This window comes from Streptomyces sp. AM 2-1-1 (assembly GCF_029167645.1).
In the GTDB taxonomy this organism is placed as follows: domain Bacteria; phylum Actinomycetota; class Actinomycetes; order Streptomycetales; family Streptomycetaceae; genus Streptomyces.
Window position 1 is genome coordinate 1,495,885 of sequence record NZ_CP119147.1, and the last position, 57,671, is coordinate 1,553,555.

Consider the following 57,671-nt stretch of genomic DNA (forward strand, 5'->3'; position numbering starts at 1 on the left):
AGGAGGAGTTCGTCGTCGACGGCCTGGCCATCGGCTCGGTGAACTACCACCGGAACTTCTTCGGGGACCGGTTGGAGATCGCCCTGCCCGACGGCAAGGCTGCCTCCACCAGTTGCTGCGCCTTCGGCCTCGAACGGTGGGTGCACGCGCTCACCAGCCGCTTCGGTGACGCCCGTACGGCCGCCGAGGCGGTACTCGAAGCGGTGTAGCCGGTGTCCGGCGGCTCAGGGCCGGGGCGGGCCGTGTCCGAACCATTCGCGTCGAACCGGCGGGCGAGACCGCCCGGCGGGAATGGTCGGACTCGGCCCCCTCTCCGGCCCCGCCGGACCCCGCCCGTCCGTCCGGCCGCGACCACCGCACGGGGTCGCGGCCCGTCCGGCCCGGCCGATGCCCGGCCGGCTCCCCGTCCAGCCTGCTCCCGCCTGAGGTGAACCGATGACCCAAACGACCGTCGACGACGCCATCGAGACCGGTACGGTCCGGGTGAACGACGACGTCCAGCTCACCTACGAGCGACGCGGCAGCGGCCCCGACGTCGTCCTCGTCAACAACTTCTTCATGGACCGCAAGTCCTGGCGGTCCTACACCGCGAACCTGGCGTCGACCGCGCGGCTGACCTCGTACGACCTGCGCGGCCAGGGTGAGTCGAGTCCGCAGGCGGGCGAGCCGGTGTGGGAGGACCACATCACCGATCTGAAGGCGCTCTTCGACGAGTTGGGCATCGAGAAGGCGGTGCTGGTCGGCACGTCGTTCTCCACCCTGATCTGCCGGGACTTCGCCGTGGCGTACCCCGAGCGGGTGCACGGTCTGGTGCTGGCCGGTCCGGCGATGAGCCCGCACGGCGGGCAGCGGCTGCGCCGGATCACGAAGGCGTGGCTGAAGACGCTGGACACCTCCGGCCTGGGGGTCCTCTACGACACGCTGTACCCGCTGGTCTCCGGCGACCTCGCGGTGGAGGAGGCGGGCCCGATCGGTTTCATGGGCCGCAAGCAGAACTTCCTCGGCATCCACTCGGTGGAGTCGCTGCGGGCCGGTCTGGCGGTGTCGGTGAAGGCGCCGCTCGATCCGGAGATCATGACCCGGGTGAAGCAGCCCACCCTGCTCTTCGTGGGCGGTGACGACTTCTCCCTCTCCACCAGCGCGGTGGAGGAGATGACCCGGCTGTTCCCGGACACGACCACCGTGACGGTGCCCAACGGCGGCCACCTGGCGTTCCTGGAGGAGCCCGAGTGGTTCCAGCGGGAGGCCGTGGCGTTCATCGAGCGGGTCGCCGGTCCGGGTGACTGAACGTCCGCGGTCCCCGGAGCCCCCGAGCGCATGGCTGCTCGGGGGCTCCGGGCGTCCCCGGCGGGTGCTGCTGGAGACGGTCCCTGTCGGTCCGCCGGGGGGCACCGACGCGCAGCACCGGGCCGGCCGCGCGGCGGCGGCCGCGGTGCTGCGGCGCGCGGGCTGCGCCTGCGGCACGGTGGGCCGCCGGCGCAGCGGCGCTCCGGTCTTCCCACCGGGTTACGCCGGTTCCGTCACCCACACCGAGTCCCTGGCGGTGGCCGCCGTCGCCCCGGGTTCCCGCGGGGTCGGCGTCGATCTGGAGTTCCGGCTGCCCGAGGCGCGGCTGCACCGGTTCCTGCTCGACGACTCCGAGCGCGCCTCGCTGTGGCCGGACGGCGACCGGGAGCGGTTGCGGCGGCTGTTCGCCGCGAAGGAGGCCGCGTTCAAGGCCCTGACGGAGTGCCACGAGGGCCATGGCGGTCTCTTCTGGCGTGTCCGCCTGCGGCCCCACGGCGACGGTCTGTGGGCCCGGGCCGGCGACCGCTACGCGGTGGTCAGGGACGAGACCACGTCCGCGTACGCCTTCGCGGTGGCGGTCGCCGTGGGCGCCGACCCGGGTCCGTGGGCGGACGGCACCGGCGGACCGGCCGCACCCTCCACTGCCATAAGCAGAAGTTAGCGCAACCCAAAAATCTAGGTCTTGGACTTCTGGCCCCGCGCTCACGACCATGAACAGCGGGCCACCGTGCGGCCGAGAACCCCCCCGTCCTCGGCGGCACGGTCGTCCGCTCGACGAAAGGAACGCACAGCGTGACCCCTCACCTCCGGCACGACGCCCCCTGGGGCGACCCGGCGGCGGCACGCAAGCTCGCCGGGAGCGTCCGCGGGCCCGTCCTCACCGCCGGTGACGACGGCTACGACGAGGAACGCGTCCGCTACCAGACCTTCCGTCCGCACGCCCCGTCCGTGGTGATCGGCGCCGTGGACGAGGAGGACGTGCGGCTCGCCGTGGAGTTCGGCGCCGCCCACGACCTGCCGATCGGGGTGCAGTCGACCGGTCACGGCCCCGCCCTCCCCGCCGGCACCGGTGTGCTGATCAGCACCCGCCGGATGGCCGACGTGCGGATCGACCCGGACTCCCGTACCGCGCACGTGGGGGCCGGTGTCAGCTGGCAGCAGGTGGTGACCGCCGCCGCGCCGCACGGTCTGGCCCCGCTCAGCGGCAGCGCCCCGCACGTCGGGGCGGTCGCGTACACCCTCGGCGGCGGCCTGGGGCTGCTGGCCCGGCGCTTCGGCTACGCCGCCGACCACGTACGGCGGATCCGCGCGGTCACCGTCGACGGCCGGCTGCGGGACATCGACGCGGACCACGAGGGCGACCTGTTCTGGGCGCTGCGCGGCGGCCGCGACAACTTCGGCGTGGTCACCTCGATGGAGGTCGGCCTGGTGCCCGTGGAGCGGTTGTACGGCGGAGCGCTGTACTTCGACGGTGCGCTGGCCGAGGAGGCGGTGAACACCTGGCTGCGCTGGACCACCGGCGTCCCCGAGGGCATGACCTCCTCGCTCGCGCTGGTCCCGCTGCCCGACCTGCCGTCCCTCCCCCCGCCGCTGCGGGGCCGGTACGTCGTGCACGTACGGATCTCCTACCTGGGTGAGGCGGCCGAGGGCGAGCGCCTGATCGCGCCGCTGCGCGCCCTCGGTCCGCGACTGGCCGACTCGGTGCGCGTGCTGCCGTACACCGAGTCCGGCAGCATCCACAACGACCCGGTCCCGCCCGCCGCGTACACCGGCACCAACGCGATGCTCAGCGGCCTGGACGAGCAGCGGGTGCGCGAGGTCCTCGCCCTGACGGGGCCGGGCGCGCCGGTCAACAGCATCGTCGAGGTGCGCCACCTCGGCGGCGCGCTGGGCCGGGCGCCCCGGCCGGCCAACAGCGTCGGCAACCGGGACGCCGCCTACCTGCTCGCGGTGCTCGACCGGGTCACGCCCGGCACGATCGACGAGGTCGGGGCCGCGCACGCGCGGCTGACCGCCGCGCTGGCCCCGCTCACCACGGGACGGTCCCTCAACTTCCTCTACGGGGCGAACGCCGCACCCGATCAGGTGGCCCTGGCCTACGCCCCCGACGACTACCGCCGGCTGCGGGCGCTGAAGACGGCGTGGGACCCCGGAAACCTCTTGCGCCTCAACCACAACATCCCGCCGGACACGGCCTGAGGGCTTCCCGGTCCGGCCCTTTCCGACGGGCCCCCGTCCCGTCGGATCCGCTCGACACCGGATGCGTCCGGCGTCAGATCCGCTCGACAAGCAGAAGGAACGAAGATGCAGAAGAAATGGTGGACGTTGTTGGGGGTGTGCGGCGGGACGTTCATGCTCCTGCTGGACACCACCATCGTCTACGTCGTCATGCCGGACGTGCAGGAGGACCTGAAGGCCAGCTTCGCCGACCTCCAGTGGGTCATCGACGGGTACGCGCTGGCCCTGGCCGCCCTGCTGCTGACGAGCGGAACGATCGCCGACCGGTTCGGCCGCAAGCGGCTCTACTCCATCGGCGTCGTCCTGTTCACGTTCGCCTCCCTGCTCTGCGGCCTCGCCCAGTCGCCGCTGATGCTGGTCCTCGCCCGGATCCTGCAGGGCGTCGGCGGCTCGGTGATGTTCGCGACCGGCCTGGCGCTGCTCGCGGGCAGCTTCGAGGGCAAGGAGCGCGGCACGGCCTTCGGCGTGTGGGGCATGGTCACCGGTCTCGCCTCCGCCGTCGGCCCGGTCGCCGGCGGTCTGATCTCCAGTGGCATCAGCTGGCGGGGCATCTTCCTGATCAACGTGCCGGTCGGCATCGTGGTCGCGCTGATCATCGCGCTGCGGGTGGACGAGGCAAAGTCCCCCTTCGCGCGCCGTCTGGACTGGCCCGGCTTCGTCCTGCTCACCTCGGGCCTCACCACCCTCATCTACGGCCTGATCCGCGCCGGTGAGGAGGGGTGGAGCGACTCGCGAGCGGTGACCTTCCTCATCGTCGGCGGCGTGCTGCTGCTCGCCTTCCTCGTCGTGGAGTCGCGCGTGGAGCAGCCGATGTTCGACCTGAAGCTCTTCCGCATCCCGACCTTCGTCGGCGGTTCCGTCGCCGCGTTCGTGATGAACGGCTCGCTCTTCGCGATGTTCCTCTTCCTGGCCATCTTCTTCCAGGAGGTGCTGCAGTACTCCTCGCTGGAGACCGGTGTGCGTCTGCTGGCGGCGTCCCTGTCGATGCTGGTGGCCTCGCTGATCGCGGGCCGCGTCAGCGCGAAGATCCCGGCCCGCGTCCTGATCGGCGTCGGTCTGCTCCTCGTAGGCGTCGCCCTGCTGCTGATGGGCCGGATCGACGAGAACACCGGCTGGGAGCACTTCATCCCCGGTCTGGTGCTGGGCGGGATCGGCGCGGGGCTCGTGAACCCGCCGCTCGCCTCCACCGCCGTGGGCGTCGTGGACTTCTCCCGCTCCGGGATGGCGGCGGGCGTCAGCGGCACCTTCCGGCAGCTCGGTGTGAGCACCGGTGTCGCGGTCCTCGGCTCCACCTTCGCCGTGATCATCAGCGACCGTCTCCGCGACGGACTGGCGGGCGTGCCGGAGGCCGTCGGACAGACCGACCGGCTCGCCGCGCTGGTGCGCGGCGGCGAGATCGAGCAGGCGGCGGCGCTGGTGCCGGCGGCGCAGCGGGAGACCGTGGAGCGCCTCGCCGTGGACGGCTACATCGACGGCCTGAACACGCTGCTGAACATCTCTGCCTGCCTCGCCCTGGTGGGTGGCGTGCTGTCGCTGCTGCTGATCCGGGCCAAGGACTTCCAGGCCGCGCAGGCCCCCAAGGCTCCCGCCCCCGACACCGCCGCCCCGTCGGCGGTGGCCGCGGAGGGCTGACCGCCGCCCGCACCCGTGCGGCCCGATGACGACGCCGGGCCCGTACCCCTCCACCTACTGGAGGGGTACGGGCCCGGCGTCGTCATCCGAGGGCCTTGCCGGCCGGTACCAGGGCCTTGGCCTCCGGCGCTCCGAACGACTCCCGGCAGTGCAGGAGGAGTTCCCGCAGCGCCGGGCTCTTGGTCGGTGCGGAGATCAGTGCCAGCACGGCCGCGATGTCGGCATCGGTGATGGGCACGGTCGTCAGCTGCGGGTGCTGGGCGAGCATGGATTCGGACAACACCGCGACCCCCAGTCCGCGTTCGGCCAGATGGACCACCGCGCCGGGAGCGCTCGCCTGCAGGGCCACGGTGGGGGTGAGGCCGCGGGCGGCCGACGCCTGGTCGAGCACCGCCCGGATACCGGTGCCCTTGGGGAGGCAGATGACCGGGTAACCGCTCAATTCGGCGAGGGTCAGACCGCTCTCCGCCGCCAGCGGGTGTCCCGGCGGCACCGCCGCGACGATCGCCTCACTGATCACCTGCTGGCCGTCCAGGTCCTCCGGGGCCTGGCCTGCGGCCCCGATCAGGGCCAGGTCGACGGTGCCCTCGCGGACGTACTCCACCAGCTTCGCGGAGTCGTCCTCCATCAGGCTGATCTCGACGCCGGGGTGGGCCAGATGGAAGCTGGAGAGCGCTTCGAACAACGGGGTGACGGTGCACGCCGTCACCATGCCGACGACCAGCCGGCCGCGGACCAGTCCGTTCATCTCGTCCACCGCGTGCCGCAGCGCCTCGACGGCGGCGAGCACGGCGCGCGCGTGGCCGAAAGCCACCTCGCCCACGGCCGTCAGCCCGGCGCTGCGGCCCGAGCGGTCGATGAGCGTGGTACCCAGATCGTTCTCCAGTTGGCGGATCTGTGCGCTGATCCCCGGCTGGCTGACGTGCACGCGCTCAGCCGCTCGCGTGAAGTTGGATTCCTCGGCGACGGCGAGGAAGTATTTCAACTGCCTGAGCTCCATAACCTCTGATTATAGAGGCGATCCAGACGATTGATTGGACGTGATCCCGGCCAACGTTGGAACATGGAGGAGCCGGAATTCGGCCACACGAAAGGAAGATCGTGCCCGAGAACGAGAAGGCTCTGAAGCCGGAGGACATCACCCGTCTCTTCGTGGAACGCGCCAACGCCGGCGATGCCGCCGGTCTGGCCGCGCTGTACGAGGAGGAGGCGGTGATGGCCTACCCGCCCGGGAGCACGACGGTGGGCCGGGAAGCCATTCGCCAACTGTGGGAGAAGGTGCTCTCCCACGCACCGCACTTCGAGGAGGAGGAGCCCCTGCCGACCCTCGTCTTCGGTGACATCGCACTGACGGCCACACCGCCGAAGGACGGGTCCGGCGCCCGCGCCCAGGTCGTCCGCCGCCAGGCCGACGGAAGCTGGCAGCGCATCATCGACCAGCCGGAGTTCCGTCCGCCCACCAGCTGACGGACGACGACTTTCGGCCATTCGCGGCCGGGTGGCGTCAACATCCCTTCTGGAAAAGAGCCTTGCCCAGGTGTCCGGTTATCGTGGGTTCCCCTGGCGTCGCTCCCGACACACCGCGGATCCGGCCGCGACCGGGTCTTGACGGAGCGTCAGCACTGGATATCGTGCGCGGAGGTTCGAAGCCGGACGGGGGCTGATCAGATTGGCACGCACACCGCGAATCCGTCATGCGTCATGGCCGGACCTACGGCCCGCTCCACCCTGCCCCGGCCCGCCCGTCCCGCACAGCGGCATCGACGCTGTACCTCCCGGGCGGCCGGGGTTTGCCATGCCTCCTCGCTGTCGGTGCAACCACGCGCCCGGGCAGAGCGAGTAAACGGCACCCCCCACGAACCCACGTCGGGTCGGACGGTACCGAGGCTCTCGACTCCGTACCGTCTTCCGGCCTGTGCGTCCTTCTCAGCCTGTTCACCCCAGTACAACGGACCGTTGAAAAAGGAGAATGAGAATGGCTCTGACCGAATCCAGGAGGGCCGCCCCACCGGTGTCCCCCACGTGCGAGTCGGCCGAACTCTGGGATGCCCAGGCAGACAGCCTCCCCGTCGTCCGCGTCGCCCTCGACGCGCTGGTGACCGACGACTCGCCCCGCCTGGCGGGCGAGAGCGAGGAACATGTCCAGCAACTGGCGCAGTGTGTCTCGCCGTTGCCGCCGATCATCGTGCACCGCGCCACCTCCCGCGTCGTGGACGGTGCGCACCGGCTGCTGGCGGCCAGGATCAACGGCCGGACCCACATCGACGTGCAGTACTTCGACGGCACCGCCGCCGAAGCGTTCCTGCTGGCGGTCAACCGCAACGCCAGCCACGGTCTGCCGCTGACCCGCTCCGACCGCAACGCCGCAGCCCTGCGCATCATGCGGTCGCATCCGGAGTGGTCGGACCGGATGATCGCCACCGCCGCCGGGCTCTCCCCCAAGACGGTCGGCGCCATCCGCAGGCGTTCGGGTGACGCTCTTCTCCAGTTGAACGTCCGCATCGGACGGGACGGCAAGTCCCGGGTCCTGGACACCGCGGAGCGGCGCCGGCTCGCCGGCGAGTATGCCCTGGCCCACCCCGACGCGAGTCTCCGGGAGATCGCCAAGGAGAGCGGGCTCTCCCTCGCGACCGCTCGTGACGTGCGCAAACGGGTTCAGAAGGGCACCAGCCCGCTGCTCCCGGCGCGTCGTGGCGTCACCGCCCGCGCGGCACAGGAACCGTGCGAGCACGAGGCCGCCGTCACCTCCTTCGCCATGGCGGAGACGCTCCACACTCTGAAACGGGACCCGTCGGTGCGCCTCACCGACAACGGCCGCTTCCTGCTGCGGCTGCTGGACACCAACGCGGTGGCCACCAACCGATGGGGCGAACTGGTCGACCAGATACCGCCGCACTGGGTCGGACAGGTTGCCTCCGCCGCCCGCGAGTGCGCGGCGGCCTGGCGGCACGCGGCGCAACAGCTGGAAGAACGGGCCCGCACCGTCGACGAGGTCCGCAGCGCGGCACCGATGGACACCGTCGCCTGACACCGCGGCCGGGCTGTGCCGGGCCCGGCAGCGGCCCCGTCGCCGCCCCTCCCTGTCGTGCCGTCCCGTCGTCGACGGCACGACAGGGAGGGGCGGCGCGGAAAGGCGCCGCCCGGAATGGTCCCGCACACTATGGCGCGGTGGGGTCCTCACGGAAAAGGACTCCCTCGAAAAAACGTGTGCTTCTTCCTACACTTCGGCCATGTCGATTCTGGTGACCGGAGCGACCGGGAAAACCGGCCGTCACATCGTTCGGGAACTTCTCGCCACCGAAAAGGACGTGCGCATTCTGACGCGCCGTCCCGACCAGGTCGAACCGCGGCCGGGGCTGAGCGTGGTCGAGGGAGACCTCATGTCACCACAGAGCCTCTCCGCGGCGCTGGACGGCGTGGAGCGGGCTTTCCTCTTCCCCGTCCTCCCCGCGATCGGCGCGTTCGCCGACGCGGCGCGGCACGCGGGTGTCCGCAGGGTGGTCCTGTTCACCGGAGCGTGGGCGGCCGGCCACACCGAGCGCGACCTGGGCTCATGGGTGCTCCCCCGCTACCGCGAGGCCGAAGACGCTATGGCCGGGGCGGGGTTGGCCGAATGGACGGTGCTGCGTCCGGCGCCGTTCGCGACCAACGCCCTGTGGTGGGCCGCCTCCCTGCGCGAGCGGGGCGTGGTCGGGCTCCCCCACCCGGACGCGCTCTGCCCCGTGATCCACGAGGCGGACATCGCGGGAGCGGTGGTGCGCACCCTCCTGGACGACGGCCACCACGGCGCCCGTCACACGCTCACCGGCCCGGCACTCGTCACGCAGGCCGAACAGGTCGCGGCGATCGGCGAGGCCGTCGGGCGCACGCTGCGGGTGGAACGGATGTCCCCGGAGCGGTGGCGGACCGAGGCGGAGCGGTTCCTGCGGCCGGGAATCGCCGGAGACCTGCTGCGCGAGTGGTCCGAGACCGAGAAGGACCCTTCCACCGCGCTCCCGGTGCTGCCGGCCGTCGCGGAGATCACCGGGCGGCCCGCACGCCCCTTCTCCCAGTGGGCGCACGACCACGCCGCCGACTTCGCCGGTGCCTGAGCGTCGCTCCGCGCACCCCGCAGGCCGACTTCCAGAAGGGCTCACCATGGAGTACACCCAGCTCGGCCGGAGCGGTCTCACGATCTCCCGGCTCGTCCTCGGCACCATGAACTTCGGCGTGCACACCGAGGAGGCCGAGGCCCACCGCATCCTCGACACCGCCCTCGACCTCGGCATCAACATCGTCGACACCGCCGACCTGTACGGCTGGCCGGAGCAGCCGGGCCGCACGGAGACCATCATCGGGAACTGGCTGGCGCAGGGCGGCGGCCGGCGCGAACGGACCGTGCTCGCCACCAAGGTCTACTCCGGCACGAACGACCTGCCCCACGACGGCGGACTCTCCGCGCTGCACATCCGCCGGGCGGTGGAGGCGAGCCTGCGGCGGCTGCGCACCGACCACATCGACCTCTACCAGATGCACCACGTGGACCGGTCGGTCCGCTGGGAGGAGATCTGGCAGGCGATGGACGTACTGGTCGCCCAGGGGAAGGTCACCTACATCGGCTCCAGCAACTTCGCCGGCTGGCACCTCGCGGCGGCCCAGGAGTCCGCCCGGGCGCGCGGTCTGCTCGGTCCGGTCAGCGAGCAGTCCGTGTACAACCTGCTGGAGCGCACCGTCGAGCTGGAGGTGCTGCCCGCAGCCCAGCACTACGGCATCGGGCTGCTCCCCTGGTCGCCCCTGCACAGCGGGCTGCTCGGCGGGGTGCTGCGCCGGGAGCGCGACGGCGTCCGGCGCACCGCCAACCGCGCGGCCGCCGCGCTAGAGACCCGCCGGGAGCAGATCCAGGAGTACGAGGACTTCGCCGCCGAACTGGGCCACGAGCCGGGCCATGTGGCGCTCGCCTGGCTGCTGGCGCAGCCCGCGGTCACCGCCCCCGTCGTGGGCCCCCGCACGCTCGGCCAGTTGCACGACGCGGTCGCGGCGCTGGAGGTGCGGCTGGAGCCGAAGGCGCTGACCCGGCTCGACGAGATCTTCCCCGGGCACCGGCCCGCCCCGGAGGCCTACGCCTGGTGAGCCGGGCCGCGCGCGGGCCACGGTGCTCGCGCCGGCCCGCGCCCGCGCCCGCACGCGCGGGCCGGATCAGGGCTGGGCGACCGAGCGGGCGATGTCGGTCAGAGCGGCCGTCGCCCGGTCGTGGAGTCCGCCGCCGAAGGTGACGCGCGCGGCCCCGAGCCGGCCGAGTTCGGCGGGGGCCGGACCGCCGGGCAGGTACAGGGCGTTCAGCGGGACGGCCACCGCCCCGGCGATCTCGCTCAGCAGGCCGGCGGGGGCCAGGATCGGGTAGACGACCTCCGCGCCGGCCTCGGCGTAGAGGCGGGCCCGCTCGACCGCGGCGGCCGCGTCGCGGTCCCCGTGGAGGAAGGTGTCGATCCGCGCGTTCAGCACCAGCCGGCCGCCCGCCGCCGCGGTGAAGTCGGCCAGGAACGCGGCCTGTTCTCGGGCGTCGCGGAGCTTCTTGGCGCTGTGGTCGGTGTCCTCCAGGTTGCAGCCGGCCGCTCCGGCGGCGAGCAGCCGCTCGGCGACCTCGGCGGCCGGCAGCCCGTAACCGGACTCGATGTCCACGGTCACCGGGACGTCCACCGACCGGATGATGCGGGTGACGGCGGCGAACATCTCCTCGGCCGGGGTGTGTCCGCCGTCCTCGTGGCCGAGCACCGCGGCGACCGCGGAGCTCGACGTCGCCAGGGCGGGGAAGCCGGCGGCGGCGAAGGCGCGGGCGCTCACCGCGTCCCACACGTTGGGGAGCACCAGCGGCTCGGACCGGTCGGGCCGGTCGTGCAGGGCGCGGAAGGTCTCGGCGGGGGCAGGGGACGGCATCGTCGTTCCTCCGTGGATCGGCTGGGCGGGGAGTTGGTGCCGACGGGTCCCGCCGGCCGGTGCGGACCGGGCGGGGACGGCTCGTCGTGGGCGGCTCATCTTTTCAGGGCGCGGTCCACCAGCGCACCGGCGGCGCCGGTGTAGCCGGCCGGGTCGGCCAGCGCCGCCGCCTCGTCCTCGTCCAGGACGCCGGCCGCCTCGGGCAGCCCGGCCAGCGCCTCGGTCAGCGACAGCCCTTCCCGTGCGGCCCGTTCTGCCGCCCGGGTCAGCAGCTCGCGCGCCGGTACCCGGCCCAGCCGGGGGGTGAGGACCGCGGCGAACCGCTCGGAGACGATCTGCCCCGAGGTCAGGCCGAGGTTGGCCCGCATACGGTCGGCGTGCACCGTCAGCCCCCGGGCGAGCTCCACCGCGGTGTGCGCGGCGCCACCGGTGAGCCGCAGGGCTTCCCGCAGCAGCGTCCATTCGGCCTGCCAGCCCCCGGCGGACCGCTCGTCCTCGGTGACCGCCAGACACTGCGTCAGCCCTGCCGACAGCAGCGGTACCTGGAGGGCCGCCGAGCGGATGAGGGTGGCGAGCACGGGATTGCGCTTGTGCGGCATCGCGGACGAGGCCCCCCGTCCGGCGGGCGCCGGCTCGGCGACCTCGCCGATCTCCGTACGGGAGAGCACCTGGACGTCCGTGGCCATCTTGCCGAGACCGGCGCAGGCGTGGGCGAGTGCGGCGCCCAGGGCCGCCACCGGGGTGCGCAGGGCGTGCCAGGGCAGCGTCCCGCGGGCCAGTCCGGTCTCCTCGGCGAAGGCCGTCAGCAGCCGGTCGGCGTAGTCGGCGCCGTCGTCCGCGGAGTGGGTGACGCCGTCGATCCGCGCGTACTCCAGGTAGCCGGCCAGGGTGCCGGCGGCACCGCCGAGGGAGACCGGCAGCCCGTGCGTCCGTACCCGGTCGAGCTGTTCGGCGCCGTCCAGGACGAGGGAGCGCCAGCCGGCCGCCTTGAGCCCGAAGGTGGTGGGGACGGCCTGCAGAGCGAGGGTGCGGCCCGCCATGACCGTGTCGCGGTGCTCCTCGGCGAGGCGGCCGAGGGCGTCGGCGGTGGCGCGCAGGTCGTCGACGACGATCCCGAGCGCCCGGTGGGCGACCAGCATCGCGCCGGTGTCCATGACGTCCTGGCTGGTCGAGCCCCGGTGCACGTACTCGGCGGCGGCCGGGTCGAGGGCGGCGACGGCTGCGGTGAACGCGCGGACGAGTCCGACCACCGGGTTGGCTGTCTCCCGGGCCGCGAGGGCCAGGGCCCGGGGGTCCGGGAGTCCCTCCCCGGCGGCCCGCGTGATGACCGCGGCGGCGTCCGCCGGTACGGCTCCGAGCCGGGCCTGGGCCCGGGCGAGCGCCGCCTCCGCGTCGAGCATGGCGTGCAGCCAGGCGGCGTCCCCGGTCGCGGCCTCCACCGGGGTTCCGGCGCGCACGGGCGACAGCAGACCGCAGTCGAGCGGTGGTGGAGTCAGGGTCATGCGAGAGCCTCCTCGACGGCGGGGTCCGCGGTCCCGGCGGCGGGACGCGGGGGCGGGAGCGCCAGCACCGCCTGGGCGATGGCGTCCGAGTCCTCCAGCGTCACCGAGCCGACTCCCGGCCGGATTCCGGCGGCGGTGACCCAGTGCACGGCCTCGGTGGGGACACCGTAGGCGAAACGGCGCGGATGGGGTCTGCCGTCCGCGTCGACGACCCGGTAGGGCCGTTCGGTGACGGTGAGACCGCCGGTCTCGTGCTGGGTGCCGCAGGTGCCCGCGATCCGGTAGGGACGGCACTGGCCGGTGTCGAGCAGCTGCCGCAGCAGCGGGTCGGCGGTGCGCAGGAGATCCGGTTCCGGCAACCGCGCCTCGATGAGGGCCGTGCACGGCGGCGCGACGTCGGCCGCGTCCCGGGTGGACGCCACGAAGGCGGGACCGTGCGGTCCTTCCTCGACGGTGGTGACCTTCAGGCCCGGCGGCAGGACCTCCACGACGCCGGCTTCGATCAGGGCGCAGAGCTCCTCGATGCGCGAGGCGGGCGGGCCGATGGAGAGGAAGGCGTTCAGCGGGGTGTACCAGCCGTACAGGTCGTCGCGGTGGGAGTTGCCCTCCAGGCCGCCGTGGTCGACCACCAGGCGCAGCTCGTTGCGCAGGTCGCGCAGGACGTCCAGGGCCGCCTTGAGAGGGCCGGTGACGTTGCCGGCGTGTGCCTCGGCCACGTCACGGCGCAGGTGGGGCAGGAGCCACTCCCGGTACGCGGCGGTCGTGGCGAACGTGCGGTCGCCGTAGGGGCGGGCTATCCGCTCCCAGTCCCAGCGGTCGTCGGCCGCGACGCCCTCGGTGTCCAGGAGGGCTTCGCGCGCGGTCTCCCCGGGGGCCTGGGCCCAGGCTTTCGCGAAGGCGCCGGCCTCCCGGCCCCGCGCGGTGAGCAGCGCGGCGTAGTAGACGCCTCTGACCTCGGCGTCGATCAGCGGCCACAGGTCGGTGCCGAAGTGCAGCCAGTCGCCGGCGCGGGTCCGTTCCCGCAGCTCCTCGACCTTGCGGAGCGTCAGCAGCACCGGGTCGTGGCGCCCGTGGGAGCCCTTCTCGTTCTCTCCCCGGGCGTGGTAGGGCACCCCTCGGCGGGAGCCCGCGTACAGGTGCGGTTCCCGGCCGGAGGCCTGGTAGACCAGCCGCTCGCCGGTGCGGACGAAGCGGCCGCCCCGGCCGGTGGTGAAGAGCGCCATGTGGTCGAAGAAGTTCAGCCCGAGTCCGCGCAGCAGCACCGGCCGGCCGGGCCCGATGGCGTCGAGGTCCACGTCGGCGGGATTGCCGGGCGGTACGTGGATCAGCCCGTGCCGGGAGGCGAAGTCGGCGAGCCGCCGCTCCCGGTCGTCCGGCAGTACGGGGAGGTGGCCCTGGGCCAGCACCACGGCGTCCAGGCCGGTGAGTTCGGTGCCGTCGTCCAGCAGCAGGGTCTGCGGGCCGTCCGGTCCGGCCGGGTGGTGGAGGGCGACGGCCCGTGCCGCGTGCGTGTGGACGAGGACGTGGGAGGGCGCGGTCGCCACGAGCCGCCGGTACACCCATCGCAGGTAGTGGCCGTAGAAGGCGCGGGTGGGGTACGAGTCGGGGCCGAGCCTGCGCGCCTCGGCGAGGATTCCGGCCTCGGGCGGGGGGACGGCGGAGGCACCTTGGCGGGCCAGTTCCCGTGCCCACTCGTAGAGGCTCGGGCCGTCCTCGACGGGGCCCTCGAGCCGCACGCTGCTGTCGGTGAACAGGGTGACCTGCGAGGCCACGGTGTTCATCAGCAGGTGGGGCGACTGGGTCGTCCGCCATACCCGGCCGGGGCCGGGCGGGGACGGATCGATCACGTGGACGGTGAGCCGGTCCCGCTGCGGGGACTTCCGCTCCTGCGCGAACAAGCGCTCGAGGACGGACAGTCCGCGGGGGCCGGCCCCCACGACGCCGATGTCCGAAATTCTGCCGGTCATGTCACTCTCCGCTCGACTGCCGTGAGGGGGCGGTGGGCCTGACACCCGGTCGGGTACCGCCGTGGAAGGAACCGGGCGCGGGGCCCGGGGTGAGACGGGTGGAGACTTCGAGGCCGGGTCCGACGGGCAGGGCGATCGAGAGGTACTCCTCGCCGTCCCGGACCCGGTCGAGATAGGGACCGGTCGCGGCGCGGCCGACGGCGATCACGATGGAACCGGGCCGCAGTCTCGGCTCCAGCGCGGTGAGCGCGGGCAGAGCGAGGTCGGCCCGGCAGTCCAGCAGGGCGAGGTCGACCGCCGCCGGTTCGTCCGGGGGCGGACGGCCGAGTCCGTGGACGCCCGCCTCGCGGACGGCCGCCCACCGGGTGAGCGCCAGCGCGGTGAGCCTGGCCCGCGCGGCGGCGGCCCGCCGGGGGTCGGGGAGGAAGCCGGTGATCCGTCCGGTGCCGTTGGCGCGAGCTCCCGCCGCGAGCTGGTCCAGGGCGTCGGCGATGCCGCCGCCGAATCCGACGACGGCCTGCGGGCGCATGGAGCGCACCAGCGAGTACAGCAGTCGGCCGATCTCGGGCCCGGCGGGTTCGCCGGGGGCTTCCGGGCGGGCGGGGCCGACGAGGTGGATGAAGCCGTCGGCGTCGATGGCGGCCCGGAGACCGGTGTGCAGCCAGCCATCGACGACGGCCCGGCCGGAACGCCCGTCCTCGGGGCTGAGGTCCACCGTCGACCCCTCGCCCGAGAGCAGGAGTTCGCCGTCGGCGCCGAGGCCGGTGCGCACGTGCGCCAGCGGGCGGCCGACCGTGCCGGTCCGCCGGGCGGCAGGGGTGTTCCAGCTGACCAGGCAGGTGTTCTCCGGCAGCACGAGGCCCGCGTAGACGGGCAGCCGGAGACTGTCGAGTTCACGCTGCAGGCTGTCGGGAACCTCGGCGCCGCACCACAGTAGCGGGACCTCGTCGGTGCCGAACAGGGCGGAGGCGATCGGCCGGCCCTCCCGGCGGGCGACGCGGGCGGCGCACACGAACGCCACCGCGAGCGCCGGGGTGACGGCGAGGGCCGTGGGCCGTGCGGAGACGGTCCACGGCTGCGCGGCGGATCCCGTCTCCGCGGGCGGCAGGATCAGGCAGCCGCGGTCGAGGACCGCGAGCGGAACGGCCGTCACCGCCTGGACGGGCGTCGACAGCGGCAGGGTGACCGCGCACCGGCTGAAGGTGGCGGGCGGCACCTCGGCGCGCAGCGAGTCGAGCAGGGTGGCCACGGCGTGGCCGCGCACGCCCACCCTCGCACCGCTGCCCGGCCCGTCCGCGCCCGGGACCGCGAGGACCTTGCAGATCCAGTCCCGGGGGTCGGTGGTCACCCGGTACGGGCCCGTGGCGGCCGCGGCGAGTTCCGCCGTGTCGAGCGGGGTCACCGGGCAGCCGGGGGGCAGCACGCCCCGTGGCCCCCAGGCGTCCAGCCGGGCGCGGCCGGGGGCGTCCGCGACCACCGCGTCCACCTCGGCGAGCAGGCCGGCCGCGGTCCGTGCGGAGGCGCCGGGCGGCACCGGGCAGCCGGTCGCGCGCAGGGCGAGCAGAGCGAGTTCGGTCACCGCGAACTCCGGGGTGTCCCCGCAGAGCACGCCGATCCGCAGGGGCCGGCGCCGTACGCCGCTCCGGCCGGCCGAGAGGCGGTCGCCGAGGCACCGCGCGGCCCGGGTGATCTCCCGGTAGGGGTGCACGGCGGCGGTCCGTCCCGTCGCGCCCGCCACCTCGACGAGGGGCCGGTCCGGGTCTTCGGCATGGCGGTGCAGGACGGCCTCAACGGCCCGCACGGCGAGGCTCCTCGGGTCGGTGCCGCACGCGCGGCTGGCTCGGGTCCTGGCTGGGGCGCATCGAAGATCTCCGGCCGGTGCTGGGGGGTGTCCCGCGGAGGGGAACCGGGGCGGGGGAACGTTCCGTCGGGGCGCCGGGCGCCGCGTGGGGCGGTGGAGCACCGCACCGGGCGCCGCTGCGGAGCGTCGGACGGGAGCCGCGACGGCCCGTCAGGCGGCGGCGGAAGCGGCCGACCGGTCGCCGGAGGGCGCCAGCCGGTTCCAGCCGACGTCGTCGTGGCCCCGGAGCCCGGCCGGACCGGCGGTCACCGGCCGTCGCGCGGGGCGCCGGCCGGTGGTAACCGTGTATGAGATTTTCCCGTCCACTGTTTCCCCTCTCCGGGAGAGATCCTGAAAGAATGCCGTGTCTGCGGAAATTTTGGTCGCGTGGCAGCGCCCGAACGGCAACGCCACAGGACAACCGTCGCGGTCCCGGACAGAACTGAGAAGGCGCCACATGCCTCGGGTCGGTGCAGTGCCGTGAAACGAGGGATTCAAATGAATGCAGCTCGACAGAAAACGGACATCGAGAAAGGCCGGACGAAAATCTTGCACACCGTGACCGAACCGATGAGGGCCCCGAGCGAGCCGGACCCCGAAACGATCCCGGGCGGAGCGTCCGACTACCGCGCCACGATGCGAGACGTCGCGGAGGCGTTGAGCGGTCTGTCACGCGCTGTCGCCGAGCGGGCCGATTGGACTCCCCCGTACCGGACGGCTCCGGATTCGTCGGCCGCCTCCGCAGGAAATGGCAGGGCGGATTCCGCTTTTACCTACCTGAACGGCCTTCCCGAGATCAACCGGGCCATCCAGAATGAACTGGACGGCGCCCGGGAGGAGATCCTCACCGCCCAGCCGGACGGCTCCCGCCCGGAGGCCGTGCTGCGCGGGGCGCTGGACTCGGTGAGCCGGCGGCTGGCGGCCGGGGTGGCCATGCGGACGCTCTACCAGCACAGCACGCGGTTCGACGAGCCGACGAAGAAGTACGTCAGGGCGGTGACGGCGCTGGGGGCGCAGGTCCGCACCCTGCCGGAGTTCTTCGACCGGCTCATCATGATCGACCGCACCGTCGCGTTCATCCCGGGCAACCGGGACCGCACGACGGCGGTGATCGTGCGGGAGCCGGCCGTGGTGGGTTTCCTGGCGGACGTGTTCGTACGCCAATGGGACCGGGCCGAGGACTTCCCGTTCATTCCGGTGCGTGCCGCGGAAGCCGCCACCGAAGTGGTCCCCGACATGCGCACGAGCATTCTGAAACTGCTGCTGGAAGGACGTTCCGATCGGGAGATCACCCGCCGTCTCGGTCTGAGCCTGCGTTCTCTGCAAGCTCATGTGGCACGGCTCAAGGAAGACCACGGCGCCCAGCACCGGCTGCAATTGGGATATCTGGTGGGGCGACGCGAACACGAACGCCGTGTCGCACCGGAGGGTATGTGCCCGGTACATGTGCCGGGCTCACCGGCGCATCCTGCCGGTACGCCCGACAGCGCGGTGCGACGGAGCGCGCCCTGAAGAACATCGGGAATTCGGAAGAGGAACACTCATGACCCCGCACGCTCTTGACGCGAACGAGAATCCGTACCCACCGCTCCCCGCGGTCCGGGAATTCCTGGAGGATTTCCTCTCCACGGTCAACCGTTATCCCGACCGCGCCGTCACGGAGTTGACGCAGGCGCTCGCCGAGCGGCTCGGGGTGCCCGCGGCCCGCATAGCGACCGGCGCCGGGTCGGTGGGGGTGACGCAGCATCTGCTGCACGCCCTGCTCCGCGACGGCGGAGAAGTCGTCTACGCCTGGCCTTCCTTCGAGGCCTACCCCCACCTGACCGAGGTGTGCGGAGGCACCTCGGTCAGGGTGCCGCTGCGTGACGAGCGCCACGACCTGGCGGCGATGGCGGAGGCGGTGACCGACCGCACCAGGGTCGTGATCGTCTGCAACCCGAACAACCCGACCGGGACCGCGGTCGGCGAGGCGGAGCTGAAGACGTTCCTGGACGCCGTCCCGGCCGGGGTGGTGGTCCTGCTGGACGAGGCGTACCGGGAGTTCGTCACCGATCCCGGTGTCCCGGACGGTGTCGAACTGAGCCGCGACCGGCCGGACGTGGTCGTCCTGCGGACGTTCTCCAAGGCGCACGGGCTGGCCGGCCTGCGCGTCGGATACGCGGTCGCGCACGAGGAGACGGCGGCCAGGATCCGCGGTGCGGCGGTGCCGTTCGGCGTCAACACCCTCGCCCAGCAGGCCGCCGTCATCTCGCTGCGGGTGGAGGACGAGCTCCGTGAGCGGGTCGCTTCGATCGTCGCGGAACGCGACCGGCTCACGCGCGGTCTCTGCGCACTGGGGCTGTCCACGCCGGCCGCGGCGAGCCAGGCCAACTTCGTCTGGCTGCCGCTCGGCGAGCGCACCACCGCCTTCGCCCAGGCGTGCGCCGCCGCAGGGGCGACGGTGCGCGCCTTCCCCGGCGAGGGCGCCCGGGTGACGGTCGGTGAGCCCGCGGCGAACGACCTCGTGCTGCGCGTGGCCGAGGCGTTCGCGGCCTCCTGAGGCGGGGACCTCGTCCCCGCGCCGGCGTCCGGCCCGGCTCCCGGCGCGGTCTCCCGCGCCGGGAGCCGGGCCCGTCCGCTCAGCTCGCGGGGCGGCCGCCCGCGGTGTCCGTGGCCGGATGCCGCGGGTCTCCGGGCCCTTCCGGCGTCCGGGGGCCCGACGATGCCCGGGTTCCCTCACCGGACCGTGCCCCGGTGAGGTCCCGTCCGGCGGCCGCCCGGCGGACGGCGGGTCCCATCGCCGTGCCGGCGGCCAGGAAGAGGCCGCCGAGGACCAGCCAGCCGGGCTCGCCCCAGGAGAGGATGAGCGCCGTGAGCAGCAGTGGTCCGGCCAGTCGTGCGACGGCGGTGCCGGCGCCGTAGAAGCCCTGGTACTGCCCCTGCTTGTCGGCAGGGGCGAGTCCGAATCCGATCTCCCAGGAGCCCGCGCCGAGCAGCATCTCCCCCAGCACCTGGACGGCGGCCGCCGCGACCAGCAGGGCGATGGCGGACCACGCCGAGGAGCCCAGGGACGAACAGGCGAAGACCCCGCAGGCGAGCAGGAGAAGAACGCCCGCCTGCCGGACCGCCCGGGAGGCGGAGCGCAGACCGGTGACCCGGCCCGCGATGCGTACCTGGAAGAGGACGACGCTCACGGTGTTGAGGACCAGCAGCGCGGAGACGGTCCACCCCGGCGCTTCGGTGCGCTGGACGACCCACAGGGGCAACGCCACGCTGAGCAGCGGCATGTAGAGCAGCATGACCGTGTTGAGCAGGGCGACCACCGCGTACGGCCGGTCGCGCAGGACCGCCATGCGCGGCTCGCCCCGGGCCGGCTCCGCGTTCGCCCCGCCCGTCGGCACGGGCAGTCGGTGCAGCATCCAGGCCGCCAGCGCGAAGCTGAGCGCGTCGAGCGCCAGGGCCGTCAGGTAGGCCTTCTCGGTGTCGAGCTGCAGGGCGACTCCGCCGAGCGCCGCGCCCAGGGCGAGTCCTGCGTTGACCGTCGACTGGAGGTAGGCGCGCGTCTCGGTACGCCGCTCGGGCTCGACCATGGCGGCCAGGAGCGCCTGCCGGGCGGCGGCGAGTCCGCACTGGGCGCAGGCGTACACGCAGACCGCCACCAGGAAGGCGGGGTAGGAGCGTACGAAGAGGAACGAGGCCACCGCGGCGCCGGTGGCGGCCGACATCAGCACCGCGATGCCGCGCGGTCCGCGCCGGTCGGCGAGATGCCCCAGCGGCACGCCGAGCACCGCGCCGAGAGCCCAGCCCAGGGTGAGCGCGGCGCCGATCTGGGTCGGCGAGAGGCCGACGACCCGGTTGAAGAACAGCGCCGAACACACGTAGTACGCGCCGTCGCCGACCGAGTTGGTGAGCTGGGCCAGGGCCAGCTTCCTCGGTGCTCCCGGTGGGGGAATGATCCGGCTCATGCGATGTGCTTCCTCTCCGACCCGGTCCGTGTCCGCGCGGACGCCCCGCGCGGCAACCGGGAGAGTGTGCGCCGCCGCGCCGCGGAATGACATGTTCCTCGGCTTCCTCGGATGAACACCGAGGCGGTCGAAACACTACGGAACCGGCACGAACGGGGGCGAAGACGCGGGGTGAACGACGCGTTGTCGCCCTCCCGCTTGGCCTGAAGCTGCCCCCGTCCGTGTCGTCGGCTCAGCTCACCGAGATCCGCAGGGTCTCCCGTACGAACTTCACGGCGTCCTCGCGCTCGGCCGGAGTCGGGGCGTCGATCAGTACGTGGCCCATGCGCTGGGCGGAGGAGGTGAGGGGGAGCACCCGGTCGCCGGGGCCCTTGCGCAGGCGGACCCGCACCACCGCCGGGTGGTCCTCGGTCTCCCGGACGCCGGCGATCTCGCGGATGGTGCCGGGCGGGGCGGTGGGGAAGACCGTGGCGGCCCAGGACACCGGCTCGCGGGGCAGCTCCGGCGGCCGCAGCCCGAGGGAGAGCCGTACCACCGCCTCGTAGAGGTCGAAGCCGTACGTCAGACCGATCGCGTCGGGCAGGTAGTCGCCCGGGGTGCGGACGGCGATCTCCATGAGCACCGGGCCCCGGTCGGCCATCCGGAACTCGAGGTGGACCAGGCCGGTGCGCATGCCGACGGCGCTCAGCACGCCCCGGGTGAGCGCGTGCACCTGGCCGGCCGCCGGTTCGTCGAACACGTGGCCGCAGTGGTGCGCGAGTTCGACGAAGTAGGGCGGCCGGGTCGTCTCCTTGCGGGTGATGTTCTCGAAGAGCACCTCACCGTCCTGGACCAGCGCCTCCCAGCTGTACTCCGGCCCCTGGATCGCCTCCTCGACGAGGAGTTGGCCCTCCGTCCCGCGGCGGGCGAGGATCTCCTCGACGCCGGCCGTGTCGCGGACCAGCTCCACGCCCTCGCTGCCGGCCAGGGTGAGCGGTTTGACCACGACGGGCAGCCGCTCGGTCATCCACTCGCGGGCCTCGGCGATCCGGCCGACGTGCAGGTACTCCGGCTGCGGGAGCCCGTGCGCGCCGAACAGGGCGCGCTGGAGGGCCTTGTTGCGGGAGACCACGGCGGCGTGCAGCGACGGCCCGGGCAGGCCGGAGCGCTCCTGCGCCAGGGCCGCTCCCATGACCTGGGGTTCCGCGAAGCCGACGATCCCGTCCGGGCGCCGCTCGGCGACGGCGTGGGCGACGGTCCGCGCCCATGCCTCCTCACCGTGGCCCTCGACCCGGTAGAAGTGCTCGGCCAGGGAGGTCGGGCGGCTGTCCCAGGCGGCCCCGGACTCCACGGCGCGGACCCGCAGGCCCAGCCGGGCGGCGGCCGTGAGATAGGGGCGGCCCATCGTGCCCACCCCGACCAGCAGCAGGTCCCGGGGAGCGGCCCCGGTCTCGTCCGGCAGCGTCATGTGCGGTCACTTCTTCCTGCGTCGACGGTGGGTACGGGGCCGGGGGTGGCGGCCTCCCCGGGTGGAGTGGTCTCCGAGGGCCCGGCCGCCACGGCCGTTGCGGCGGGTTCCGGCCCGGCCGCGGCCTCCGGCTCCGTCCCGGGATCCGGTTCGGGCGGGGGCGGCGGCAGGGCGCGGACCACCGGGCCGACCAGCAGGGCCGCCAGCGCGAAGACGGCGGCCAGCGCGAGCCAGCCGGCCGGCCCGGCGGCGATCACCACGGAGGTGATGAGGGCGGGCCCCACGATGCGCTGGCCCGTGCCGCCGAGGCTGAAAACGGCGAGGTAGACGCCCTTGCGGTCCTCGGGGGCGTGCGTGTAGCTCAGCTCCCAGCCGCCGGTGGCCTGCCACATCTCGCCGAACGTCAGCGCCACGCAGGCCACCAGGAGGATGCCGGCGGCGGCCCAGGCGGAGGAAGTGTGTCCGGCCGCCGCGAGTCCCGCGCAGCACAGGGTCATGGCCGCGCCGCCGAGGCGCAGGGCGCGTGCCGCGCCGCCTTCGCGTTCGGCGCCCCGGGCCACGGGTACCTGGAGCACGATCGCCAGCACGGTGTTGACCAGCACCAGCGCCGGCAGCAGACCGGCCGGCATCCCGGTCGCCTGCAGGGCCCACAGCGGGATGCCCACGGACAGGATGGTCACGTGCAGGTTGAGCACCCCGTTGAGCCCGGTCAGCAGTCCGTAGCGCCAGTCGCGGAACTCCCGTACGGCGGTGAACGGCCCGGTCTTGCGCTGCACCGCGTCGGCGCCGTCCAGGCGCAGCCGGGTGAGCATCAGGGCCGAGGCGACGAAGGCGCAGGCGGTACCGAGGACGATGCCGCGGTAGGTCCACACCGTGTCCGCCGTCAGCAGCGGTGCGGCGAGCAGGGCGCCCAGGGAGAAACCGGCGTTGCGCACCGTGCGGATGATCGCCATGGTGCGGGTCCGGTCGGCGCCCCGCACGGTGGCGGAGGCCACCGCCTGCGTCATCGGCTGGGTGGCGGCCTCGGCGGCGGCCAGTGCGCAGGAGACCAGGGTGAACCCCACCACGTCGTGGACGACGCAGAGCGCGGCGAACCCCCCGGCCCGCCAGAGCTGCAGGGCGATCAGGGTGCGCCGGGCGCCGAAGCGGTCCCCGGCCGCGCCGATCGGCACGGTGGTGAGGAAGCCGACCACTCCGGAGACGGCGAGTCCCGCTCCGACCTCGCCGGCCGTCAGACCGACCGAGCGGACGAAGAAGACGGCTGAGGCGGCCAGGTAGAGCCCGGTGCCGACGGCGTTGACCAGCGAGATGACCGCGAAGGAGCGGCCCTCGGGGGTGGCGGGGACGTATCCGCGCCAGAAGGAGCGGCTCAACTCCCCTCCTCCGACGGCGGGACGGCGACCGTCTCCACCCGGATCAGGGCGGCGGCGTGCTCGGCGTTGCGGGCGGCCTCCGCCTGGTCCGCGCCGTCGGCGATGACGTACCCGCTCCGCTCCCAGGAGCTGGTGACGGGCCGCACCACGGCGCCCTCTGCGACGCCGAGGTGGACCTCGCGCACGCCGGGGGCGGCCAGGGCGCGGTCGGCGCCCGTCACCGTCTCGACGCGACCGGGCGGCGGTGTCAGGAACCGTACGGCGGCGCCCCGGCGAGGGGCCGGCACCTCGGGGGCCCGGCCCTCCAGGACGTCCAGCAGGCAGCGCAGGATGTCGGTGTCGTAGGCCAGGTCGATGAGGGCGGTGATGCCGCCGCCGGGCATCCGGCCGGCGCACTCCACCAGGTGCGGGCGGCCGTCCGGCTCGGCGAGTATCCACTCCGAGTGCAGGATGCCCGAGGTGAAGCCGACGGTCTCCGCGAGACGGCCCAGCGAGCGGCGCAGGGCCGCCTCGGTGCCGGCGGGCAGCGCGGCCGGCACCGTGTGGCCGGTCTCGACGGGGTGGCGGGAGGAGAGCAGCGTCTTGGCGGTGACGTTGACGAGGCCCAGGGTGCCCTCGTGGACGACGGCCTCGACGCTCACCTCCGGTCCGTGCAGGCGCTGTTCGGCCAGGTAGCGGGCGGTGGCCGCGTGCCGGGCGCGCAGCGCCGGCTCGTCGGCGGCGCGGGTCCGCTCCCAGGCGGCGGTGATGTCGTCGTCGGGGCCGAGCAGCTGGACGCCCAGACTGGCCTGCCGGTTGGCGGGCTTCAGAACGGCTTCCCCGCCGTGGGCGGCGCGGAACGCCGCCACCTCCTCGGGGCCGGTCACCTCGGTCCAGGCGGGCTGGGCGAGGTCGGTGCCCTCCAGCGCGGCCCGCAGCAGCCCCTTGTCGCGCAGGGCGAGCGCGGCCTTGGAACCCGCGCCCGGCAGGCCCCACTCCTCGGCGAGCGCCGCGGCCGTCGCGACGGCGTACTCGACGACCGGAACGACCGCGCGGACCCCCGGCGGGCGGGGTACGGCGCGGGCCAGGCGGTCCGGGGTGGTCTCGTCCTGGGTGGGGGCCGGCAGCAGGGCCGCCACGCAGGGGTGCCGGTCGGCGAGGCCGTCGAGCCCGCGGGCGGCGATGACGTCGGGCTCTTCCAGGACCCAGACCGAACCGGCCGGGAGCATGTGGTCCAGCTTGCCGAGCATCACCGGGCTGTACCCGACCAGGACGTGGGTGACGCCGTCGGGGTCGGGCCCGGTGTGGACGGTGACGGCGGCCCGCACCTCGGCCTCCAGCGCGTCGAGTGCCTCGGGGTCGTCCGCGTCGATGAGGAAGGAGACCGCGCGATCCTCCGAACTGCGCAGCTCTCCCAGCTCCGCGCCCCGGTCCTGGTGGACGAGGACGGCACGGAGCGTAGGCGGTTCACCGGCGGCGCCGGGTTCGACGCGGGGCCACAGCCCCCGTTCGCCCACCCAGGCGGGGGCGACGTCGAAACCGTCCACGGTGACGTCCCGCAGCACGCCCGGGGTGTGCTCCAGGTAGACCTGGCGGGCCGTGCGCCGGGGCGCGGGGTAGTGGGCCGGCTCGCCGAGGGCGATCCGGATGATCTCCCGCTCCAGCGAGGCACCGGTGGCCAGTTCGTACAGCACGCACAGTCCGTCGCCCGGGGTCCGGGCGGCGACCTCCATCAGGACCGGACGGCCGTCGGCGTCGATCCGCCACTCGGCGTGCGCGACCCCGTCCCGGAAGTCCAAGGCGGCGAGCATCCGGGCGTTGGCGTCGAGGAGGACCTGCTCGTGGGCGGGGCGGTCGCCGGGGACGGTGTGCGAGAGCTCGACGAACCCGGTGGTGTGCGAGTCGGTGGTGTCCTTGCGGGTGACGCCCGCGAACACGGCCGTGCCGCCCTGGACGAGGGACTCCACCGAGTACTCCTGGCCGGATATCCGGTCCTCGATCAGCAGGGTCTCGTGGGCGGGGTAGTAGGCCAGCAGCGCGGTCAGCCGGTCCGCGTCCTCGACGGTCTCCACACCGGAGCTGGAGTGACGGCCGGTGGGCTTGAGGACGGCCGGGTAGCGCACGGCCGAGGCGTCCAGCCGGTCGCGCTCCTCGGGAGCCACGATCCGTACGCCGGGGCTGAACTCCGGCAGGTACCAGCGCTGGAGGTACTTGCTGCGGCACACGCGGGTGGCCCGCAGTCCCGGGGTCGGTACGCCGAGGGCGTCGGCGAGCAGGCCGGTCGGCTCGACCTGGGTCTCCCCCACCGCGCAGGCGCCGACCAGGCGGTACTTCTCGCGCCAGCCCCGGGCCGCGGAGACGGCCCCCGGCAGGTAGGAGTTGTCCCGTCCGGGGTCCCCGTCGACGAAGGCGAACTCGGTGATGGCGGAGGCCGGATGGTCCGGGTCGGCGGCTTGCGCCAGCGCCTCCTCGCGGCTTCCCGCGGGCGTCACGAGCAGGACCTTCAGGCCGCGCGAGGTCAGCTCCGCCAGGTAGGCGGGCGACCGGCACACGACCAGGAAGGAGCCCGCGAGCACGAAGGCCTCCGGCCGCTCTTCGACGGGCAGTGGTTCGTCCATGTCTCTCTCCCCCGGCTGGGTGGTTCGCCGCGGACGGCGCCCGGCGGCGGGTGGCCGGCCCGTGACGGACCGGGGTGCGCGGCCCGCGGTGCGGGGTGGCGCGGGGTGGCGCGCCCCGGCCGGAGCCGGGGCGGGGCGTTCCCGGGGGCCCGCCCCGACCCGGTGCGGTCGGTGCGGGCCCCGGGGACGGGGTCGCTCAGTCGAAGCGGAGCTTGCCGGTCCGGGTCCTCTTCAGTTCGAAGAAGTCCGGGAAGGCGGCCATCGCCCGCGCGCCGTCGAAGATGCGCGCGGCCTCCTCGCCCCGGGGGATCGACTGGAGGACCGGGCCGAAGAACGCGACGTCGTCGATGTGGATGGTGGGCGTGCCCACGTCGTCGCCGACCGCGTCCGCGCCGTCGTGGTGGCTCTTGCGCAGCCACGCGTCGTGCTCGTCGGTGTCGGCGGCCTCCAGCAGGCCGGCCGGCAGCCCGGCGGCCTCCAGGGCCTCGCGGGCGACGGCGAGGTAGTCCTTGTTGCCGCCGTTGTGGATGCGGGTGCCCATCTCGGTGTAGAGGCGTCCGAGGACCTCCTCGCCGTGCGCCTGGGCCGCGGCGGCGCAGACGCGGTTCAGCGCCAGCGAGTTGTCGACCAGGGTGCGGTACCAGTCCGGCAGTTCACGTTCCTCGTTGAGCACGTAGAGGCTCATCAGACGGAACCGCAGGTCCAGCGGGCGGTGCTGCTCCACCTCCAGGATCCAGCGGGAGGTGATCCACGCGAACGGGCAGGCCGGGTCGAAGTAGAAGTCGACCTTGGCGGTGTCGGCGGCGCCGTCGGACGCCCCCGGGTGGGTTCCTGCTGCGGTGGTGCCTGTCATGCGCTGAGCTCCTCCTGGACGGCCAGGGCGCGGCCCTGAGCCTGCTTCACGTAGCTGTCGAGATCGGCGTACTGCTCCCGGAGCTGCCGCTTGAGGACCTTCCCGGTCACTCCGACCGGGATGCCCGTCTCGTCGTCGACGACCTCCAGCAGCCCGAGCGGCGGGTGGCCCGTCGCCCGCAGGGCCTCGTTGGCCCGGGCCAGCAGCTTCTCCGGGTCGGCCACCGCCCGTGCGACGGTGACGACGGCGACCGGGACGCTCTTCCCCGCGCGGCGACCGGCGACGACGGCGACGTCACCGACCTCCGGTACCTCGTTGAGGACGACTTCCTCCATGAACACCGAGTATCCGGTGCCCTGTTCCGTCTCGATGGCGTCGGCGGCCCGGTCCACGAGGAAGAACTCGCCCTCGGCGTCACGGTAAGCCATGTCACCCGGAAGCCAGAAGCCCGCGAGCTGATAGCGGTAGGTCGTGTCGGAATCGCCCCAGTATCCGGGCGTGATGGCGGGGCCCTTCGCCGCCAGGAAGCCGACCTCGCCGTCGTCGGCGCGGCTGCCGTCCTTGCGCAGGATGGTGACCTCGGCGACGCCGACCGGCTTGCCGGCGCAGCGGTCGTTGCGCTCGCTGTCCAGGGTGCGCGCCTTGAGCAGGACGCCCCAGCCGAGCTCGGTGGTCCCCAGGCGGTCGAAGAAGGCCGCGCGTCCGAGACCGGCGCTGCGCATCGAGAGGACCTTGGTGATGTGCGCCTGGTGCACGGCGTCACCGATGGAGACCCACACCTGTACGGAGTCGAGCGCGCCCGACTCCGCCTCGACGTGGGCGAGTTCGGCGTAGGCGTGCGCGAAGGACATCACCGAGGTCGGCTGGTACTTGTGCACGGACGCGGCGAGCGCGGAGCCGCTGCGGTCGTTGAGCGCCACGATCGGGGTGCCGCCGAGGACCGCGTACACGGTGTACGCCACACAGCCCAGGTGCGACTGGGGCAGCGCGGTCATCATCAGCGCGCCGGGGTGCTCGGTGTGGTCGACGAGCCGGAACTTGGGCCCGGAGACGATCGACTTGTGGGTGTGGATGGTGGGCTTGGGCCGCCCGGTGGTGCCGGAGGAGTGCAGCAGCGCCACCGGGTCGTCGTCGTGGTGCTTCCAGTAAGCGGCCTCGGGCAGCTCGGCGGCGGGCGGCGCCGGCAGGTCCTCCTCGGCGGTGGTCCAGCGCAGGCTGGTGCCCTCGTCGGCGGGGCCCAGGAGGTCGAGCCGGCCGCGGTCGGCGTAGAGGCCGACGGGGGTGGTCTGCTCCACCAGCGACTCGACGATCGTCCGCGAGGCGTTGGAGTTGATCAGCAGGGCCACCGCGCCGATCTGGGCGAGCGCGTAGAAGTGCAGGGAGTAGCTGAGGGAGTCCTCCAGCCACACCGCCACCCGGTCCCGCACCCCGACGCCCTGCGCGAGGTACCAGACCGACCAGCTCTGCGCCAGCGCGTCGAACTCGGCGAGGCTGAAGTCGTTCTTCAGCTCCCCGGCCGAGGTCGCTATCGGGCGCGCCGAGTGCAGGAACGGCACCTCGGGGTGCGGGTTGGTGGCGAGGGCCGCGCGCAGCAGGTTTCCACCGCCCACGGTGGAGTCGGCGGCGAGGGCGGACCGCTGTTCCGGCGTGAGGACGGTCGGGGCGAACGTGGTCATGGAGCACCTTCCTGATGTGGATCGGCGGGTCGGGTGTCGGCGGTGCGGGTGCCGGGGGCGGTGATGATGGCACGAGGGGCGCCCCGGGCCGGTGGGCGGACGGGGCCGCGGACCGGGCCGGGGCGGCGGTCTGGGCGGGCTCGGGGTGGGCCGGCGGGCGGTGTGGTGTCCGTCAGAGCCGGGTGAACAGGTGGGCGCAGGAGGCGGCCAGGGGGTCGAGGTCCGCGCCGAGGTAGCCGCGCACGTCGTCGAGGACGCGTCCGAAGCCGTCCTCTCCGCCGTTCTCCACGGCGTCGGCGACCCGGCGGACGCCGTCGGCCAGCGCTTTGCGGGCGGCGGCGGCCTCCGGGTTGGCGTGCTGGACGTCCCAGTACACCTCCGGCGTGCCGGAGGCGATCCGTGCGAGCAGGGCCAGCAACGCGTTGGCCGGCGGCGGCGCGACCGGCCGCAACTGGCGCACCTGCGGCACGAGTTCACCCAGCGCCAGGCCGAATCCCAGGACCGCGGCGTGGGTCAGCGCCTGCGTCGCGCCGGCGAGACGGTCGTGTTCCCGGGCGTCCACCCGGACCACCGTGGCCCCCCAGTCGGCGACCAGTGCCAGCAGACGTTCGACGCCGGCCCCGGCGTTGATCACGACGGCGGCGACCGGCCGGCCCTCGAAGCCCAGCGAGGGGGCGAACATCGGGTTGAGCCCGACCGCCTGGATCCCGGGGGCGTGGGTCCGCACGGCCCCGGTGACGGGTTGCTTGACGGAGAGCGTGTCCACCAGCACCGCGTCGGCGCGCAGATGGCGGGCGACGTGCGGCAGGGCGGCGAGCGCGACCGTCTCCGGTACGGCCAGCACGACCAGGTCGGCGGCCGCGAGTTCGGCGGCGAGCGCCTCGTCGACGGCGGTGATGTCACCGGTCGTACGGCGGGCGCCGGGCGGCCCTCCGGTGCCCGCCGGGTCGACGACGGTCACCTCGCTCCCCGAGCCGAGCAGCCGCTCCGCGAAGAGCGCGCCCACGGCTCCGGCTCCCCCGACGACCAGGGCCCGGCCGGCGGTCACCAGACGCTCCCGGGCGGTCCGTCGGCGGCCTGCTCCCCGCTCCGGGGACCGGTCATGGTGCCGAGCACGGCCGTGACGACCGCGCGGGACTTCACGACGGTCTCCTCGAATTCGTCCTCGGCGTCGGAGAGTGCCACGATGGCGCCGCCGACGCCGAAGGAGAGCCGGTCCCCCGCGGCCACCAGGGTGCGGATGACGATGCTCAGGTCGGCCGCGCCGCTGAGCGAGAACCACCCCAGGCAGCCGGAGTAGACGCCCCGGGGGCCCTCCTCCAGCCGGTCGATGATCTCCATGGTGCGCAGTTTGGGCGCGCCCGTCATCGAGCCGCCCGGGAACGCGGCGCGGACGCAGGAGACCGCCGTCTCTTCCGCGCGCAGCGTGCCGCGGATGGTGGAGACCAACTGGTGGACGGGGGCGTAGGTCTCCACGTGGAAGAGGCTGGGGACGTGCACCGAGCCGACCTCGCACACGACGTTGAGGTCGTTGCGGATCAGGTCCACGATCATCAGGTTCTCCGCGCGGTCCTTCTCCTGGGTGAGCAGGTCCTGACGGAGCGCCTCGTCCTCGGCGGGGGTCGCGCCGCGCGGCCGGGTCCCCTTGATCGGCTTGGACTCGGCGATCCGGTCGGTACCGATCGTCAGGAACCGCTCGGGCGAGGCGCTGAGCACCGCCGCTCCGGGGAAGTCGAGCAGTGCGCCGTACGGCACCGGGCTGATCCTGCGCAGCCGGGAGTAGGTGGTCAGCGGGTCGATCACGGCGTCCAGCTCGACCGTGTTGGTCAGGCAGACCTCGTACGTCTCCCCCTGCCGGATCTGCTCCAGGCTCTCGGCTATCCGGTCGAGATAGGCCTCGCGGTCGTGGCGCGGCTGGACGGTTCCGTCGGCGGCCGGGTCGTTCATGCCGATGGCGGGGAGTTCCCCGGGCCTCTGGGCCGTGTCGTGCCGGGGCAGCCCCCGCAGGGTCTCCTCGGTGTGCTCGAGCCAGCGCAGGGCGTCGGCGTCGTCACCGTCGGCCGAGAGTGCCAGCAGGTAGGTCGCGCCGTCGGCGTGGTCCACGGCCATCATGCGGTCGGCGAAGAGCATCTCGGCGTCCGGCGTGACGGACTTGTGCACCGCCTGCCCGCCGGTCTCGGCCTTCAGCTCGTAGCCGAGGTAGCCGACGTAACCGAGGTTGAACTCGAACGGCACGCCGTCCGGGACGGGGACGGCACGCAGCTTCAGCTGCTCGTCGAGGTAGTCGAAGAAGCCCTGGGCGACGATCTCGCCGTCGGAGTCCGGCCGACCGGGGGTACGGACGGTGACGTGGCCGTCCGCCACCCGGTGGGCGACGTGCTCGGCGAGCGGGCCGCTTCCGTCGCCGAGGAAGGAGAACCGGGACAGTCCGTCGAGGACGATTCCGCTGTCCAGCCAGAAACCGTGGTCGTCGTCGGCGAAGAGGGCGCGGTAGGCGGCCTCGGTGTCCGGCTCGATGTCGAGGCGGCGCACGTGCACCTCGTAGCGGGGGTGCGTGCGCCGGGCCGCCTGGAAGTCGAGTGCGAGGCGGCGGAAGTTGCGCAGGAGGTCGCGGCCGTGCTCGCTGCTGATCGACTCGGGGTGGAACTGCACGCCCCAGATCGGCCGGGAGGTGTGGCGCACGCCCATGACGACGCCGTCCTCGGTCCACGCGATGGCTTCGAGCTCGTCGGGGAGCCGGGTCGCGGCGAGGGAGTGGTAGCGCACGACGTCGTAGGGGCTCGGCAGGCCGGCGAAGATGTCGACGCCGGTGTGGCGTACCGGGGAGACCCGACCGTGCATGGGTTCGGGGGCGAGGCCGACCGTGCCGCCGAACAGGTGGGTGATGCCCTGGTGGCCGAGGCACACACCGAGGGTGGGCAGCCCGCTCTCGGTGATCGCGCGGGCGCTGATCCCGAAGTCGCGCTCACGGTCGGGGCGGCCGGGGCCGGGCGAGATGACGACGGCGTCGAAGTCCTCGATCCGCAGCCGCGCCCAGTCGGCGCCGTTCTTGACGACGACCGGAGGCTCCCCGTTCACCTCGCCGAGCAACTGGTAGAGGTTGTAGGTGAACGAGTCGTAGTTGTCGATCAGCAGGGTTCTCATGCCGTCGCCCCTCCGATCACCAGGTCTTCGACGCGGCATGTCTCCTCGATGATCAGGTCGTACAGTCGGCGCAGGAAGTCCTGGTCGATGCCGTTGCGCGCGCCGAAGCGGGCGGCGCGCTCCTGGACGATGCCGATGCGGTGCGGCTGCATCATGGGGACGTCGTTGTCGCGTTTGAAGTAACCGATCTCCACGCACTTCTCGATCCGGGCACGCAGCTCTTCCAGGAACCGCTCGTCGATCGCGTCGAGCTCGGCTCTGAGGTCGTCAATGGTCACACCGGTTCCCGGCCCACGCCTCACGGTCTCCCCTTCCGCCTTGTCCACCCTGCGAACTCTGCCGGGGGCCGCGCGGAGGCGGCCACCCGTTCGATAGCTCGGATCGACGCAGTGCACTTACTGGGGGGATCCATACGGGGACATACGCGTCAGCCGGGGCAGGTCGCGCCCCGGTCGGCGAGGAGCGGTGCGGGGCCGTGTGGAGCGGCGGGGCGGTGGGGGCGGAGGGCGCGGTGGGGAGTGCGGGAAGGCCGCGGCCGGCGGGCCCCGTCGGTCGGCGTCCACGTCGCGCACCTGGGGAGTACGGGAAGCCCGCGGCCGGCGGGCCCCGTCAGTCGGCGTCCACGTCGCGCACCGAGACGCGGATGGTGGCGAGCGTGCTGTCGGCGGCGTCGGGGACGAGCATCCCGGCGCGGACGCCGTCGCGCAGGTAGTCGACGACGTCCCGGTCGAGCACCTCGCCGGGGAGGGCGGCGGGGACGCCGGGCGGATAGGGGGTGAGCATCTCGGCGCAGACCCGTCCGACGGCCCGGTCCGCGGGGACCTCCTCGACGTCGCCGAAGAACGCGTCGCGGGGAAGGGTCGCCTGCCGGAGCCGGAGGCCGCCCGGGGCCGGGACCCTGATCTTCGGTGCGGGCGGCAGGTCGTCGGCGTGCGCGACGAGATCGCGCAGGCCGTCGAGGAGGCGCCGCTCCGTCGTGTCGTCGTCGGCGTGGGTCAGCTGGGCGTTGACGCGCCGGTGGTCCGAGGTGTGCAGGTTGACGCGGTGGTTGCGGCGCATCCAGTCGGCGGCGGCGTACCCGTTGAAGGGGAGGGCGCTCAGGTCCACGTATATCTGGAGGGGGTCCATGTCGGCGGCGAGCCCGTCGCCGCAGAAGTCGGCGCGCCCGTGGACGTGCAGGCCCTCGATCCCGTCGACGGCCGCCCGGACCCGGTGGGCGCGGGAGAGGGCGTCGCCCAGGAGTGCGCGGCCGTGCTCCATCATCTGGCGGCGCCACCCGTCGAGGGCCGCGAAGACGAGCACCGATGGGCTGGTGGTGTCCAGGAGGTCGGCCCGGGCGGCGAGGGCGTCCTTGGCCACGAGGTCGCCCTGCAGGTGGAAGACGGACCCCTGTTCCAGTCCGGAACCCATCTTGTGGACCGAGGTCACGCAGACGTCGGCTCCGGCGTCCATGGCCCAGGTGGGCAGGTCGGGGTGGAAGGGCAGGTGCGCTCCCCACGCTTCGTCGACGATCAGCGGTACGCCTCGTTCGTGGCAGAGCTCCGCGAGGGCTCCGACGTCGGCGCAGGCGCCGTAGGGGGTCGGGCTGGTGACCAGGGCCCCCCGTGCGTCGGGGTGCTCCTCGAACGCGGCCCGGAAGGCATCGGCGGCCGGCGGGTGGGCGAGGTGGAGGCCGGCGTCCCACTGCGGATCGACCCAGACCGGGCGGATCCCCGCGAGGATCAGGCCCGAGACCACCGACTTGTGGACGTCCCGGCCGATCAGCAGTTTCTGGTGCGGGCCGGCGACGGAGAGCATGGCCGCCTTCACCGAGAGGGAGCTGCCGCAGGTGGAGAAGAAGGTGTGGTCGGCGCCGACGGCGTCGGCCATCAACTCCTCGGCCCGCTCGATGACCTTGCCCGACATCGTCCGGTCGTCGAGCCCGGAGACCGCGAGCATGTCCGCGTGGAAGACGGCCTCTCCGAGCACCTCGAGGACCCTCGGATCCGCCCCTCTGCCCTGCTTGTGGCCGGGCGGCGTGAACGGCAGTTGGTCCTCGGCCCGGTACGCGGCCAGAGCGTCGAGAACGGGAGCTTCGGAGTGGTCCATGGTCGGCCTTCCGGTACGGCGGTGGAAAGGAACGCGCGGCTGGGGAACGGCGGGCCGCTGCGGCGCGCCGCGCCCCGCCGCGGGAGTGGGGCACGGACGGCCGCCCCGCCGCGTGCCGCCACTCCCGGTCGTGGCCCGGGGCGGCTCGTCCGTCCGCCGCCCCGGGTACGGCCTGTCAGAGAGCGGGCGTGAACCGGTCCCAGGCGCGGTGTGCGCCGAGCAGGGAGGTGACGGTCTCCAGCACCTGGGGGGCGGCCTCGCCGGTCACCACACCCGGGGAGCCCGCGGGGAGCCCCGCCGCCGCGAGGGCGTCGACGCCGTCGCCCCACGCGCCGATGGCCTTGCCGTGCCGGTACGCCTCCCCGACCATCAGCAGCAGGCGCGGCTCGATGGCGGTGACGGCCGCGGTGGCGTCGTCCGTCTTGGCGTCACGGGCGCCGTAGCTGTCTGCGGCAGGGCCCGGCGCGCCGGCCAGCAGGATCGCGTCGAACTCGGTCGAGCGGGCCGTGGCGAAGGTGCGCTGCACGGTCACCGCGTCGTCCCCCCGGCCCAGCTTGCCGCCGGCCGGGGCGATGACCAGCGGGACCATGCCGGCATCGAGGATCGTGCGGCGCACCGCGCGCACCCCGTCGAGGTCGTCCGTCCCGTCGGTGACGATGCCGATGATCCGGCCGTCGACCGGCCAGTTCTGCCCGATCTGGGAGAGCGCGGGGCTCGGTTCGACCGACGCCAGGGGGACGCTCGGCCCGGGGGCGGGAAGGCCCAGACCGGCCGCGACCTCCGCGCAGAGGTCGGGGTCGATGTTGGCGAGGACCTGGAGCCCGCGCACCTTGATGGACTCCTCCCAGCACTTGCCCAGCTCGAAGGTGTAGGCGGCGGCGATGTGCTCGCGCTCGGTGGGGGTCATGCTGAGGTAGAACAGCCGCGCCTGGCTGAAGTGGTCGTCGAAGGAGGCCGGAGCGTCCCGCACCTTCCGGGCGGCGGGGAGTTGCACGGGCACCTCGATGAAGGCGCCGGTGTCCTGACCCGCGAGGAACGGGCAGCCGCCGTCGAGGGAGTTGGGGCGGTAGGGCGCCACTCCGCGGTGCACGGCGGTCTGGTGCATGCCGTCCCGCAGCATGTCGTTGACCGGGGCGTGGGTGCGGTTGATCGGCAGCTGACCGAAGTTGGGACCGCCCAGCCGGCTGATCTGGGTGTCGAGGTAGGAGAAGAGCCGGCCCTGGAACAGCGGGTCGTCGGTGACGTCGATGCCGGGCACCAGGTGGCCCAGGTGGAAGGCGACCTGCTCGGTCTCGGCGAAGAAGTTCGACGGGTTGGCGTTGAGGGTCATCAGGCCGATCGGCCGGACCGGCGCCAGCTCCTCGGGCACGATCTTCGTCGGGTCCAGCAGGTCGATGCCCTCGAACATCTGGTCCTCGGTGTCCGGGAAGGTCTGGACACCCAGCTCCCACTGCGGGAAGGCGCCCGCCTCGATCGCGTCGGCGAGGTCGCGGCGGTGGAAGTCGGGGTCGACACCCGCGGTGATCTGCGCCTCCTCCCACACCAGGGAGTGCACGCCGAGCTTCGGCTTCCAGTGGAACTTCACCAGGGTGGTGGCGCCCTCCGCGTTGACCAGCCGGAAGGTGTGGACGCCGAAGCCCTCCATCATCCGGTAGGAGCGCGGGATGCCCCGGTCGGACATGTTCCACAGCGTGTGGTGGGTCGCCTCGGTGTGCAGGGTGACGAAGTCCCAGAACGTGTCGTGGGCGCTCTGCGCCTGCGGGATCTCCCGGTCCGGGTGCGGCTTGCCCGCGTGGATGATGTCGGGGAACTTGATCGCGTCCTGGATGAAGAAGACCGGGATGTTGTTGCCGACCAGGTCGAAAACGCCCTCTTCGGTGTAGAACTTCGTCGCGAAGCCCCGGGTGTCGCGGACGGTGTCGGCCGAGCCGCGCGAACCGAGGACGGTGGAGAAGCGGACGAACACCGGCGTCTCGACGCCCTCGGCGAGGAACGCCGCCTTGGTGATCCCCGTGGCGGCCCCGTAGCCGCGGAAGACGCCGTGCGCGGCGGCGCCCCGGGCGTGCACCACCCGCTCGGGGATGCGCTCGTGGTCGAAGTGGGTGATCTTCTCCCGCAGGTGGTGGTCCTGGAGCAGCACCGGTCCGCGGGGCCCCGCCTTCAGGGAGTGGTCGGTGTCGTAGAGCCGCGCGCCCTGCGCGGTGGTGAGGTACGCACCGTCCTGCGCGACCTTGCTCTGCGGGGCTCCGGTGGCCTGCCCGGTCGGGCTGTAGGTCTCCGGTCCGCGCTGGTCGTTCTTGGCCAGGAGCGGCTCGCGTACCTTCGTCGGCTCCTCGACCGGGACGGCCTCGGGGCCCGGGGCTCCGGGAATCTCATTTCCAGGGTGAATGACCTCCTGGGCTTTCTTCGCTACTTTCTCGGCGGCGGCGGTCACCGGGTTCTTCTTTTCGCTCACGGCTTTCCGATCCATGGTGGCGGGCATGGCCACACGCACATGCGGTCACGCACCGGCAGGGGCGTCATCGACGCTCTACGCGTTCCCCCCACCTGGGAAACAAACACCTGCGCTGCACCATCCGGCGCTGCGTCCACGTGTGTACGCCGCGCGCCACGGCAGTGGGGAATACGCAGGTCGTACGGCTCCGAGGGGCGTCGTTCACCGCATGCGTACGGGCTCTGTGGTAAGGGCCGACGGATAAGTCGCGACGGCGCACCTGGACCAGTGTGCGGAGCGTACGGATTCGCCGTCCCGGTTTCGGGGAGCTTTTCCGGAACAGGTGCATCTCATCCAGGGTCCACCTTTTCCGAACACCAGGAGACTGCGGATGTCGAACGACGAACAGCGCCCCGGCGACCCCGTGACCAAGCACCCCCGGCCCGACTTCCCGGAGCAGGAGCAGGCCCATCCGGGCTGGACCGGTCCGATGGATCCACCGCCGGACCACGGTGAGGATTCCTACCGGGGCCACGGGCTCCTCGCCGACCGCAAGGCGGTGGTGACGGGCGGGGACTCCGGCATCGGGCGGGCCGTGGCGCTCGCCTTCGCGCGGGAGGGCGCCGACGTGCTCTTCACCCACATGGAGTCCGAGGAGGAGGACGCCGCCGAGACGGTGCGGCTGGTCGAGGAGGCGGGCCGGCGGGCGGTGGCGGTGGCGTGCGACATCCGTGAGGAGGAGCAGTGCCGGAGCCTCGTCGAGCGGGCCGTCACCGAGTTCGGGCGCGTCGACGTCCTAGTCAACAACGCCGCGTACCAGATGTCGCAGCCCGACGGCATCGGCGCCATCACCACCGAGCAGTTCGACCGGGTGGTCCGCACGAACCTGTACGGCATGTTCTGGCTCTCCAAGATGGTGCTGCCCCACATGCCCAAGGGCGGCAGCATCATCAACTCCGCCTCGGTCCAGGCGTACAAGCCGAGCCCGCACCTGCTCGACTACGCCATGACCAAGGGGGCGATCGTCACCTTCACGCAGGGCCTCGCGCAGATGGTGGCGCCGGACGGCATCCGGGTCAACGCGGTGGCGCCCGGTCCGGTCTGGACGCCGCTGATCCCCGCGACGATGCCGGACACGACGGAGTTCGGCAAGCAGTCCCCGCTGGGCCGGCCCGCCCAGCCCGCCGAGATGGCGCCGGCGTACGTCTTCCTCGCTTCGCCGCAGGCGAGTTACATCACCGCCGAGATCGTCAACGCCACGGGCGGCACCCCGCTCCCGTAGGGCGCCTCCGGTCACTTCGGCCGGGCGGACGGAACGGCCCGGAGAAGCCGGGAGCCGGCACCCCACCGCACAGGGGGTGCCGGCTTCCGGCCGTACGGGGGCGAGCGAACCGTCGACGGAGTGCGGGTACCGCCGTCACCTCACCGTGAACGGCAGCACGAGCCGTGACGGGTGGGCGGCGTCGCGGTAGATCTTGTGGGTGACGGGGCGGCCGACCGGCAGGTGGAAGGCGTCCGGCGGCAGCAGTGCGTTGTGGGCGTCGGAGAGCGGTTCGTCGTTGGACAGCTCCGTGACGAGGCGGTGGCCAGGGCGAAAGGTGGTGGCGAACGGGTAGAGCCGCACCACGTACTCCTCGATCGCTCCGGGCTCGACCGGGACCGCGCGGGTGTGCGGGTGGTAGGGGTTGCCCTCGGTGGTGCGTTCATCGTCGAGCTCGCGGTGCGAGGCCTTGAGATAGCCCGAGGTGATCAACTGACGCTTGCCGCCCGGGGCTTCGTCCCACAACCGCAGAATGAGGTTCGTGTCGGGCTGGTCGATCTCCACGAAGAGGTGCGCCGCGCCTGCGCCGATCAGCTCGGTGGGCTCTTCGAACGGCTCGGTGGACCAGTCCAGGATCTCCACCCGGTCGGTGACGGTGAGCGGTGCCTGGTAGAAGCCGTCCGGAGCGGCGTGTTCGACGCCCATGCGCTCGGGCGCGAAGGAGAGCTTGTGCCGGGGGCGCAGGTGGAGCGCGGTGTACTCGACCTCCTTCGGCGGCCACTGCTCGGCGGTGACCACCTCGCGCGAGCCCTCCACGAAGACGCTGACGGCGGGTTCGTCCATGATGCCGTTGTCGACGCCCTTGAGCCAGTACTCGTACCAGCGGAACATCGTGTCGTGCTCCTCGACCCAGGGGCGCGACTGCATCGGCGGGTAGGAGCCGATGTCCAGCTTCTTCGGGCCCTTCAGGACGTCGAAGAGCTCGATGTGCCCGTCCACGGTCCAGCCGCGTCCCTGGTCGATCTGGAGGTAGACCGGGATGTCGATGTCCCGGGCGAGGTTGACCGGGTTGCGTTCCTCGTACCACTCGCCGTCGAGTTCGTTCATGACGATGTCGAACCAGAACTCTCGGTTCTTCGGGTACTTCAGCACGTGGACGAGGTTCGGCCAGGCCGCCACGTCCGGATCCTTCAGCCGCTCGTCGACGCGCTTCTTCAGCTCTTCGGGCGAGTGGAGCGCCTGCATGCGGGAGGTGACATTGGTGTGCGCGATGCCGGAGTCACCGCCCCGGCCCTCGCGGGCGGCACGCGGCATGAACCACATGACGCCGCCGTGGTAGGTGGTCTCGTAGAAGTCGAAGTGGCCACCACTGACGAAGATCGCCTTGAGGTGCGGGGGGCGTTCGGCAGCGGCGAGCACCTGCATGGAGCCGAAGTACGAGATGCCGATCATGCCGACGTTGCCGTCGCACCACGGCTGCGCGGCGACCCACTCGACGAGGTCGTACAGATCCTGGCCCTGCGGAACACCGCCGAAGTTGTAGTTGCCGATCATGGTGCCGCCGGAGTCGCCGGTGCCGCGCACGTCGCCGATGACGTGGACATACCCCTCCTCCACGACGCGCACGATGTCCCCGGCTTCGATGCAGCCGTCCCACATGGGGCTGGGCCGGCGCTGCGGCGGCATGGTGAGGGCGAGGGCCTGGAGCTCCTTGCCGTAGGCGCTCATCGCGATGAGCGCCGGACGGGGCTTCTCGTCCTGGTCCTGGTAGGCGTCCACGGCGAGTTCGACGCCGTCCCGCATCGGGACCCGGACGTCCTTCCGGACGGCTATCGTCCGCTCGCCCGCCCGGATCGTCTGGAAATCAGTCATGAGGGGTCGCTCCTGTGTCACACGTTCGGGTCGGGTGGGGTCTGGGCGGGCGGGGTCGGGCGGGGATGGGTGCGGTAGCCGTGCATCGAGGTGAAGAACGGCGAGGGTTCGAGAGTGGGGTCGCCGGTGTAGCCGAGCCGGTCGGCGGCGGGGGCGAACGGGGAGTACGGCGAGTCCGTCCTGCCGAGACCGGCCCGCAGGCAGTCGCAGGCGGCCGAGGCGATGCGGGCTTCGACGGCGAGGCTCTGGGTGATCGCCTCCTCGGCCTGGGCGGCATCGAGCTCGACTCCGTAGGGGGTACCGTCGGCGCGCCGGTAGGGGTGGCCGAGGTAGAGGTGTTCCGGGCGCACCCGGTCGCACAGGTGCTCCAGACTCGTGCGGTAGGCGGCCGGGTCCGTGTAGCCGGGGAAGCCGTTGGCGGCGCCGTGGGCCTGGACCGCGTCGCCGACGAATACCGCCCGCCCCCGGTCCAGGTCGTAGGCGACGGAGCCGGGGGTGTGGCCCGGGATCGCGTGCACGGTGACGGTGGTGGTGCCGCCGAGGGAGAGGGTCTCGCCGCCCTTGACCAGCAGGGCGGGCTCCATCTCGCCGGAGATGACGGCGTGGGTGGCGGCCGTCACCTTCGCCTCCCCCTCGGGGTCGCCGACGTAGGCGCCCCGGCCCGCGAGGTACTCCTCCACGTGGGCCCGCCGGGAGCGGAGCATGGGCGCGTCGGCCTCGTGGATCACCACCTGCGCACGCCGTCCGGTCAGCTCCCAGAGCGCGAACGCCCCTCCCACGTGATCGATGTGGCCGTGCGTCAGGAAAATCCAGCGAACGTCCTCGATGCGTCGGCCGATCGCTTTCAGGGCGGGGGCCATCCCCTCGGCGGGCGAGGTGGCGATACCCGTGTCGACGATCGCGGGTTCGTGGGCGTCGATGTAAAAGCTGTAGAGACCGAACCGGCCCCACGGTGAGACCAGGGGATGGACGGTGGCTTCGTGCGTCATGGCTCACTCTCGGTACACGTACGGGGGCCGGCCGGGCGGAGGCTCAGCTCGGTTCGGACCGGAGGAAGTCACGGGTCTCCTCGAAGACCCGGCGGTACTCCGGGAGCCAGGAGAAGTGCTGTACGAAGCCGTGGCCCGCGCCCTCGTACCGGCTCACCGTCGCCGGCACCCCGGCCTCGCGGAGCCGGCGGCCGTGGAGTTCGCCCTCGTCGCGCAGCGGGTCGTGTGCGGCGGTGACCACGAGGGCGGGCGGCAGACCGGTGAGGTCCGCGCGCTTGGCGGGCGAGACGCGCGGGTCGGCGGGGTCGGCGCCGCTGTCGAGGTAGAAGGCGTTGAAGGGCTTCAGCCCGGCCGTCTCCATGCCGTAGCCCACCGCGTTCTCACGCAGCGAGGGGTAGCGGTCCTCGTCGAAGTCCAGGTCGAGCGACGGGTAGTAGAGGACCTGGTGGGTGATCCGGTGGAAGCCGTCGTCGTGCGCCCGTGCCGCCACGGCGGCGACGAAGGTGCCGCCGGAGCTGTCCCCGGCGAGGGCGAGGGTTCTGCCGTCCCAGCCGAGGTCCGCGCTCTCCTCGGCGGCCCAGCGCACGACGGCGTAGCAGTCGTCGAGTCCGGCGGGGAAGGCCGCCTCGGGGGCGAGGCGGTAGCCGACGGAGACGACCTTGAGGCCGGTCTCCTTCGCCAGCGAGCGGGCGACGTGGTCGTGCGTCTCCAGACTGCCGAGGAAGAAGGCGCCACCGTGGAAGTAGACCAGCAGGCCGTGGCTCTCGGCGTCGGTCGGGGTGTGGACGCGTACGGGTACGCCACCCAGCGCGGTCGGCGCGGTCAGGTCCTCGACGGCGTGGAGCGGCAGGCGTTCGGCGAGGGGGGCGACGTGCGCCTCGTCCGCGGCGCGCAGGGCGACGGGGTCGAGCGGTCCTTCGGGCGGGGTGGGCAGGGTGGCGAGGAAGCGGGCGATCTCGGGGTGCAGGGTCATGGTGTCGGTCCTGATCAGTCCTGGGAGGCTGCGGTGGCAGCGGCGGGCTTCTGGCCGGGGAAGACCTCGTGGATCTCCTCCTCGCTCCAGCCCTGGCGGGAGATGCGCTGGAGTTCGTCGGTCACCGGTTTGCGAATGGCCTGGTAGTGGGCCAGCGCCTCCTTCACGGTGTCCGCCGAGCGCAGCGCGTCGGCGAGCGCGCCGGCGTCCTCGATGGCGGAGTTGGCGCCCTGGCCCTGGTGGTGCAGCATCGAGTGGGCGGCGTCGCCGACGAGTACGACGGAGTCGGTGTGCCAGGTGTCGACGGGGTCGATGTCGTAGACGGCCCGGACGTTGACGGTGTCCATGTCGAGGTCGCGGGCGATGTTGACCAGGCGCTCGTCGAAGCCGTCGAGGGTCGCGAGCAGGTCGTCCTTGGTGATCTGGGGCGACCATGTGCTGTCCGGGCAGAGGGCGGTGACGTCGAAGGACACCTGGTCGCGGTGGCGCAGCGGCAGCAGGTAGACCTTCGTGCCCCGGCCGATGTACATGCGCAGGTTGTCGTCGACGGCCATCCCGTGACAGGCGTCGACGGGGATGACCGCGCGGTAGGCGTGTTCGCCCGAGAAGACCGGCCCCCGGTCTCCGAAGAGTTCCTTGCGGACGACCGACTTGATGCCGTCGGCGCCGACGACCAGGTCCGCCTCGACGCTCACGCCGTTGGCAAAGGTGAGGACGGAGCCGTCGTCCTTCTCCGTGACGGACTCCAGTTTGTGCCCGAGGTGCACCATGCCCTCGGGCAGGACGCCGAGGAGGGCCTCGATGAAGTCGCCCCGATGGATCAGGTGGGTCTGCGTCTGGTCGCCGGCGACCGGCCAGGGCTCCTGCATGATCGGTTCGGCGGTGGCGGTGAGGATCTCGAAGCGGTCGCTGGGCGAGCTGACCTTCGCGATGGCGTCGAAGATGCCCCACGCACGGAACCTGTTCATGGTGGAGGGCCGCAGGCCGATGCCGGCGCCCACCTCCCGAATGCTGGTGGCCTGTTCGTAGACGTTGACGTCGGCGCCGAGCAGGCTCAGTGCCTTCGCCGCCGCCGCACCGCCGTACCCCGCTCCGACGATGGCTATTCTCAGGTTCTCGAGGTTCTTGTGGTCGGGCGTGTCCGAGAGCTGCATGGTGGTTCTCTCTACTTCTGGATGGTGAGGAAGTCGGCGGGGTTGTCCACGAAGATCGTCTTGATCGCGGCGTCCTCGAGACCCGCGGCGCGGAGGTCCGGGATCAGGTCGTCGAAGAGGTAGTTGACGGTGTGGCCCTTCACGCCCGGCCAGCCCAACGGACTGCAGTTGGCGTCGGCGGAGGCGAGGACCTGCTTGATCCGGCCGTCGCCGATGAACCGGAGGAAGTGGTCGAGGCGTTCCTTGCGGGGACGGGCCCAGAACGGCGGGTCCGGCAGTTCGGTCTCGTAGCCGAAGGTGTCGAAGCCGATGCGGCCGCCCTGCTCGGCGATCCAGACGTCGCGCGTCTTGTCGGCGTTCACCCCGTCGTCCACGTGTCCGAAGAGCACGCGGTCGAGCGGGAGCCCTTCCTCGGTGAAGATCGCGATGGCATTCTCCGCGTCGATGGCGAGGTGGGTCAGGATCGGTACGCCGGTGGCGAGCGAGGCGCGGGCGGCGGCGCGGTAGATGCGCTTGTCCAGCTCCGTCATCCGGCCGCCGCGGCTCACCCCGACCTTGATGACCCCGGCGCGACTGCGGGTGTCGCCGATGCCGACGGTGATCTCGTGCGTGAACTGCCGGGTCAGGTAATCCGCGTCGGCGCGGGCGAAGTGCGGCAGGGCTGTGTCGCCGCCGACGAAGCCGGTGCAGGCGATGATGTGCACGCCGGTCTTCGCGGAGAGCGACTTGTAGTAGTCGACGTCACGGCCGTTGCAGATGCCGGTCGCGTCGACGAAGGTGCCGCCGCCGTTCTCGTGGAAGGCCCGCAGCTTGGGGACGGTCTCCTCGTACCGCTGCTCGGGGGTCTTCCACCACTTCGTGTCCAGCTCGGAGCCGGGCATCCCGTAGCCAATGTGCTCGTGGATGGCCACCAGCCCCAGCGCCTCGGCCGGTACCGGCCCGAGGACGGAGTTCACTCTCGACACAACACTCACCTTTGAGTAGGAGACTTGACGGTGGTTCGCGGGGCGCGCTCGGCCACGGCGCGGACCCGGCTGCGGTACAGCACTCAGCGCGCGGACAGCAGCTCGCGCGGATTGTCGACGAGGACGCGCCGCACGTCCTCGTCGCCGAGGCCGTGCGCCTTCAGCAGCGGGACGAAGTCGGTCAGGACGCGGCTGTACGGGACGTCGTTGCCGGCGTGGCCCTTGGCGACCCCGGTCGCGCCGGCCGACAGCAGGATCCGGCCCCCGAAGCCCGCCCGTACGAGGTCGGTGACCAGCTCGGCGCGCTCCGCGTCGGTGAGGTGCTCCTCGTCCTCACTACCGACGTGGTCGAACGCGACGTACGCGCCGCGGTGGGCGGTTTCCACGGGTGCCCCGGCGGCTGCGGCGTCCCTGCGGTCGAGTCCGCCGACGACGACCCGGTCGGCGGGGAGCCTTTCGTCCAGGACGACGCCGAGGTCGTGGGGGGCGTCGCCGCCGAAGCGGAGGGAGACGGCGACGCCGGTGGCGAGCGCGGTCCGGGCCGCTCCCCGGGCGAGGCTCTCGTCGGTCGCCGTCATGCCCTCCCGGGTCACGGTGATGGCGACCAGACCGGCGGCACCGCGCCGCTCCACACGCGGGACCACCATGCCCTCGGTGATCTCGCGGGTGAAGAGGTCGGTGAACTTCTCGGCGGGCCAGGGCGTCGGCGGGTCGGTCTGGGGGGTGAGGAAGTAGCCGCCGAGCAGTTCCTCGGGACCCTGGCCCGTCGAGGCGACGATGTGCACGCCGGTCGTCCGGGAGAGGGCCTCGTACATCGGCACGTCCCGGCCGTGGAACATGCCGATGCTGTCGACGATCGCGCCGCCGCCGTGGGAGCGGAAGTCCTTCAGTTTCGCGGCGAGGATCTCGAAGATCTCCGCGCGGTCGATGGTGACGTCGAAGGCGTGCTCGGCGCCCGGGACCACCGACAGCAGTGCCTCGTGCACCGATACGACGCCCAGTTCCTCGGCCGGAATCGGCCCGAGGACGGTGTTGACGGTGTTGCTCTTGACGCTCATGCCTGCCCTCACGTGTCCGGGTGGGGTGCAACGCACCCTCTGTGGCTGGCAGCCACAGTAGCTATTTGTTTTACATAGCGTCAATCAAATGAACGCACCGAAAAAACAATGGACATTGGGTCTGCCCGGACGCCTGGCAGACGCTCCTGTGGGCGCGGCGAAGGCCGCCTCCGATCCCACCGGTGGCAAGGGGTCCGCCCCTTCATATGCACAGTGCGCATGGCCAACCATGAACAACATTCACTTGCTGAATGGTGGAACCGACCCCTCTACTGGGCGGATGACCACCCCGCCCGTCTCAGGCATCGACCTGTTCGCCGACGCGACCCTGCTCGACCCCGATCCGGTCTACGCCGGACTGCGGGAGCAGGGTCCCGTCGTCCACCTTCCTAAGAACGACGTTTTCGTGCTGACGCGGTACGACGTCATCCGCGACGCGCTCGCCGACTGGGAGTCCTTCTCTTCGGCCTCGATCGGCTTCAACCCGGCGGTCGACGAGGCGCTCACCGGCACGTCGCTCGCCTCAGACCCTCCGGCGCACACCGCGCTGCGCGCCGCCCTCACCGAGAACCTGTCGCCGCGTGCCCTGCGCGGCATGAAGGCCGGGATCGAGGCGAAGGCGGACTCCCTCGTGGCGGAACTCGTCGAGCGGGGCAGCTTCGAGGCGGTCGACTCCCTCGCCCGCGCCTTCCCGCTGGAGGTCGTGGCCGATCTGATCGGCTTCACCGGGTATGCCCGGGACAACATGCTGCGCTGGGGCCAGGCGGCCATGCAGGTCATCGGGCCGATGAACCGGCGCACCGCCGAGAGCTTCCCGATCGCCGGCGAGCTGTACGAGTGGTGCTCGCGGGTCACCCCCGCCGACCTGGCCGAGGGTTCCGTAGGGCGCGGCATCTTCGACGCCGAGGCCAGGGGGGCCATTCCGCCGGGGACGGCCGGCCGCATCATCCACCAGTACCTCGGCGCCGGGGTGGACACGACCGTGGCGGCGATCGGCAACGTCCTCGCGCTCTTCGGTACGCACCCGGACCAGTTCGACCTGGTCCGCGAGAACCCGGCGCTGGTGCCCGCGGCCTTCAACGAGGTGCTGCGTTACTGGGCCCCTGTCCACGCCTGGGGCCGACGGACCACCCGGGACGTCACCGTGGACGGGTACGTCGTCCCGGCCGGCTCCCCGGTCGCGATCCTGTTCGGCGCCGGCAACCGCGACCCCCGGCACTTCGACGACCCGGACACCTTCCTGGTCCGCCGCAACCCCGTCGACCACCTCTCCTTCGGCTACGGCCCGCACGGCTGCGCGGGTCAGGGCCTCGCCCGGCTGGAGGCCCACGCCGTGATCGGAGCGCTCTCCCGGCGCGTACGGCGGCTCGTGACCGGTCCCCCGGTCCGTGTGCCCAGCAACATCACCCGGAGTTTCGAGAAGCTCCCCGTCCTGGAGATGATTGCCGTATGAGGATCGTTCTCGACCGGCCCCGCTGCGAGGGTCACGGGCTGTGCGAGGAAGCAGCTCCCCGTCTCATGCACCTGGACGGTGAAGGCGAACTCGTGCTCGACATCGAGCGGATCGGCGCGGTCGACGCGGCCCCCGCGCACGCGGCCGTCCGGGTGTGCCCGGTCGCCGCGCTGAGGATCGTGTGAGCGGCTCCACGCGGGAGCGCGCCGTCGTCGTCGGCAACGGCATCGCCGGGCTCACCGCGGCCGACGCGCTTCGCGAGGCCGGATTCGACGGCGAGCTGACCATCGTCGGCGACGAACCGTACCCGGCGTACAGCCGGCCCGCCCTGTCCAAGGCGTTGTTGCGGGACGGCGACGGCCTCGCATCGCACGCGCTCCCGCCGCCCGGACACGGGGCGACGGAGCTCCTCGGCGTCCGCGCGACCCGGCTCCGCCTCGACCGCCGACAGGTGATCCTCGACGACGGCACGGATCTGCCGTACGACCGTCTCGTCCTCGCCACCGGCTCCCGGGCCCGGCGGCTGTCGGACCTCCCCGAGGAACTCACCCTGCGCGGACTCGACGACGCGATGGCGCTGCGCGGCAGGCTGGCGGGCCGGCCGTCGGTCGTCGTGATCGGCGGGGGCCCGCTGGGCATGGAGATCGCCTCGGCGTGCCTGGCCGCCGGCTGCCCGGTCACTCTCGTCTCCTCGGGGGTGCCGCAGACCGCCCAGCTCGGCCCGTATCTCGCCGGTGTGCTCGCCGGGGCCGCCCGCGCCCGAGGGCTCGCCCTCGTCGGGAGCGGACCCGCCCGCATCGAGCGCCGGGAAGGAAGCGCCCGGGTGGTCCTAGCCGACGGCACGGTACTGGAGGCGGAGGTCCTCGTCTCGGCCGTGGGCGACATCCCGAACACGGAGTGGCTCGCGGACACCGGGCTCACCGCGAAGGGTGCCGGACTCACGGCGGACCGGGGAGCCGTGCCCGTCGACCCGCGCGGCCTCGTCCGCCCCCGTGTCGCGGCCGTCGGCGACCTGGCCGCACTCCCCACGCCGTACGGCCTCCGGCGCCTGCCGTTCTGGAGCAGTGCGATCGAGCAGGCGAAGACCGCCGCGAGTGCGCTTCTCCGCGGCGACGACACGCCGCCGCTCCGGTCACGGCCGTATTTCTGGACCGAGCAGTTCGGGCTGAGCCTCAAAATGGCGGGCCGTCAGGCCCCGTCGGGATCACCGGAGTTCCTTGATGGTGAGCCCGGCGGCGGTCCGTCGTTCATGCGCTGGCCGTGCAAGGACGGCACAGGCACGGCTGCGGCGCTCGACTACCGGATCGCCCTGCCCCGGCTGCGCCGGGCGGCCGGGCCGGGTGCGTAGGGTTCGCTCCGTGGGCGACGACGAAGAGTGCACCGAGGGACCGGAGCTGGACCGGCTCGCCTCGGTGAACCTCAATCTGCTGGTGCCCCTCCTCGCGCTCGTCGAGGAGGGCTCGGTGACCAGGGCCGCGCAACGCGTCGGCCTCTCGCAACCGGCCATGAGCCACGCCCTGACCAGGATGCGCCGGCTGATGGGCGACGAACTCGTCGTCCGGCAGGGGACCGGTGTCACGCTGACCCCGCGCGCGCTGGAGCTGATCGCGCCGCTGCGCAGCGCCCTGCTGCACACGGCCCGCGTGGTGGACTTCCCCTCCTTCGACCCGGCGACGGACCGGCGCGTCATCACAGTCGCCATGACGACGAGCACCGCCCTGGTGGCCGGACCCCGCCTCGCCCGGCTCGTCGCCGAGCGCGCGCCGCACGCGACGCTGCGGCTGCGCACGATCACGATGCCGACCGAGGGCACCTTCACCGACCGGGGTGTCGACGTCGTCCTGATCTCCGAAGCCCACTTCTCACCGTATCCGCGCCAGCGGCTGTACGACGACCGCTGCGTGGTGGTCGCCTCACCGGACACCCCACCGGAGGCGAGCGCGCTCGACCTGCTGACCACCGAGCGGCACATCGTCGTCGACACCGAGCGACGGGTCTTCCCGTACTCGGTACTGGAGGACGAGGGGATCGACTACCGCATCGGCCAACTGGTCTCCGACTACCTGCTGGTGCCCTTCCTCGTCGCCCGCGCGGGCGGGGTCGCCCTCCTGCGCCACCGGGTGGCCACCGCCGTGGGCAGGCTCAGCGAGCTGCGGATCGAGGAGTTCCCGTTCCCTCTTCCCGGGCTCGGGATCGACATGGTCTTCAACCCTCACCTGGGCGATCAGCAGTTCGTCGACTGGCTGCGGACGCTGCTGCTCGACGTGGCGGCGAGGCTCTGACCCCTCCTGGTCACCGCGCCGGGGACCGCTGGGTACGGCTTTCAGGAAAGGAGTCGTACCCAGCTGGTGCTGAGCTCTTCGAGCATCTGCTCGTGGTCGAGCTTCCAGTCGGAGCCGGCCCAGTTCTGGGCGACGAAGTCGAGCTGCGCCATCGCCAGAACCCCTCGGAAGTGCCGCTGGTGCGGCTCCAGCCGGCCGGCCGCCGCGAGGCCCTCCGTGATGTCGCCGATGGCCTCCTCCATCCACCGTTCCACGAGGTCGGTGAGCTCCGGATCGATCACCGCGGCGTCACGGCCGATCCGGATGATGGGCCGGATGGCGGGCCAGCTCTCGGCGGTCCGCCGGAGCCACGCCGTGATCGCCTCGGGCGAACCGTCGGCGACCGTGGCGACGAGGCCCGTGGCCGTGGAGCCGTGGTCGGCGGAGCCGACGCGGTGCAGGACCTCGTTGAGCTGCTCGTCGATGAGCGCCTTCATCAGCTCACTGCGGGAGGAGAAGTACGCGTAAAAGGTGACCCGGGTGGTGCCGGCGGCGGTCGCGATCTCGTCGACCGTGGTGGCGGCGTACCCCTTCGTCTTGAACAGGCCGAGTCCTGACTCCAGCAGCAGACGACGTGTCATCCGCTTCTGTGCCTCACGAAGGTTCGCCATGACCGGATCCTAACGCGCGCGATCGTAGGCGGAACGGGCGGTGCGGCGGCCCCCTACTCCCACATCGCCCCAGGTCATACCCGTCAGTCCAGCCGCCGCGCTCCGGCCGCCGGACCGGAGGCAGGCGTCAGGGGGAGACGCTGTCGTCACCCGCCCCGTCCTGCCGCGCGGCGTCCGTCTCCCGCTGCCCCTTCTCCGCGCGGCCGGTACGGGCCGAGGAGAGCGGGATCGGGGTGAACATCGCGGGCTCCTCGACCGGGGCGAGCGCGGTGGGACCGTAGATCCAGTCGGTGAAGCCGTAGTCGTGGACGTCCAGGTCGCGCATGATCGCGTTGCGGCTGAGCCGGTCCTCGCCGTCCAGGTGCCACAGGGCTCCCCAGGCGCGGGCGGTGGTCTGCACCCGTCGGCAGTGTTCGACGCGGACGGCCTCGTAGGAGGCGAGCGCCGCGTCCCAGTCGAGGGCTTCGCCGTTCTCGCCGGCCAGGCGGGCCACGTGCCGGGCGAAGACCCAGCCGTCCTCGATCGCCATGATGGCGCCCTGCGCCATGTACTGGAGCGGCGGGTGCGCCGCGTCGCCGAGCAGGGCGATCCGGCCGTGCACCCAGTTCTCGATCGGGTTCCGGTCGAGCATCTGCCACCACCGGTCCCGCCACATCAGCGGGATGCCCCGGCGCACGGTGTCGCAGGTGGCGGCGAAGGCGGCGTCCAACTCGTCCGGGGTCCCCCAGTCTTCCTGACCGGCGAGTGCCTTTGGCGACTCGAAGACGGCGACCTGGTTGAACATCTCGCCCCCGCGCAGCGCGTACTGCACGAAGTGGCAGCGGGGGCCGACGTGGACGGTGACGTCCTTCTCCGCGACGCCGTTCTCCCGGACCTCGTCGATCGGCACGGCGGCGCGGTAGGCGACGTAGTCGGAGCTGACGACGTCGTCGCCGACGAGTTTGCGGCGGGCCACCGAGTGCAGTCCGTCGGCGGCGATCACGACGGCCGCCTCCTCGGACCGCCCGTCCGCCAGGTGGATCCGAGCGCCGCCGTCGACGTGCTCGTAGTCGACGACCGTCCGGTCCGTCACCAGCTCCACCCCGGCCCTCCGGCAGGCGCGCAGGAAGATGCCGTGCAGGTCGCTGCGGTGGATCACCATGTACGGGAAGCCGTAGCGGCGCTCCAGGTCCCGCAGGTCGAGCCGGGTCAGTTCGGTGGCGTCGAGGGCGTCGCGCATCACCATGTTCTCCGGAACCACGCCGAGTTCCTTGGCCTCGTCGAGCAGGCCGTACTCGTCCAGGATGCGCGTGCAGTTGGGGGCGATCTGGAGGCCGGCGCCGACCTCACCGAACTCCGCGGCCCGTTCGAGCACCCGGACCCGCAGTCCCTGCCGGGCGAGGGCGAACGCGGAGCTGAGGCCGCCGATGCCGCCACCGACGACGATCACGTCGGGTCGGTCACGCCGGTCACCGGGGGGCGGGGTCGCAAAGTTCATGTTCGTGTCCTCGTGAAGGGCTGGCGAGTGCGGGACCGCACGAGCGGCGGGACGTCGTACGGCAAGTGCGGGTGTCGTACGCCGACCGGGGCGCGTCGTACGGCGGGCGAGGGGTCCGGGACCGGCCGACGGAGCCGGTACGGCCGGTCCCGGGGTTTTCCCGGCGGTCAGAGCCACCGCGTCAGGGCGGGCGCGGGTCCGCCACCGGGAGTCGTGAGGGTGTGCGCGCGCCCGGTGAGGTAAGCCGTGATCTCGTGGAGGGGGCCGGCGAGCGTGGTCGACGCACCGTCCCCCGGCAAGGTCCACGTCGCACCGGTGTCGGTCGCCTCCAGCACCAGCGCGGGGCCCTCCTCGGCGGCGCGCTTGGCGGCCACGTCGTCGCAGAGGGCGGTGAGGAAGTCGTCGGGGAGGTCGGCGAAAGTGGGCCCGCCGCCGAGATCGACCGCGTGGACGCACACCTCGCGGGAGCGCATCCAGGGCAGTTCGGTGGCGGGCACGGTGCGGCCATGGGCCGTGACCACCGAGGACCGCCACTGCTCCTCGGTGAGCGCATCCGTCGACTCCGCGAGCTTTCCGGTGGAGCGGTGCAGCCGGGCGGTAAGTTCGGCTGCCGGCATCCGGGCGCCCCGCTCGATGCCGTCGGCCCGCTCCTCGGGTGAGGCGTACATCGGCCTGGGCTCGCCGGTGGCGGCCCGGTGCACGAGGTTACCGAGGGCGTCGGCGTTGGCGGCGACGTGGGCGATCAGGTGCTTGCGGGTCCACCCCGGGAGCAGGCTGCTCGCGTTCATCCCGCTCTCGTCCAGGTCGGCCGCCCCGGTGAAGAGTTCGGTCCCGATCCGGGCCCAGCGGCGCGCATCGTCGAAGGTGCGGGACATCGCGTTCCGGGACATCAGAGAGACTCCTCCGTGACGACGGTGTTCTCCAGACGGCCCAGGCCCTGGATCTCCGCGACGACACGCTCGCCGCCGAGGAGGTAGCGGCCCGGCTCGCGGGCGTGCCCGACGCCTCCGGGGGTGCCGGTGGCGATGATGTCGCCGGGGTTGAGGCGCACGATCGTGGAGACGTACTCGACCAGCGCGACCGGGTCGAAGAGCAGGTCGGCGGTGGTGTCGGACTGCATGAGCTCGCCGTCCACGGTCAGCGTGACGTCGAGTGCGGGGCGCGCGCCGCCGGGCAGTTCGTCGGGGGTGACGAGGAAGGGGCCGACCGGGGTGCTGGAGTCCCACATCTTGCCCTGCAGCCACTCACGGGTGCGGAACTGCCAGTCGCGGCAGGTGAGGTCGTTGAGAACGGTGAACCCGGCGATGGCCCGCTCGGCCTCCTCGCCGCGGGCGCGCCGCACCCGGGTGCCGACGACGAGCGCGAGTTCGACCTCCCAGTCGAACGCGTCGGTCTCCTCGGGGCGGAGGATGTCGTCGGTGGCGCCGATCAGGGCGTCGGCGAACTTCGCGAAGAGGGTGGGGTGTTCCGGCAGATCCCGGCCCATCTCCTCGATGTGTGTGCGGTAGTTGAGCCCGACACAGATCACCTTCGAGGGTTGCGGGACGACGGGCGCGTACGCCGCGCCGTCCGCGGGGTAGGTCCGCGCGGTCGCGGCGGTGGCCGCGGCGGCGTGCTCTGCCCAGCCCTCCTGGCCCAGCAGGGTGCCGATGTCCGGGGCGCCGAGGTCGATCAGGGTGTCGCCGTCGAGCCGGACGGCCCGGGTGGTGGCGCCGGTGCGCAGGGTGGCGAGCTTCATCGGGTGGTTCCTTCCACGTGAGTGCGGTCGAGCCGTAGCGCTTCGAAGATCGGGGAGTCGCTGAACCGGAAGAGGTCGAGGGCTCCGGATTCGGAGTCGGTGGCGCCTGCTTCGGAGCGCACGGAGAGCGGCTGCCATGAGGGGACGACGAAGAGGTCACCGCGGGTGACCGCCCAGGACGTCTCGCCGACGGTGACGGTGCCGGAGCCGTTGAAGACCTGGTAGACGGAGGAGCCGGTTTCGCGGACGGGCGCGGTCTCCGCGCCGCGCACGACACGGTGCACCTCGGCACGGATGGTGGGCAGCACGTCGGCGCCGGTGGCGGGGTCGCTGAAGCGTACGGCCGCGTGGCCGGGCTCGACCGTACCCGCGAATCCCTCGTACTCCAGAGCGAGTTGGTCGTTCAGCGCCCGGTCGGTGTGCTCCCAGCGGTAGGCGAGCAGGGGCGAGCCGGGGGCGGCGGGCGTCCCGGCCGAGACCGGGCGCAGCCCCGGGTGGCCCCAGAGTCGCTCGGCGCGCGAGCGGGCCGGGGTGATGCGCTCGGCCTCACTGATCGCGTCCCGGCCGTACTCGAAGAACTGGGCCTCGTTGGCGTACTGGAACGGGATGTCGAGCCCGTCGATCCAGGCCATCGGCTCGCTGGTGGCATTGTGGTGGGCGTGCATGTTCCATCCGGCCTGCGGCAGGAAGTCGCCGCGCCGCATGGCGACGGGGTCGCCGCCGACGACGGTCCACACGCCCTCGCCCTCGACGACGAATCGGAACGCGTGCTGGGTGTGGCGGTGCTCCGGGGCGTCCTCGCCGGGCATCAGGTACTGGATGGCGGCCCACAGGGTGGGCGTGGCGAACGGCCTGCCGCCCAGGGAGGGGTTGGCCAGGGCGATGGCGCGGCGCTCACCGCCCCGGCCGACCGGGACCAGTTCGCCGGCCCGGGCCGCGAGTTCGCGCAGGCTGTCCCAGCGCCAGACGTGCGGGACGGCGCGGGAGCGCGGGTGGGCCGGCATGAGGTCGCCGATCTCGGTCCAGAGTGGGACGAGGAGTTCCTGTTCGAAGCCCCGGTAGAGCTCCTGGAGCGCCGGGGTGACGTCGGGCCGACCCGGTGCGGCGAGGGCCGCCAGCCGTACCGGGGAGCCCGTGGGGTGGTCGTGGGCTTCGTCCGGGGCGGCGTCGGGGACGCCGCCCCGTGCGCCGTCGGGGGCGAGGGAGGAGGGGGTCACGGGCTCAGCGTGCCGCCGAGTGCGCCCAGAAGACATGTAGATTCTGGAGAGCAGAATCGGCAGGATCCAGGGGTCCGGATCCGACAGCGTCCCGACTTGCTCAAGGACAGCCCTCAGACACGGCTCAGGCCGCACCGGGAGACGAGACGCCGTGGACAAGCCGCTCAAGACGCCGCCGCCGTACCCGATCGCGAGCGTGGACCACGCGCTGAGGGCGGCGACCATGCTGCAGATGGAGGGCGGGGCGACCGTCTCGCAGGTCGCCGAGCGGCTGGGGGTGGCCCGCTCGACGGCCCATCGGCTGCTGGCGATGCTCGTCTACCGGGACTTCGCGGTCCGGGACGAGAACCGCGGCTACCGCGCGGGCCCGGTCCTCGAACTGGCGGCGCACTCGCAGTCGCGGGTCTCTCTGCTGCGGGCGGCCGCGCTCCCCCATCTGCGGCGGCTGGTCGACCTGCTGGACGAGACCGCCAACCTCACCGTCCGTACCGGGGACACCGCGCGGTTCATCGCCAGTGCGGAGAGCGGGCAGGCGCTGCGGGTCGGCTCCAGGGAGGGAATGGTGTTCCCGGCCCACCGCACGACCGCCGGGCTCCTCCTGCTCTCCGGGCTCGACGACGGGGAACTGGCGGAGGTCTACTCCCCCGAGCGCTACCGCGACCGCCCCGCCGACCGCCCGGACCTCGTGCGGTTGCGGGCCGAGCTGGACCTCATCGGCCGCAACGGATTCGCCGTCAACCAGGAGCGCTCCGAGCGCGGGCTAGTCGCCGTCGGGGTTCCGGTACGCGACCAGGGCGGTACGGCGGTGGCGGGCTTGTCCGTGTCGATGCCCAGCGTGCGCTACGACCCTCATGGCCTGCCGTCCTTGGTCGCCACCCTCTCCGGGGCGGCACGGGCCCTGGAAGCGGACATGGCCGCCGCGCGCTGAGCGCCCCGGTTGCCCGCGCGGACCCTGTCGGCAGGCACGAGATACCCATACACAGAGACTAATTTGCTTAAGACGCGCACGTTTCATTGACGTGACGTAAAGCCAGATGCCATCCTCCCTGGCACCGCGCCTGATTCGCAGTGCATTCCCCCCTCCACCGCGATTACGGCAGCGGCTCGCCTCGTCCGTGCCGTAGGTACCCGTCCCACGCCGGCGGCACCATGCCCCGCCGCGAGGCACTTCGGCGTACCCGGTCCGGGTCCGGGCGAGACCGGAGCGAGCGGAGACGCTCGCCCGCCCTCCCCCGCTCCGGCAGTCGGCCGGAGCCCGTTCCGCCCCAGGGCGGCACCCCACTTCCCAGCCAGGGAGAAGCAATGACGCTCAACAACGGGACGAAGTCGTCCCCCGGCCCAACCGCGGGGGCGGCCCGGAAACCGGGCTACGCGGGAACGCTGGCTGCCACCTGCTGTGCGGTGTTCGTGGCCCAGGTGGCCAACGCGCTGCCGGCCTCGCTCAACGGACTCTTCCAGCAGGACCTGAACACCCACGGCTCGCAACTGACGTGGATCACCTCGGCGTTCATGGTCGCGGTGGTCTGCTTCGAGTTCACCTTCGGCGTGCTCGGCGACATGTTCGGGCGCAAGCGCCTGATCACCATCGGCGCCGGTCTGGTCGCCGCGGGCAGCACCGTGGCGGCGCTCGCCCCCAACGTGCACGTCCTCTGGGTCGGCACCGCGCTGAACGGCCTCGGCGCCGGCGCCATGTTCCCCGGCTCGCTCACCATGCTCACCTCGGTCACCCGCACCAACCGTGAACGGGCCCACACCGTCGCCCTGTGGAGCGGCTTCCTCTCCGCCGGCGCGGCCGTCTCGCCCCTGATCGGCGGGGCTTTCGCCCAAATCGGCTCCTGGCGCGGCTCCTTCTGGGTGCTCGTCGGGCTCGCGGTGGCGAGCATGGTGCTCAGCCTCGTCCTGACCACGGAGTCGAAGGCGCCGGAAGGCCGCGAACTCGACGTGCCCGGCCAGATCACCTTCGCCATCGGCTTCGTCCTTGTGCTCTTCGCGGCCGTCGAAGGGCCGGAATCGGGCTGGTTCACCCTCCCCGTCATCCTGGGCTTCGGTATCGGCCTCTGCTTCCTCGTCGGCTTCGTGGTGGTCGAACTGGGCGCCAGGTCCCCCATCTTCGACCTGACGCTCTTCCGGAACCGGGCCTTCACCGTCGCGTCCGTGGTCGCCGTCATCGGCATGCTCGCCTTCCTCGGCGCGTGCTTCGCGACGAGCATGTGGCTCGGTCCGATCCAGCACCAGGGACCGATGCGGGTCGCCATACCGTTCCTGCTGCTCCAAGGGCCCGCGTTCGTCCTCATCCCGGTCGTCTCCCGACTGCTCCACCGGGTCGCCCCAACCTGGCTGCTGACCACGGGCTTCACCCTGATGGCCATCGGCTGCCTGCTCTGCACCCGGCTCGACATCAACGACCCCGGCCTGGGCGCCTTCGTCGTCCCCGACCTGCTGATCGGCATCGGCTTCGCGCTCTGCGTGAGTTCGGTGACGGCCGTCGCGCTCAACAGCGTGGCCCCGCACCGGGCCGGCATGGCGAGCGCCACCACCAACATGCTCCGTGACCTCGGGTTCGCCCTCGGCCCGGTCCTCGTCAGCGCGATCGCGCTGAGCAAGGCGGGCAGCGCCTTCACGGTGAACCTGACCGGCGCGGACATCCCCCTCGTCGACCGGGGCGCCGCGCGCGGCATCGCCGCCGACGGCGGCCCGATCGCCGTCAACAGCCTCCCGGCCGGCACCCCGGGATCGGCTGCGCACGCCATCGCCCTCGACGCCCTCGGCACCGGCTTCACCGGCGCCTTCCTCGTCTGCGGCGTCGCCGCCGCCGTGGCCGCGGTTCTGACCGCCGTCGGCATGATCGGCATCCGCCCGCACCGGACGGACGACCACGACCCCGCGGGCCCCGCCGACGTACGGCAGGGGACGCCGGAGCACGCGGCAAGGTGACGTCCGCGGCGGGCCGTGCATCTCGGAGGGGTGAGCGGCCCGCCGGGGGCGGCCGGTCGGTGTGGCGGCGGCTTGTGCACCGGCGACGCCGGGAATGCCCCCTGGGCGGGGCATTTCTCGCCATTGTGGTAATGACCATGGGCCACAGAACTCCGTCCCCCTATGCTCGTCGCGTCGTGAGGGAATCGGGGGACGAGACATGGCAGGGTACAACGACGGTTACACGGCGAGCGGTGCCTCCATCAACGGGAATTCCCACGTATTGATGGAGATCGCGGGCCTTCTCCACGAAGGCCGTCCCGACGGCGAGATGATCGTGATGGCCCGTGCACCCCGTACGCACCACGAGGTGTCCGAGGCGCTCGATTCTTTCGCGCGATTCAGCCGGAACCAGTTCCTGGACACCGTGTACCTCCTGGCCGCGCTCTCCACCAAGCTCAGGACGGCGGCAGGCGATTACGTGCACGTCGATCACGCGACGGATGCCGCCTTCCGCGGCCTTCTGGTATCGATCACCTATGCGCCGCCCGCCGGGGGATGATCCCGATGACCTACCGAGTCGACGTCGAGTTCCTCGAACTCTGCAATCCGGCCCTGATCGAGCGGAACGCCCAGGAGTACCACCGTCTCCACCAGTTGCTGGATTCGACCGACGGCGCCTTCTTCAAGGCCTCCCGTACGGAGTGGGTGAGCGAGGCCCACGACCTCTACGCCACACGCCTGCGCGAAGCGGAGAGCGTCGCCGCGGCGCTCTCGGGCGCCTACCGGAAATCGTCGGCCGCTCTCGTCGACTACGCGGAAGCCGTCGGCCGCGCGAAGACGCACTTCGAGAACGGACGGACGAGCGAGTCCCACCTGTCCCACGTCATGGCGAGGGTGGCCGAGGCCGTGACCGAGACGGCGCGGCGGGCGGAGCCGATGCGACAGTGGGAGGATCTCCGCAAGAGAACCGGCGTCCTCGACTGGCTGGCCGAGATCACCGTGGACGTCGACGGGATCCGTGACGAAGCGGAACGGCATTACCACGCGGCGAAGAACGATTTCGGTGACGCCCAGCGGATCGAACGCGAGGCCCGGACGATCTGTCTGGCCGAACTGGCCGGTGCACGGCGTTCCCTACCGGAATTCCGGGGAGACGTACCCGACCCGTCGACATTGCTCGCGGCCATGCCGGCGTTCCGCGGCGAAATCGCCGAAGCCCGGAACGATCCTCATGTCGCTCTGTCGGGAGCGGGGCCCAAGGTCGACACCATGACCGCGAACACCGGCGGCGACCGGGTCTCTCCCAAACTCGCGGAGATCCGTTCACGGCTCGACGGAATGCCGCCGGCCATGGACCAGAACAGGTGGCTGCCCTCCGATTCCGACGACGAACGGCAGAAGTGGATTCACGCCAATCGTCGGCACATCGAGGACGCTGCCGCCTACACCGGCCTCCCTGCGGACATGATCGCCGGAATCGCCTGGCAGGAGGTCCAGGGTGATCCGAAATGGGTCGACGACGTCGCCGAGAACTACCGGCGGAATCAGGACCAGGTGTGGCCGGAATTCCAGTGGGTCGCGGGAAAGTTGGGCCTCTCCGGCGAGGCGGACCAGACGTCCATGGGGCCCATTGCCATACAGCTCCGCAGGTCGGCGGAGGTACTCGGATACGACCCGGAGAACATGACACCGGCCCAGCACGACGAGGTCGAGAAAGCCACCCAGGACCCG

Annotated in this window: 47 protein-coding genes (2 of these 47 only partly in view); 20 read left to right on the forward strand and 27 right to left on the reverse strand. The window is 72.4% G+C overall.

All coding sequences use genetic code 11. From position 1 onward, the window contains the following. The 5 genes from PZB77_RS06285 to PZB77_RS06305 all read left to right on the forward strand — a co-directional run. Positions 1-209: the 3' portion of a hypothetical protein gene (locus PZB77_RS06285; RefSeq protein WP_275491569.1), read on the forward strand. It extends 631 nt beyond the left edge of the window; only the last 209 of its 840 coding nucleotides appear in the window; the start codon falls outside the window, past its left edge; the stop codon is at positions 207-209. A gap of 226 nt (positions 210-435) precedes the next feature. Further along, positions 436-1,287, forward strand: coding sequence for an alpha/beta hydrolase (locus tag PZB77_RS06290; protein ID WP_275491570.1), 852 nt, complete (start codon positions 436-438; stop codon positions 1,285-1,287). Further along, complete coding sequence (locus tag PZB77_RS06295) at positions 1,280-1,948, forward strand: 4'-phosphopantetheinyl transferase superfamily protein (RefSeq protein ID WP_275491571.1); 669 nt, start codon at positions 1,280-1,282, stop codon at positions 1,946-1,948. The genes PZB77_RS06290 and PZB77_RS06295 overlap by 8 nt, the downstream gene beginning before the upstream one ends. 131 nt (positions 1,949-2,079) lie before the next feature. Further along, positions 2,080-3,486: an FAD-binding oxidoreductase gene (locus tag PZB77_RS06300; RefSeq protein ID WP_275491572.1), complete on the forward strand. Its 1,407-nt coding sequence runs from the start codon at positions 2,080-2,082 to the stop codon at positions 3,484-3,486. Positions 3,487-3,591: 105 nt separating this feature from the next. Then, the gene (locus PZB77_RS06305) at positions 3,592-5,157 is read left to right on the forward strand and encodes an MFS transporter (protein WP_275491573.1); all 1,566 of its coding nucleotides are present in this window, start codon (positions 3,592-3,594) and stop codon (positions 5,155-5,157) included. An 82-nt stretch (positions 5,158-5,239) separates the two neighbouring features. On the opposite strand, the gene PZB77_RS06310 is transcribed toward PZB77_RS06305, so the two are convergent. Continuing rightward, a complete protein-coding gene (locus tag PZB77_RS06310) occupies positions 5,240-6,157 on the reverse strand; it encodes a LysR substrate-binding domain-containing protein (RefSeq protein WP_275491574.1) in 918 nt (305 codons plus the stop codon). Positions 6,158-6,258: 101 nt separating this feature from the next. Between PZB77_RS06310 and PZB77_RS06315 the strand changes: the two genes are divergently transcribed. The 4 genes from PZB77_RS06315 (at position 6,259) to PZB77_RS06330 (ending at position 10,266) form a co-directional block, all read left to right on the forward strand. Beyond that, a complete protein-coding gene (locus tag PZB77_RS06315) occupies positions 6,259-6,624 on the forward strand; it encodes a nuclear transport factor 2 family protein (RefSeq protein ID WP_275491575.1) in 366 nt (121 codons plus the stop codon). Positions 6,625-7,132: 508 nt separating this feature from the next. Then, complete coding sequence (locus PZB77_RS06320; RefSeq protein WP_275491576.1) at positions 7,133-8,185, forward strand: hypothetical protein; 1,053 nt, start codon at positions 7,133-7,135, stop codon at positions 8,183-8,185. Positions 8,186-8,387: 202 nt separating this feature from the next. After that, positions 8,388-9,248 (forward strand): NAD(P)H-binding protein, encoded by an 861-nt coding sequence (locus PZB77_RS06325; protein ID WP_275491577.1) that lies wholly within the window; start codon positions 8,388-8,390, stop codon positions 9,246-9,248. 46 nt (positions 9,249-9,294) lie between these two features. After that, positions 9,295-10,266: an aldo/keto reductase gene (locus PZB77_RS06330; protein ID WP_275491578.1), complete on the forward strand. Its 972-nt coding sequence runs from the start codon at positions 9,295-9,297 to the stop codon at positions 10,264-10,266. Positions 10,267-10,332: 66 nt separating this feature from the next. On the opposite strand, the gene PZB77_RS06335 is transcribed toward PZB77_RS06330, so the two are convergent. From PZB77_RS06335 to PZB77_RS06350, 4 genes are all read right to left on the reverse strand, one after another. After that, positions 10,333-11,070, reverse strand: a complete 738-nt coding sequence (locus tag PZB77_RS06335; protein ID WP_275491579.1) for an isocitrate lyase/phosphoenolpyruvate mutase family protein — start codon at positions 11,068-11,070, stop codon at positions 10,333-10,335. A gap of 95 nt (positions 11,071-11,165) precedes the next feature. Further along, a complete protein-coding gene (locus PZB77_RS06340) occupies positions 11,166-12,572 on the reverse strand; it encodes a lyase family protein (protein ID WP_275491580.1) in 1,407 nt (468 codons plus the stop codon). Beyond that, the gene (locus PZB77_RS06345; protein ID WP_275491581.1) at positions 12,569-14,539 is read right to left on the reverse strand and encodes an FAD/NAD(P)-binding protein; all 1,971 of its coding nucleotides are present in this window, start codon (positions 14,537-14,539) and stop codon (positions 12,569-12,571) included. The genes PZB77_RS06340 and PZB77_RS06345 overlap by 4 nt, the downstream gene beginning before the upstream one ends. Before the next feature lies 1 nt (position 14,540). Continuing rightward, positions 14,541-16,340: an AMP-binding protein gene (locus tag PZB77_RS06350; protein WP_275491582.1), complete on the reverse strand. Its 1,800-nt coding sequence runs from the start codon at positions 16,338-16,340 to the stop codon at positions 14,541-14,543. A 537-nt stretch (positions 16,341-16,877) separates the two neighbouring features. Here PZB77_RS06350 and PZB77_RS06355 point away from each other — a divergent pair. Further along, a complete protein-coding gene (locus tag PZB77_RS06355; protein WP_275491583.1) occupies positions 16,878-17,891 on the forward strand; it encodes a hypothetical protein in 1,014 nt (337 codons plus the stop codon). Positions 17,892-17,922: 31 nt separating this feature from the next. Beyond that, complete coding sequence (locus PZB77_RS06360) at positions 17,923-18,918, forward strand: histidinol-phosphate transaminase (protein ID WP_275491584.1); 996 nt, start codon at positions 17,923-17,925, stop codon at positions 18,916-18,918. 79 nt (positions 18,919-18,997) lie between these two features. Here the strand turns inward: PZB77_RS06360 and PZB77_RS06365 are convergent, their stop codons facing one another. The 11 genes from PZB77_RS06365 to PZB77_RS06415 form a co-directional block, all read right to left on the reverse strand. Next, the gene (locus PZB77_RS06365; RefSeq protein WP_275491585.1) at positions 18,998-20,323 is read right to left on the reverse strand and encodes an MFS transporter; all 1,326 of its coding nucleotides are present in this window, start codon (positions 20,321-20,323) and stop codon (positions 18,998-19,000) included. Between the two features lie 232 nt (positions 20,324-20,555). Continuing rightward, on the reverse strand, positions 20,556-21,770 hold the full coding sequence (locus PZB77_RS06370; protein WP_275491586.1) for an ATP-grasp domain-containing protein: 1,215 nt from the start codon (positions 21,768-21,770) through the stop codon (positions 20,556-20,558). Next, on the reverse strand, positions 21,767-23,143 hold the full coding sequence (locus PZB77_RS06375) for an MFS transporter (protein ID WP_275491587.1): 1,377 nt from the start codon (positions 23,141-23,143) through the stop codon (positions 21,767-21,769). Before PZB77_RS06375 ends, PZB77_RS06370 begins: the two co-directional genes overlap by 4 nt. After that, a complete protein-coding gene (locus PZB77_RS06380) occupies positions 23,140-25,740 on the reverse strand; it encodes an ATP-grasp domain-containing protein (protein WP_275491588.1) in 2,601 nt (866 codons plus the stop codon). The genes PZB77_RS06375 and PZB77_RS06380 overlap by 4 nt, the downstream gene beginning before the upstream one ends. A 196-nt stretch (positions 25,741-25,936) precedes the next feature. Next, positions 25,937-26,593 (reverse strand): DsbA family protein, encoded by a 657-nt coding sequence (locus PZB77_RS06385; RefSeq protein WP_275491589.1) that lies wholly within the window; start codon positions 26,591-26,593, stop codon positions 25,937-25,939. Next, positions 26,590-28,269 (reverse strand): class I adenylate-forming enzyme family protein, encoded by a 1,680-nt coding sequence (locus PZB77_RS06390; protein ID WP_275491590.1) that lies wholly within the window; start codon positions 28,267-28,269, stop codon positions 26,590-26,592. Before PZB77_RS06390 ends, PZB77_RS06385 begins: the two co-directional genes overlap by 4 nt. Before the next feature lie 172 nt (positions 28,270-28,441). Continuing rightward, positions 28,442-29,317: a prephenate dehydrogenase/arogenate dehydrogenase family protein gene (locus PZB77_RS06395; protein WP_275491591.1), complete on the reverse strand. Its 876-nt coding sequence runs from the start codon at positions 29,315-29,317 to the stop codon at positions 28,442-28,444. Beyond that, positions 29,314-31,413, reverse strand: a complete 2,100-nt coding sequence (gene pabB / locus PZB77_RS06400) for an aminodeoxychorismate synthase component I (protein ID WP_275491592.1) — start codon at positions 31,411-31,413, stop codon at positions 29,314-29,316. The genes PZB77_RS06395 and pabB overlap by 4 nt, the downstream gene beginning before the upstream one ends. After that, positions 31,410-31,691 (reverse strand): chorismate mutase family protein, encoded by a 282-nt coding sequence (locus tag PZB77_RS06405; protein WP_275491593.1) that lies wholly within the window; start codon positions 31,689-31,691, stop codon positions 31,410-31,412. Before PZB77_RS06405 ends, pabB begins: the two co-directional genes overlap by 4 nt. Positions 31,692-32,022: 331 nt before the next feature. After that, the gene (locus PZB77_RS06410) at positions 32,023-33,501 is read right to left on the reverse strand and encodes an aminoacid decarboxylase (protein WP_275491594.1); all 1,479 of its coding nucleotides are present in this window, start codon (positions 33,499-33,501) and stop codon (positions 32,023-32,025) included. Positions 33,502-33,676: 175 nt separating this feature from the next. After that, positions 33,677-35,956, reverse strand: coding sequence for a catalase (locus tag PZB77_RS06415; RefSeq protein ID WP_275491595.1), 2,280 nt, complete (start codon positions 35,954-35,956; stop codon positions 33,677-33,679). A gap of 370 nt (positions 35,957-36,326) precedes the next feature. On the opposite strand from PZB77_RS06415, the gene PZB77_RS06420 reads away from it, so the two are divergent. Beyond that, entirely contained in the window at positions 36,327-37,217 is an 891-nt protein-coding gene (locus tag PZB77_RS06420; protein WP_275491596.1) for a glucose 1-dehydrogenase, read from the forward strand. 135 nt (positions 37,218-37,352) lie between these two features. Here the strand turns inward: PZB77_RS06420 and PZB77_RS06425 are convergent, their stop codons facing one another. From PZB77_RS06425 to PZB77_RS06450, 6 genes are all read right to left on the reverse strand, one after another. Continuing rightward, positions 37,353-39,068: a CocE/NonD family hydrolase gene (locus PZB77_RS06425; RefSeq protein ID WP_275491597.1), complete on the reverse strand. Its 1,716-nt coding sequence runs from the start codon at positions 39,066-39,068 to the stop codon at positions 37,353-37,355. Between the two features lie 17 nt (positions 39,069-39,085). Continuing rightward, complete coding sequence (locus PZB77_RS06430) at positions 39,086-40,057, reverse strand: MBL fold metallo-hydrolase (RefSeq protein ID WP_275491598.1); 972 nt, start codon at positions 40,055-40,057, stop codon at positions 39,086-39,088. 43 nt (positions 40,058-40,100) lie between these two features. Beyond that, complete coding sequence (locus PZB77_RS06435; protein WP_275491599.1) at positions 40,101-41,030, reverse strand: alpha/beta hydrolase; 930 nt, start codon at positions 41,028-41,030, stop codon at positions 40,101-40,103. Positions 41,031-41,044: 14 nt separating this feature from the next. Next, positions 41,045-42,184, reverse strand: coding sequence for an FAD-dependent monooxygenase (locus tag PZB77_RS06440; RefSeq protein ID WP_275491600.1), 1,140 nt, complete (start codon positions 42,182-42,184; stop codon positions 41,045-41,047). A gap of 11 nt (positions 42,185-42,195) precedes the next feature. Then, positions 42,196-43,149 carry a phosphotriesterase gene (locus PZB77_RS06445; RefSeq protein ID WP_275491601.1) on the reverse strand — a complete coding sequence of 318 codons (954 nt, stop codon included), beginning with the start codon at positions 43,147-43,149 and terminating at the stop codon, positions 42,196-42,198. An 83-nt stretch (positions 43,150-43,232) separates the two neighbouring features. Next, on the reverse strand, positions 43,233-44,207 hold the full coding sequence (locus PZB77_RS06450) for a phosphotriesterase (protein WP_275491602.1): 975 nt from the start codon (positions 44,205-44,207) through the stop codon (positions 43,233-43,235). Between the two features lie 280 nt (positions 44,208-44,487). Between PZB77_RS06450 and PZB77_RS06455 the strand changes: the two genes are divergently transcribed. Genes PZB77_RS06455 through PZB77_RS06470 form a run of 4 tightly spaced genes read left to right on the forward strand, consistent with a single transcriptional unit; the run spans position 44,488 to position 47,942 of the window. Further along, positions 44,488-45,660 (forward strand): cytochrome P450, encoded by a 1,173-nt coding sequence (locus PZB77_RS06455; RefSeq protein ID WP_275491603.1) that lies wholly within the window; start codon positions 44,488-44,490, stop codon positions 45,658-45,660. Further along, the gene (locus PZB77_RS06460) at positions 45,657-45,845 is read left to right on the forward strand and encodes a ferredoxin (RefSeq protein WP_275491604.1); all 189 of its coding nucleotides are present in this window, start codon (positions 45,657-45,659) and stop codon (positions 45,843-45,845) included. The genes PZB77_RS06455 and PZB77_RS06460 overlap by 4 nt, the downstream gene beginning before the upstream one ends. Beyond that, the gene (locus tag PZB77_RS06465) at positions 45,842-47,008 is read left to right on the forward strand and encodes an FAD/NAD(P)-binding oxidoreductase (RefSeq protein ID WP_275491605.1); all 1,167 of its coding nucleotides are present in this window, start codon (positions 45,842-45,844) and stop codon (positions 47,006-47,008) included. The genes PZB77_RS06460 and PZB77_RS06465 overlap by 4 nt, the downstream gene beginning before the upstream one ends. 10 nt (positions 47,009-47,018) lie before the next feature. Continuing rightward, a complete protein-coding gene (locus tag PZB77_RS06470; RefSeq protein ID WP_275491606.1) occupies positions 47,019-47,942 on the forward strand; it encodes a LysR family transcriptional regulator in 924 nt (307 codons plus the stop codon). A 41-nt stretch (positions 47,943-47,983) separates the two neighbouring features. Here the strand turns inward: PZB77_RS06470 and PZB77_RS06475 are convergent, their stop codons facing one another. The 5 genes from PZB77_RS06475 to PZB77_RS06495 form a co-directional block, all read right to left on the reverse strand. Next, positions 47,984-48,592 (reverse strand): TetR/AcrR family transcriptional regulator, encoded by a 609-nt coding sequence (locus tag PZB77_RS06475; RefSeq protein ID WP_275491607.1) that lies wholly within the window; start codon positions 48,590-48,592, stop codon positions 47,984-47,986. 127 nt (positions 48,593-48,719) lie between these two features. Further along, complete coding sequence (locus tag PZB77_RS06480; protein ID WP_275491608.1) at positions 48,720-50,069, reverse strand: FAD-dependent oxidoreductase; 1,350 nt, start codon at positions 50,067-50,069, stop codon at positions 48,720-48,722. Positions 50,070-50,236: 167 nt separating this feature from the next. Beyond that, positions 50,237-50,959, reverse strand: coding sequence for a maleylpyruvate isomerase family mycothiol-dependent enzyme (locus PZB77_RS06485; RefSeq protein WP_275491609.1), 723 nt, complete (start codon positions 50,957-50,959; stop codon positions 50,237-50,239). Beyond that, positions 50,959-51,807 carry a fumarylacetoacetate hydrolase family protein gene (locus PZB77_RS06490; protein ID WP_275491610.1) on the reverse strand — a complete coding sequence of 283 codons (849 nt, stop codon included), beginning with the start codon at positions 51,805-51,807 and terminating at the stop codon, positions 50,959-50,961. The genes PZB77_RS06485 and PZB77_RS06490 overlap by 1 nt, the downstream gene beginning before the upstream one ends. Further along, complete coding sequence (locus PZB77_RS06495; RefSeq protein ID WP_343299899.1) at positions 51,804-52,925, reverse strand: cupin domain-containing protein; 1,122 nt, start codon at positions 52,923-52,925, stop codon at positions 51,804-51,806. Before PZB77_RS06495 ends, PZB77_RS06490 begins: the two co-directional genes overlap by 4 nt. Before the next feature lie 250 nt (positions 52,926-53,175). On the opposite strand from PZB77_RS06495, the gene PZB77_RS06500 reads away from it, so the two are divergent. The 4 genes from PZB77_RS06500 to PZB77_RS06515 form a co-directional block, all read left to right on the forward strand. After that, positions 53,176-53,952 carry an IclR family transcriptional regulator gene (locus tag PZB77_RS06500; protein ID WP_275491611.1) on the forward strand — a complete coding sequence of 259 codons (777 nt, stop codon included), beginning with the start codon at positions 53,176-53,178 and terminating at the stop codon, positions 53,950-53,952. A 374-nt stretch (positions 53,953-54,326) separates the two neighbouring features. Beyond that, on the forward strand, positions 54,327-55,958 hold the full coding sequence (locus PZB77_RS06505) for an MFS transporter (RefSeq protein WP_275491612.1): 1,632 nt from the start codon (positions 54,327-54,329) through the stop codon (positions 55,956-55,958). Positions 55,959-56,157: 199 nt separating this feature from the next. Further along, positions 56,158-56,499: a hypothetical protein gene (locus PZB77_RS06510; RefSeq protein WP_275491613.1), complete on the forward strand. Its 342-nt coding sequence runs from the start codon at positions 56,158-56,160 to the stop codon at positions 56,497-56,499. 5 nt (positions 56,500-56,504) lie between these two features. Further along, on the forward strand, positions 56,505-57,671 hold the 5' portion of the coding sequence (locus tag PZB77_RS06515; RefSeq protein WP_275491614.1) for a hypothetical protein. The gene runs 216 nt beyond the window's last position; the window shows 1,167 of its 1,383 coding nt (coding positions 1-1,167); its start codon is at positions 56,505-56,507; its stop codon lies beyond the right edge, outside the window.

Coding starts and splice junctions, on each gene's coding strand:
- PZB77_RS06390 (WP_275491590.1), bottom strand. CDS start 28,269: ATGACCACGTTCGCCCCGACCGTCCTCACGCCGGAACAGCGGTCCGCC.
- PZB77_RS06490 (WP_275491610.1), bottom strand. CDS start 51,807: ATGAAGCTCGCCACCCTGCGCACCGGCGCCACCACCCGGGCCGTCCGG.
- PZB77_RS06305 (WP_275491573.1), top strand. CDS start 3,592: ATGCAGAAGAAATGGTGGACGTTGTTGGGGGTGTGCGGCGGGACGTTC.
- PZB77_RS06290 (WP_275491570.1), top strand. CDS start 436: ATGACCCAAACGACCGTCGACGACGCCATCGAGACCGGTACGGTCCGG.
- PZB77_RS06475 (WP_275491607.1), bottom strand. CDS start 48,592: ATGGCGAACCTTCGTGAGGCACAGAAGCGGATGACACGTCGTCTGCTG.
- PZB77_RS06385 (WP_275491589.1), bottom strand. CDS start 26,593: ATGACAGGCACCACCGCAGCAGGAACCCACCCGGGGGCGTCCGACGGC.
- PZB77_RS06505 (WP_275491612.1), top strand. CDS start 54,327: ATGACGCTCAACAACGGGACGAAGTCGTCCCCCGGCCCAACCGCGGGG.
- PZB77_RS06380 (WP_275491588.1), bottom strand. CDS start 25,740: ATGGACGAACCACTGCCCGTCGAAGAGCGGCCGGAGGCCTTCGTGCTC.
- PZB77_RS06310 (WP_275491574.1), bottom strand. CDS start 6,157: ATGGAGCTCAGGCAGTTGAAATACTTCCTCGCCGTCGCCGAGGAATCC.
- PZB77_RS06485 (WP_275491609.1), bottom strand. CDS start 50,959: ATGTCCCGGAACGCGATGTCCCGCACCTTCGACGATGCGCGCCGCTGG.
- PZB77_RS06345 (WP_275491581.1), bottom strand. CDS start 14,539: ATGACCGGCAGAATTTCGGACATCGGCGTCGTGGGGGCCGGCCCCCGC.
- PZB77_RS06420 (WP_275491596.1), top strand. CDS start 36,327: ATGTCGAACGACGAACAGCGCCCCGGCGACCCCGTGACCAAGCACCCC.
- PZB77_RS06325 (WP_275491577.1), top strand. CDS start 8,388: ATGTCGATTCTGGTGACCGGAGCGACCGGGAAAACCGGCCGTCACATC.
- PZB77_RS06360 (WP_275491584.1), top strand. CDS start 17,923: ATGACCCCGCACGCTCTTGACGCGAACGAGAATCCGTACCCACCGCTC.
- PZB77_RS06330 (WP_275491578.1), top strand. CDS start 9,295: ATGGAGTACACCCAGCTCGGCCGGAGCGGTCTCACGATCTCCCGGCTC.
- PZB77_RS06335 (WP_275491579.1), bottom strand. CDS start 11,070: ATGCCGTCCCCTGCCCCCGCCGAGACCTTCCGCGCCCTGCACGACCGG.
- PZB77_RS06425 (WP_275491597.1), bottom strand. CDS start 39,068: ATGACTGATTTCCAGACGATCCGGGCGGGCGAGCGGACGATAGCCGTC.
- PZB77_RS06365 (WP_275491585.1), bottom strand. CDS start 20,323: ATGAGCCGGATCATTCCCCCACCGGGAGCACCGAGGAAGCTGGCCCTG.
- PZB77_RS06440 (WP_275491600.1), bottom strand. CDS start 42,184: ATGCAGCTCTCGGACACGCCCGACCACAAGAACCTCGAGAACCTGAGA.
- PZB77_RS06430 (WP_275491598.1), bottom strand. CDS start 40,057: ATGACGCACGAAGCCACCGTCCATCCCCTGGTCTCACCGTGGGGCCGG.
- PZB77_RS06370 (WP_275491586.1), bottom strand. CDS start 21,770: ATGACGCTGCCGGACGAGACCGGGGCCGCTCCCCGGGACCTGCTGCTG.
- PZB77_RS06455 (WP_275491603.1), top strand. CDS start 44,488: ATGACCACCCCGCCCGTCTCAGGCATCGACCTGTTCGCCGACGCGACC.
- PZB77_RS06450 (WP_275491602.1), bottom strand. CDS start 44,207: ATGAGCGTCAAGAGCAACACCGTCAACACCGTCCTCGGGCCGATTCCG.
- PZB77_RS06355 (WP_275491583.1), top strand. CDS start 16,878: ATGAATGCAGCTCGACAGAAAACGGACATCGAGAAAGGCCGGACGAAA.
- PZB77_RS06320 (WP_275491576.1), top strand. CDS start 7,133: ATGGCTCTGACCGAATCCAGGAGGGCCGCCCCACCGGTGTCCCCCACG.
- PZB77_RS06480 (WP_275491608.1), bottom strand. CDS start 50,069: ATGAACTTTGCGACCCCGCCCCCCGGTGACCGGCGTGACCGACCCGAC.
- PZB77_RS06460 (WP_275491604.1), top strand. CDS start 45,657: ATGAGGATCGTTCTCGACCGGCCCCGCTGCGAGGGTCACGGGCTGTGC.
- PZB77_RS06410 (WP_275491594.1), bottom strand. CDS start 33,501: ATGGACCACTCCGAAGCTCCCGTTCTCGACGCTCTGGCCGCGTACCGG.
- PZB77_RS06340 (WP_275491580.1), bottom strand. CDS start 12,572: ATGACCCTGACTCCACCACCGCTCGACTGCGGTCTGCTGTCGCCCGTG.
- PZB77_RS06510 (WP_275491613.1), top strand. CDS start 56,158: ATGGCAGGGTACAACGACGGTTACACGGCGAGCGGTGCCTCCATCAAC.
- PZB77_RS06435 (WP_275491599.1), bottom strand. CDS start 41,030: ATGACCCTGCACCCCGAGATCGCCCGCTTCCTCGCCACCCTGCCCACC.
- pabB (WP_275491592.1), bottom strand. CDS start 31,413: ATGAGAACCCTGCTGATCGACAACTACGACTCGTTCACCTACAACCTC.